This is a genomic window from Promicromonospora sp. NPDC019610, assembly GCF_044389365.1.
Classification (GTDB): Bacteria; Actinomycetota; Actinomycetes; order Actinomycetales; family Cellulomonadaceae; genus Promicromonospora.
Map to the genome: position 1 here is coordinate 1,369,341 of NZ_JBIRXX010000001.1, position 55,069 is coordinate 1,424,409.

53 protein-coding genes (2 of these 53 only partly in view) are annotated in these 55,069 nt (G+C 73.4%); 29 read left to right on the top strand and 24 right to left on the bottom strand.

What is annotated here, in order from left to right:
• Both ACH45N_RS06040 and ACH45N_RS06045 read right to left on the bottom strand, forming a co-directional pair.
• A protein-coding gene (locus ACH45N_RS06040) for a LacI family DNA-binding transcriptional regulator (RefSeq protein ID WP_397392102.1) crosses the window boundary here: on the bottom strand, positions 1-105 show its 5' end (the start). The gene continues 903 nt to the left of window position 1, outside the view; 105 of the gene's 1,008 nt are visible here — the first part of the coding sequence; it begins with the start codon at positions 103-105; its stop codon lies off the left edge, out of view.
• 35 nt (positions 106-140) lie between these two features.
• A complete protein-coding gene (locus ACH45N_RS06045; RefSeq protein ID WP_397392104.1) occupies positions 141-650 on the bottom strand; it encodes an Lrp/AsnC family transcriptional regulator in 510 nt (169 codons plus the stop codon).
• A gap of 89 nt (positions 651-739) precedes the next feature.
• Between ACH45N_RS06045 and ACH45N_RS06050 the strand changes: the two genes are divergently transcribed.
• Genes ACH45N_RS06050 through ACH45N_RS06060 form a run of 3 tightly spaced genes read left to right on the top strand, consistent with a single transcriptional unit; the run spans position 740 to position 4,214 of the window.
• Positions 740-1,834: a thiamine pyrophosphate-dependent enzyme gene (locus tag ACH45N_RS06050; protein WP_397392106.1), complete on the top strand. Its 1,095-nt coding sequence runs from the start codon at positions 740-742 to the stop codon at positions 1,832-1,834.
• On the top strand, positions 1,831-2,841 hold the full coding sequence (locus tag ACH45N_RS06055) for an alpha-ketoacid dehydrogenase subunit beta (RefSeq protein ID WP_397392108.1): 1,011 nt from the start codon (positions 1,831-1,833) through the stop codon (positions 2,839-2,841). Before ACH45N_RS06050 ends, ACH45N_RS06055 begins: the two co-directional genes overlap by 4 nt.
• On the top strand, positions 2,838-4,214 hold the full coding sequence (locus tag ACH45N_RS06060) for a dihydrolipoamide acetyltransferase family protein (RefSeq protein ID WP_397392110.1): 1,377 nt from the start codon (positions 2,838-2,840) through the stop codon (positions 4,212-4,214). The genes ACH45N_RS06055 and ACH45N_RS06060 overlap by 4 nt, the downstream gene beginning before the upstream one ends.
• Positions 4,215-4,252: 38 nt before the next feature.
• Here ACH45N_RS06060 and ACH45N_RS06065 read toward each other — a convergent pair whose 3' ends face one another.
• From ACH45N_RS06065 to paaA, 6 genes are read right to left on the bottom strand one after another with little or no spacing between them, the layout of a single operon-like run.
• Positions 4,253-5,023, bottom strand: a complete 771-nt coding sequence (locus tag ACH45N_RS06065) for an enoyl-CoA hydratase/isomerase family protein (protein WP_397392112.1) — start codon at positions 5,021-5,023, stop codon at positions 4,253-4,255.
• Positions 5,020-6,153 carry a 1,2-phenylacetyl-CoA epoxidase subunit PaaE gene (paaE, locus tag ACH45N_RS06070; protein ID WP_397392114.1) on the bottom strand — a complete coding sequence of 378 codons (1,134 nt, stop codon included), beginning with the start codon at positions 6,151-6,153 and terminating at the stop codon, positions 5,020-5,022. The genes ACH45N_RS06065 and paaE overlap by 4 nt, the downstream gene beginning before the upstream one ends.
• Positions 6,153-6,680, bottom strand: coding sequence for a 1,2-phenylacetyl-CoA epoxidase subunit PaaD (paaD, locus tag ACH45N_RS06075; protein ID WP_397392116.1), 528 nt, complete (start codon positions 6,678-6,680; stop codon positions 6,153-6,155). The genes paaE and paaD overlap by 1 nt, the downstream gene beginning before the upstream one ends.
• Positions 6,680-7,507, bottom strand: coding sequence for a 1,2-phenylacetyl-CoA epoxidase subunit PaaC (paaC, locus tag ACH45N_RS06080; protein ID WP_397392118.1), 828 nt, complete (start codon positions 7,505-7,507; stop codon positions 6,680-6,682). The genes paaD and paaC overlap by 1 nt, the downstream gene beginning before the upstream one ends.
• 50 nt (positions 7,508-7,557) lie before the next feature.
• On the bottom strand, positions 7,558-7,857 hold the full coding sequence (gene paaB / locus ACH45N_RS06085; RefSeq protein ID WP_285103358.1) for a 1,2-phenylacetyl-CoA epoxidase subunit PaaB: 300 nt from the start codon (positions 7,855-7,857) through the stop codon (positions 7,558-7,560).
• Positions 7,854-8,843: a 1,2-phenylacetyl-CoA epoxidase subunit PaaA gene (paaA, locus tag ACH45N_RS06090; RefSeq protein WP_397392121.1), complete on the bottom strand. Its 990-nt coding sequence runs from the start codon at positions 8,841-8,843 to the stop codon at positions 7,854-7,856. Before paaA ends, paaB begins: the two co-directional genes overlap by 4 nt.
• A gap of 102 nt (positions 8,844-8,945) precedes the next feature.
• Here paaA and ACH45N_RS06095 point away from each other — a divergent pair, with 102 nt between their 5' ends.
• From ACH45N_RS06095 to ACH45N_RS06115, 5 genes are all read left to right on the top strand, one after another.
• On the top strand, positions 8,946-9,626 hold the full coding sequence (locus tag ACH45N_RS06095) for a TetR family transcriptional regulator (protein ID WP_397392123.1): 681 nt from the start codon (positions 8,946-8,948) through the stop codon (positions 9,624-9,626).
• A 109-nt stretch (positions 9,627-9,735) separates the two neighbouring features.
• Positions 9,736-10,476 carry an enoyl-CoA hydratase/isomerase family protein gene (locus ACH45N_RS06100; protein ID WP_397392125.1) on the top strand — a complete coding sequence of 247 codons (741 nt, stop codon included), beginning with the start codon at positions 9,736-9,738 and terminating at the stop codon, positions 10,474-10,476.
• Positions 10,473-11,324: a 3-hydroxyacyl-CoA dehydrogenase family protein gene (locus ACH45N_RS06105; RefSeq protein WP_397392127.1), complete on the top strand. Its 852-nt coding sequence runs from the start codon at positions 10,473-10,475 to the stop codon at positions 11,322-11,324. The genes ACH45N_RS06100 and ACH45N_RS06105 overlap by 4 nt, the downstream gene beginning before the upstream one ends.
• A 37-nt stretch (positions 11,325-11,361) precedes the next feature.
• Complete coding sequence (paaZ, locus tag ACH45N_RS06110; protein ID WP_397392129.1) at positions 11,362-13,461, top strand: phenylacetic acid degradation bifunctional protein PaaZ; 2,100 nt, start codon at positions 11,362-11,364, stop codon at positions 13,459-13,461.
• A 67-nt stretch (positions 13,462-13,528) separates the two neighbouring features.
• Positions 13,529-13,984, top strand: coding sequence for a YybH family protein (locus ACH45N_RS06115; protein WP_397392131.1), 456 nt, complete (start codon positions 13,529-13,531; stop codon positions 13,982-13,984).
• 19 nt (positions 13,985-14,003) lie between these two features.
• On the opposite strand, the gene ACH45N_RS06120 is transcribed toward ACH45N_RS06115, so the two are convergent.
• From ACH45N_RS06120 to ACH45N_RS06135, 4 genes are all read right to left on the bottom strand, one after another.
• Positions 14,004-14,630 carry a hypothetical protein gene (locus ACH45N_RS06120; protein WP_397392133.1) on the bottom strand — a complete coding sequence of 209 codons (627 nt, stop codon included), beginning with the start codon at positions 14,628-14,630 and terminating at the stop codon, positions 14,004-14,006.
• Between the two features lie 115 nt (positions 14,631-14,745).
• On the bottom strand, positions 14,746-15,003 hold the full coding sequence (locus ACH45N_RS06125; protein WP_377229237.1) for a DUF6510 family protein: 258 nt from the start codon (positions 15,001-15,003) through the stop codon (positions 14,746-14,748).
• Positions 15,004-15,762 (bottom strand): FAD-binding oxidoreductase, encoded by a 759-nt coding sequence (locus ACH45N_RS06130; protein WP_397392135.1) that lies wholly within the window; start codon positions 15,760-15,762, stop codon positions 15,004-15,006.
• Complete coding sequence (locus tag ACH45N_RS06135) at positions 15,759-16,352, bottom strand: molybdopterin-dependent oxidoreductase (protein ID WP_397392137.1); 594 nt, start codon at positions 16,350-16,352, stop codon at positions 15,759-15,761. Before ACH45N_RS06135 ends, ACH45N_RS06130 begins: the two co-directional genes overlap by 4 nt.
• Positions 16,353-16,484: 132 nt before the next feature.
• On the opposite strand from ACH45N_RS06135, the gene sigJ reads away from it, so the two are divergent.
• From sigJ to ACH45N_RS06185, 10 genes are all read left to right on the top strand, one after another.
• Complete coding sequence (gene sigJ, locus ACH45N_RS06140; RefSeq protein WP_397392139.1) at positions 16,485-17,438, top strand: RNA polymerase sigma factor SigJ; 954 nt, start codon at positions 16,485-16,487, stop codon at positions 17,436-17,438.
• Positions 17,439-17,559: 121 nt separating this feature from the next.
• Positions 17,560-18,768 (top strand): NAD(P)/FAD-dependent oxidoreductase, encoded by a 1,209-nt coding sequence (locus ACH45N_RS06145; protein ID WP_397392141.1) that lies wholly within the window; start codon positions 17,560-17,562, stop codon positions 18,766-18,768.
• Positions 18,769-18,854: 86 nt separating this feature from the next.
• Positions 18,855-19,925, top strand: coding sequence for a LuxR C-terminal-related transcriptional regulator (locus ACH45N_RS06150; RefSeq protein WP_397392143.1), 1,071 nt, complete (start codon positions 18,855-18,857; stop codon positions 19,923-19,925).
• A 146-nt stretch (positions 19,926-20,071) separates the two neighbouring features.
• Positions 20,072-22,981 (top strand): M4 family metallopeptidase, encoded by a 2,910-nt coding sequence (locus ACH45N_RS06155; RefSeq protein WP_397392145.1) that lies wholly within the window; start codon positions 20,072-20,074, stop codon positions 22,979-22,981.
• Between the two features lie 104 nt (positions 22,982-23,085).
• Positions 23,086-24,774, top strand: a complete 1,689-nt coding sequence (locus tag ACH45N_RS06160) for an FAD-dependent oxidoreductase (protein ID WP_397392147.1) — start codon at positions 23,086-23,088, stop codon at positions 24,772-24,774.
• A gap of 72 nt (positions 24,775-24,846) precedes the next feature.
• The gene (locus ACH45N_RS06165) at positions 24,847-27,144 is read left to right on the top strand and encodes a collagen binding domain-containing protein (RefSeq protein ID WP_397392149.1); all 2,298 of its coding nucleotides are present in this window, start codon (positions 24,847-24,849) and stop codon (positions 27,142-27,144) included.
• A gap of 45 nt (positions 27,145-27,189) precedes the next feature.
• Positions 27,190-28,083 (top strand): amidohydrolase family protein, encoded by an 894-nt coding sequence (locus ACH45N_RS06170; RefSeq protein ID WP_397392151.1) that lies wholly within the window; start codon positions 27,190-27,192, stop codon positions 28,081-28,083.
• 61 nt (positions 28,084-28,144) lie between these two features.
• Complete coding sequence (gene solA / locus ACH45N_RS06175) at positions 28,145-29,287, top strand: N-methyl-L-tryptophan oxidase (protein ID WP_397392153.1); 1,143 nt, start codon at positions 28,145-28,147, stop codon at positions 29,285-29,287.
• A gap of 55 nt (positions 29,288-29,342) precedes the next feature.
• Positions 29,343-29,849, top strand: a complete 507-nt coding sequence (locus tag ACH45N_RS06180; protein ID WP_397392155.1) for a hypothetical protein — start codon at positions 29,343-29,345, stop codon at positions 29,847-29,849.
• Positions 29,850-29,942: 93 nt separating this feature from the next.
• A complete protein-coding gene (locus tag ACH45N_RS06185; protein WP_397392157.1) occupies positions 29,943-32,123 on the top strand; it encodes an RICIN domain-containing protein in 2,181 nt (726 codons plus the stop codon).
• 147 nt (positions 32,124-32,270) lie between these two features.
• Here ACH45N_RS06185 and ACH45N_RS06190 read toward each other — a convergent pair whose 3' ends face one another.
• Positions 32,271-33,011 carry an SDR family oxidoreductase gene (locus tag ACH45N_RS06190; RefSeq protein WP_397392159.1) on the bottom strand — a complete coding sequence of 247 codons (741 nt, stop codon included), beginning with the start codon at positions 33,009-33,011 and terminating at the stop codon, positions 32,271-32,273.
• Between the two features lie 100 nt (positions 33,012-33,111).
• Between ACH45N_RS06190 and ACH45N_RS06195 the strand changes: the two genes are divergently transcribed.
• Both ACH45N_RS06195 and nhaA read left to right on the top strand, forming a co-directional pair.
• Positions 33,112-33,939 (top strand): helix-turn-helix transcriptional regulator, encoded by an 828-nt coding sequence (locus ACH45N_RS06195; protein WP_397392161.1) that lies wholly within the window; start codon positions 33,112-33,114, stop codon positions 33,937-33,939.
• Positions 33,940-33,967: 28 nt separating this feature from the next.
• Entirely contained in the window at positions 33,968-35,368 is a 1,401-nt protein-coding gene (gene nhaA / locus ACH45N_RS06200) for a Na+/H+ antiporter NhaA (protein WP_397392163.1), read from the top strand.
• A 5-nt stretch (positions 35,369-35,373) separates the two neighbouring features.
• Here the strand turns inward: nhaA and ACH45N_RS06205 are convergent, their stop codons facing one another.
• The 3 genes from ACH45N_RS06205 to ACH45N_RS06215 form a co-directional block, all read right to left on the bottom strand.
• Positions 35,374-36,267 carry a slipin family protein gene (locus ACH45N_RS06205; protein WP_397392165.1) on the bottom strand — a complete coding sequence of 298 codons (894 nt, stop codon included), beginning with the start codon at positions 36,265-36,267 and terminating at the stop codon, positions 35,374-35,376.
• Between the two features lie 148 nt (positions 36,268-36,415).
• A complete protein-coding gene (locus ACH45N_RS06210; protein ID WP_397392167.1) occupies positions 36,416-37,012 on the bottom strand; it encodes a DsbA family protein in 597 nt (198 codons plus the stop codon).
• Positions 37,009-37,593 carry a TetR/AcrR family transcriptional regulator gene (locus ACH45N_RS06215; RefSeq protein ID WP_397392169.1) on the bottom strand — a complete coding sequence of 195 codons (585 nt, stop codon included), beginning with the start codon at positions 37,591-37,593 and terminating at the stop codon, positions 37,009-37,011. Before ACH45N_RS06215 ends, ACH45N_RS06210 begins: the two co-directional genes overlap by 4 nt.
• A gap of 116 nt (positions 37,594-37,709) precedes the next feature.
• On the opposite strand from ACH45N_RS06215, the gene ACH45N_RS06220 reads away from it, so the two are divergent.
• Positions 37,710-38,552, top strand: a complete 843-nt coding sequence (locus ACH45N_RS06220) for an alpha/beta fold hydrolase (RefSeq protein WP_397392171.1) — start codon at positions 37,710-37,712, stop codon at positions 38,550-38,552.
• Positions 38,553-38,689: 137 nt separating this feature from the next.
• Here the strand turns inward: ACH45N_RS06220 and ACH45N_RS06225 are convergent, their stop codons facing one another.
• Entirely contained in the window at positions 38,690-39,103 is a 414-nt protein-coding gene (locus ACH45N_RS06225) for a winged helix-turn-helix transcriptional regulator (RefSeq protein WP_397392173.1), read from the bottom strand.
• A 123-nt stretch (positions 39,104-39,226) separates the two neighbouring features.
• On the opposite strand from ACH45N_RS06225, the gene ACH45N_RS06230 reads away from it, so the two are divergent.
• The gene (locus ACH45N_RS06230) at positions 39,227-40,069 is read left to right on the top strand and encodes an SDR family oxidoreductase (RefSeq protein ID WP_397392175.1); all 843 of its coding nucleotides are present in this window, start codon (positions 39,227-39,229) and stop codon (positions 40,067-40,069) included.
• A gap of 105 nt (positions 40,070-40,174) precedes the next feature.
• On the opposite strand, the gene ACH45N_RS06235 is transcribed toward ACH45N_RS06230, so the two are convergent.
• On the bottom strand, positions 40,175-41,707 hold the full coding sequence (locus tag ACH45N_RS06235) for an HNH endonuclease (RefSeq protein ID WP_397392177.1): 1,533 nt from the start codon (positions 41,705-41,707) through the stop codon (positions 40,175-40,177).
• A gap of 399 nt (positions 41,708-42,106) precedes the next feature.
• Here ACH45N_RS06235 and ACH45N_RS06240 point away from each other — a divergent pair, with 399 nt between their 5' ends.
• Both ACH45N_RS06240 and ACH45N_RS06245 read left to right on the top strand, forming a co-directional pair.
• Positions 42,107-42,688, top strand: a complete 582-nt coding sequence (locus ACH45N_RS06240; protein ID WP_397392179.1) for a cysteine hydrolase family protein — start codon at positions 42,107-42,109, stop codon at positions 42,686-42,688.
• On the top strand, positions 42,685-43,656 hold the full coding sequence (locus ACH45N_RS06245) for a GlxA family transcriptional regulator (protein ID WP_397392181.1): 972 nt from the start codon (positions 42,685-42,687) through the stop codon (positions 43,654-43,656). Before ACH45N_RS06240 ends, ACH45N_RS06245 begins: the two co-directional genes overlap by 4 nt.
• 11 nt (positions 43,657-43,667) lie before the next feature.
• Here the strand turns inward: ACH45N_RS06245 and ACH45N_RS06250 are convergent, their stop codons facing one another.
• Positions 43,668-44,054: a DUF1304 domain-containing protein gene (locus ACH45N_RS06250; protein ID WP_397392183.1), complete on the bottom strand. Its 387-nt coding sequence runs from the start codon at positions 44,052-44,054 to the stop codon at positions 43,668-43,670.
• A 130-nt stretch (positions 44,055-44,184) separates the two neighbouring features.
• Between ACH45N_RS06250 and ACH45N_RS06255 the strand changes: the two genes are divergently transcribed.
• Positions 44,185-45,108: a helix-turn-helix domain-containing protein gene (locus ACH45N_RS06255; RefSeq protein WP_397392185.1), complete on the top strand. Its 924-nt coding sequence runs from the start codon at positions 44,185-44,187 to the stop codon at positions 45,106-45,108.
• Here ACH45N_RS06255 and ACH45N_RS06260 read toward each other — a convergent pair.
• From ACH45N_RS06260 to ACH45N_RS06270, 3 genes are all read right to left on the bottom strand, one after another.
• Positions 45,007-46,215 (bottom strand): MFS transporter, encoded by a 1,209-nt coding sequence (locus ACH45N_RS06260; protein WP_397392187.1) that lies wholly within the window; start codon positions 46,213-46,215, stop codon positions 45,007-45,009. The genes ACH45N_RS06255 and ACH45N_RS06260 overlap by 102 nt on opposite strands.
• Positions 46,216-46,273: 58 nt before the next feature.
• On the bottom strand, positions 46,274-46,915 hold the full coding sequence (locus ACH45N_RS06265) for a DedA family protein (RefSeq protein WP_397392189.1): 642 nt from the start codon (positions 46,913-46,915) through the stop codon (positions 46,274-46,276).
• A gap of 87 nt (positions 46,916-47,002) precedes the next feature.
• Entirely contained in the window at positions 47,003-47,440 is a 438-nt protein-coding gene (locus ACH45N_RS06270; RefSeq protein WP_285102503.1) for an Lrp/AsnC family transcriptional regulator, read from the bottom strand.
• 102 nt (positions 47,441-47,542) lie between these two features.
• On the opposite strand from ACH45N_RS06270, the gene ddaH reads away from it, so the two are divergent.
• Positions 47,543-48,430 carry a dimethylargininase gene (gene ddaH, locus ACH45N_RS06275; RefSeq protein WP_397392191.1) on the top strand — a complete coding sequence of 296 codons (888 nt, stop codon included), beginning with the start codon at positions 47,543-47,545 and terminating at the stop codon, positions 48,428-48,430.
• Positions 48,427-49,455 (top strand): ornithine cyclodeaminase, encoded by a 1,029-nt coding sequence (locus ACH45N_RS06280; protein ID WP_397392193.1) that lies wholly within the window; start codon positions 48,427-48,429, stop codon positions 49,453-49,455. The genes ddaH and ACH45N_RS06280 overlap by 4 nt, the downstream gene beginning before the upstream one ends.
• An 89-nt stretch (positions 49,456-49,544) precedes the next feature.
• Here the strand turns inward: ACH45N_RS06280 and ACH45N_RS06285 are convergent, their stop codons facing one another.
• Positions 49,545-51,047 carry a M81 family metallopeptidase gene (locus tag ACH45N_RS06285; RefSeq protein ID WP_397392195.1) on the bottom strand — a complete coding sequence of 501 codons (1,503 nt, stop codon included), beginning with the start codon at positions 51,045-51,047 and terminating at the stop codon, positions 49,545-49,547.
• Positions 51,044-52,285, bottom strand: coding sequence for an ROK family protein (locus ACH45N_RS06290; RefSeq protein ID WP_397392197.1), 1,242 nt, complete (start codon positions 52,283-52,285; stop codon positions 51,044-51,046). The genes ACH45N_RS06285 and ACH45N_RS06290 overlap by 4 nt, the downstream gene beginning before the upstream one ends.
• Positions 52,286-52,558: 273 nt before the next feature.
• Here ACH45N_RS06290 and ACH45N_RS06295 point away from each other — a divergent pair, with 273 nt between their 5' ends.
• The gene (locus ACH45N_RS06295; protein ID WP_397392199.1) at positions 52,559-54,370 is read left to right on the top strand and encodes a peptide ABC transporter substrate-binding protein; all 1,812 of its coding nucleotides are present in this window, start codon (positions 52,559-52,561) and stop codon (positions 54,368-54,370) included.
• A gap of 1 nt (position 54,371) precedes the next feature.
• Positions 54,372-55,069, top strand: partial view of an ABC transporter permease gene (locus tag ACH45N_RS06300; RefSeq protein ID WP_397392201.1) — the 5' portion only. It continues 340 nt past the right edge of the window; the window shows 698 of its 1,038 coding nt (coding positions 1-698); its start codon is at positions 54,372-54,374; the stop codon falls past the right edge of the window.

Consider the following 55,069-nt stretch of genomic DNA (forward strand, 5'->3'; position numbering starts at 1 on the left):
CCGGGGCGCGATGGTGCCCTTGCCGGACAGGGCGTAGCTGACCGTCGACTGCGAGACCCCCGCGGCGCGCGCGACGTCGTGGCTGGTGGGCTGGCGGGCTGACATCGACACAGTGTCCCCTCTCGCCGGGACCGGCCGCATCAGCTCGCCGGCGCCGCCGGTGCGGGGCCTGCGGGCACCGGCTCCTCGAAGACCAGCAGCGTGTGCGTGTTCACGATGCCGTTCATGCCCTGGATCTGGTCCAGGATCAGGTGCCGCAGGTCGGCGTTGTCGCGGGCGCGGACGAGCAGGACGAGGTCGAACTCCCCGCCGACCAGGCCGATGTGCTCGACGCCGCGCAGGGTGCGCAGCTCCTCGCGGACCGAGCGCCACTGCGCCTGGTCCAGGTTGACCGTCACGTAGGCCGACGTGCCCAGCCCGGCGAGCACCGGGTCGATCTCCGCGCGGTAGCCGCGGATCACCCCGGTGGCCTCCAGCCGCTGCACGCGCACGTACGCGTTGGCCCGCGAGATGTGCAGCTTCTCGGCGAGCGTCCGCATGGACATCCGGCCGTCCCGGCGTAGCTCGTCGATGATGCGCCCGTCGACGTCGTCGAGGCCCGCTGCCACTTGTCTCGCCACCACGCCCTCAGCCCCTTCTGTGCTGGACATTTGGATCGTGTGACCCGCGCATGACTGGACGGGTTCTCGGATCCTCGCCGTTGATGGAATCCGAATGGAACTTTGACCAGTATATCTACATGGCGATCGACGAAGATCTCATGCTGCCCTCGCGGGAGCCGGTCATGCTCCTCGACCCGGACGGCCGGCCCACGGCCGACGACCCGGCCGCGCTGCTCGCGGCCGACGACCTCCTCCGCGGCCTCGCGGGCATGGTCACCGCCCGCCGGTTCAACGAGCAGGCCTCGGTGCTCGTGCGGCAGGGGCGTCTCGCGGTCTACCCGTCGTCGTACGGGCAGGAGGCCTGCCAGGTCGCGGCCGCGCAGGTGCTCGCGGACGAGGACTGGCTCTTCCCGACCTACCGCGACACCGCCGCGGCCGTGGCCCGCGGCGTGGACCCCGTCGAGGTGCTCGGCCTGCTCAAGGGCGACTGGCACTCGGGGTACGACCCGTACGAGCGCCGCGTCGCACCCCTGGCCACCCCGCTCGCGACGCAGCTCCCGCACGCCGTCGGCGTCGCGCACGCGGCGCGGCTGCGCGGGGAGACCACCGTGGTGCTGGCCATGTGCGGCGACGGCGCCACGAGCGAGGGCGACTTCCACGAGGCGCTGAACTTCGCCGCCGTCTTCCGGGCACCCGTCGTCTTCCTCGTGCAGAACAACCAGTACGCGATCTCGGTGCCGCTGTCCCGGCAGACGGTCGCGCCGTCGCTGGCGCACAAGGGCGTGGGCTACGGCGTGCCGGGCGAGCAGGTGGACGGCAACGACCTCGCGGCGCTGCTGCACGTGCTGTCCGCGGCGGTCGGCCGCGCCCGGGCCGGGGAGGGACCCCAGCTCGTCGAGGGGCGCACCTACCGCATGCAGGCCCACACGAACGCCGACGACGCGACCCGCTACCGCAGCGACGACGAGGTCGCCGGCTGGGCGGCCAAGGATCCGATCCGCCGCCTGGAGGCCTACCTGCGCGGGGCGGGGCTGCTCGACGACGCGCGCGCCACCGCGGACGCCGAGGCCGCCGAGCGGCTCGCCCGGCACACCCGGGACGGTCTCAACGTCGATGTCGTGCCCGACCCCGAGGACCTGTTCCGCTTCGTCTACTCCCGGCCGACGCCGCAGCTCGTGGAGCAGCTCGCCCTGGTGCAGGACGAGATCAGCCGAGAGGAGGCCCCGCGATGACCACCACCAGCCCCGCCGTGGAGCACGAGACGCTCAGCACGGCCCAGGCGATCAACCGGGCCCTGCGTGACGCCCTGGCCGAGGACCCCACGGTGCTCGTCCTGGGCGAGGACGTCGGCCCGCTCGGCGGCGTCTTCCGGGTCACCGACGGGCTCACCGCCGAGTTCGGCGAGGACCGGTGCTTCGACACGCCGCTCGCCGAGGCCGGCATCGCGGGCTTCGCCGTCGGCCTCGCGATGAACGGCATGCGGCCCGTGATCGAGATGCAGTTCGACGCCTTCGCGTACCCCGCCTTCGAGCAGGTGGTCAGCCACATCGCGAAGATGCGGAACCGGACGCGCGGCCGCGTCGAGCTGCCCCTGGTCATCCGGGTCCCGTACGCGGGCGGCGTGGGCGGCGTCGAGCACCACAGCGACTCGTCGGAGGCCTACTACGCGCACACGCCCGGGCTGCACGTCGTCGCGCCGTCGAACCCCGCGGACGCCTACTGGCTCCTGCGCGAGGCGATCGCCTCGCCCGACCCCGTGGTCTTCCTCGAACCGAAGAAGCTGTACTGGGCCAAGGGCGAGGTGTCCCTGGCGGACGGCGGCGGGCCGGGCATCGGCACGGCCGTCGTGCGCCGTCCGGGCACCGACGCCACGCTGATCGCCTACGGTCCGTCCGTGCCGGTCGCGCTGGAGGCCGCCGAGGCGGCCGCGCGCGACGGGCGCAGCCTCCAGGTGGTCGACGTGCGGTCGATCGTCCCGTTCGACGACGCCGGGGTGTGCGCGGCCGTGGAGTCGACCGGACGCGCCGTCGTGATCGCCGAGGCAGCCGGGTTCGCCAGCGTGGCCGGCGAGATCGCGGCGCGGGTGAGCGAGCGGTGCTTCCACTCGCTCGCGGCCCCGGTGCGGCGCGTCACGGGCTTCGACATCCCGTACCCGCCGCCGAAGCTCGAGCACCTCCAGCTCCCGTCCGTCGACCGGATCCTCGACGCCGTCGACGACCTCCAGTGGGAGGACGCATGACCAGCACCACGACCGAGCAGACCTTTCTCCTGCCCGACCTCGGTGAGGGCCTCACCGAGGCCGAGGTGGTGCAGTGGCTGGTCGCGCCCGGCGACGTCGTGACCATGGACCAGCCGGTGGTGGAGGTCGAGACCGCCAAGTCCGTGGTCGAGGTGCCGTGCCCGTACGCCGGCCGGGTGGGCGTGCTGCACGCGGCCGAGGGGGAGCGTGTCGAGGTGGGCCGGCCGCTCATCACGATCGCGGCCGACGGCGCCGGCCCCGCACCGGACCCGCAGCCCGCGCCTGACCCCCGGCCCGATCCCGCCGAGGCCTACCGCACCGAGGAGCAGGCCGGGTCGGGCAACGTGCTGATCGGGTACGGCACGTCCGCGCACCCCGGCACGGGACGGCGGCGCCGGCCGCGCGGGGTCCGGCCGCCGGCGCTCGCGGTGCCGTCCGCGGTCACCGCGCCGTCCGCCGACGACGGCGTCGCGACGCCCGAGCCCCCGCACGACAGCCGGCCCGTCCGCGTGATCTCCCCGATCGTCCGGCGGCTGGCGCGTGAGGCGGGCCTCGACCTGGCCGCGATCCCGCCCACGGGTGCCGGCGGAACCGTCACCCGGTCGGACGTGCGCGCCGCCGTCGAGCGGGCACGCGCCGCCGCGCCCCCGGCGGCCCTCCCGGGTGAGGCCCCCGTCGCCCCCGGCGAGCACCGCATCCCGCTCACCGGCTTCCGGCGGTCGGCGTCCCGGGTGCTCTCGCGCAGCCGCGCGGAGATCCCGGAGGCGACCGTCTGGGTCGACGTCGACGCCACCGCGCTCTGGGAGCTGCGCGAGGCCACCCGCACCCCCGACGACCCCGGGCCCGGGCTGCTGGCGCACGTCGCCCGGTTCGTCGTCGCGGGGCTGAAGGCCTACCCGGTGCTCAACGCGCGGTTCGACGCCGCGCGCGACGAGATCGTCGTGTGCGACACGGTCAACCTCGGCGTCGCCGTCCAGGGCGAGGCCGGGCTGGTCGCCCCGGCCGTGCTCGGCGCGGACGCGATGACCACCAGCGAGCTCGACGGCGCGCTCCGCGACCTCACCGCGCGCGCCCGGACCGGGAAGGCCACGCCCGAGGAGCTCACCGCCGGCACGTTCACGCTGAACAACTACGGCAGCCTCGGGGTCGACGGCAGCGCCGCGATCATCAACCACCCGCAGGTCGCCATCCTGGGCCTCGGCCGAATCATCGACCGGCCCTGGGTGGTCGACGGCCAGATCGTGCCGCGCAAGATCACCCAGATGTCCTTCGTCTTCGACCACCGGGTCTGCGACGGCGTCACGGCGGCGGCCTTCATGCGGCAGGTCGCGGACGCGATGGAGAACCCGCTCCCGGCGATCGTCCGCCTGTGACGCCGTGCTGAACGTGCGTCAGTCCGACGGCGGCGGCCTCAGTGGCCCGTGAACTTGGGGCGCCGCTTCTCCTGGAAGGCCGCGAAGCCCTCCCGGTAGTCGTCGGTCTGGCTGAGGTCGCCCTGCGCCTCGCTCTCGTGGGCCACGGCCGCCCAGAACGCGATCCGCTCGTCGCGCAGCTCGGTGACCAGGCGCTTCGAGGCCAGGAAGGCGCTCGTCGCCCCGGACGCGACCTTCTCGACGCGGGCGCGGGTGAAGGAGAGCAGCTCCGCCCCCGGGACGGCCCGCGAGAACAGCCCCGCGGCGACCGCCTCGGCCCCGCTCATGAGCTCACCCGTGTAGACCAGGTCGAGCGCGCGGTGCGCGCCCAGCCGTTCGACGAAGAGTGCGTGCCCGCCCGAGTCGAGCGTCGCCCCGAGGTTCGCGAACGGCGAGCCGACCTTCGCGTCGTCCGCGACGTAGACGACGTCGGTGGCGATCAGCAGGCCCAGCCCCACGCCGAGGCACGCGCCGTGCGCCGCGGCGAACGTCGGCGCCGGGAACGCGGACATGCGCCACAGCAGCGGGGTCACGCGGCCGCGGAGGTAGCCCAGCGCGTCGTCCGTGGCCGGGTCGACCCCCGAGATGTCCCGGCCGGCGCAGAAGGCCCGGCCCTCGCCGCGCAGGAGCAGCGCCCGCACGCCAGCGGCCTCGGCCTGCCGGTAGGCGTCGTCCAGCTCGGCGAGTCCCGTCTCGTCCAGGGCGTTCAGCCGACCGGGCGCGTCGAGCACCACCTCGGCGACGTCGTCCTCGATCGTGAGCGTGATCATGAGTCGTAGTCCACGAAGATCTCCTCGCTGGTGGGGATCGCCTGGCAGGTCAGGACGTAGCCACGCGCCAGCTCCTCGGGCTCCAGCGCGTAGTTCTCCGCCATCTCCACGGTGCCGGAGACCAGTCTTGCCCGGCACGTGCCGCACACGCCACCGGCGCAGGCGAACGGCACGTCGCCGCGCACCCGCAGGGCGGCGTTCAGCACGCTCTCGCGCGCACCGGCCGGGCTGGTCACGGTCGACGTCGCGGCGTCGAGCCGGAACGAGATCGAGTGCGACTCCCCGTCCGGGACGTCGGACGCCGGCGGAACCCCGCGCGGCGCCGTCGGACGCTCGGGCCGGCCGGTGGTGAACAGCTCGTGCCGTACCCGCTCCGGCGGCACGCCCAGCTCCGCCAGCACGGCCCGGCAGGTCTGCACCATCTCGAACGGCCCGCACAGGAACCACTCGTCCACGTCGTCCGGCCCGATCAGGGCGGTCACGATGCGGCGCAGCCGGTCGGCGTCGAGCCGGCCCGAGAGCAGCTCGGCGCCCCGGCGCTCGCGGGTCAGCACGTGGTGCAGGGCCAGGCGGGCGGGGTAGCGGTCCTTGAGGTCGGCGAGCTCGTCCACGAACATCGTGTCCGTGGTGGTCCGGTTGGAGTAGACCAGGTCGAACGTGCTGTCCGCCGCCGAGCCGAGCGTGTGCTCCACGAGCGACATCATCGGCGTGATGCCGCTGCCCGCCGCGACCCCGACCACGCGGCCGCCCTGGCCGGGCGGACGGTGCGACACGAACAGCCCCTCGGGGCTCATCACGTCGAGCGTCATCCCCGGGGCGAGGTGGTCGATGGCCCAGGGCGAGAACAGCCCGCCCATGTCGCGCTTGATGCCCACCTTGAGCGAGCCGGGCACGGGCGCCTGGCAGATCGAGTAGGTGCGGCGCACCTCCTCGCCGTCGACCTGCGCGCGCAGCGCGACGTACTGGCCGGGCGCGTAGGAGTAGGCGTCGGCGAGGTCGTCCGGCACGTCGAACGTCACCTCGACGGCGTCCGCCGTCAGCGGGCGCACCGCCGCGACCGTGAGCGGGTGGAACCGGGCGCGACGCCGGGCGCCGGGCGCGGCCGGGACGCCCGCGTCGGCGACCGGCATCAGTGCTCCTTGAAGTGGTCGAAGGGCTCCCGGCAGCGCTGGCAGACGTACAGCGCCTTGCACGACGTCGAGCCGAACCGGGCGAGCTCGCGCGTGTGCAGCGAGCCGCACCGGGGGCACCGCACGCCCAGCCCCAGCGCGACGACGCCGCCGGCCCGGCGGCCGGGCGGGGCGATCCCGTGCTCCACGAGCTTGCGGCGGCCCGCGTCGCTCATCCAGTCGGTCGTCCACGCGGGGGAGAGCACCACGGCCACACGTGCCCGCGGGTGGCCGTGCTCGCGAAGCACGGCCACGATGTCGTCGCGGATCGCGTCGACGGCGGGGCAGCCCGAGTAGGTGGGCGTGATGTCCACGACGGGCGACCCGTCCACGAACCGCACGCCCCGCAGCACGCCGAGGTCCTCGATGGTCAGGACCGGCACCTCGGGGTCGGTGACGGTTGCCGCGACGTCCCACACGGCGCGCTCCGGCCCGGTTGCCGGGCGGGGCCGGGCGACCTGCTCGACGGCACCCTCGACGGCGCTCATCACCACACCGCTCCCGGGTGCCGCCGGGCCAGCACCTGCATCTCGGCGAGCAGCGGGCCCAGCGCCTCGGAGTGCACCCCGGTCCGGCCGCCGCCGCGGACGGCCGCGACCGTCGGGACCGGCAGCTCCGCCCGTTCGAGCACCGGCAGCAGCAGCGCGTCGAACGGCTCGCGCAGCCCGGCGGGCGGCACCGCGGCGTCCGGGACGGCGTCGGCGGCGGGGTCGTCGGCGAACAGCTCGTCCACGAACGGCCAGATCTCCTCCAGCCCCGCCGTCATCCGCCGCCGCGACTCGTCGGTGCCGAGCGCCAGGCGCACGGTCCAGAGCGTGGCGTGGTCCAGGTGGTAGTCCACCTCCTTGACCGCCTTGGCGGCGATGGCCGCCAGCGTGGGGTCCGTGCTGCCGGCCAGGGCGCGGTAGAGCACGGTGAAGTAGGCCGACACGATCAGCTGCCGGGCGATCGTGCACGCGAAGTCGCCGTTGGGCCGCTCGAAGATCTGCCGGCACCGGAAGTCCGCCTCGTCCCGGAAGTACGCGAGGTCGTCCTCGCTCTGGTCCCAGGCGGACCCCGCGTAGGTCAGCAGGCCTCGCGCGTGACCCAGGGTGTCGAGCGCGATGTTGCCGAGCGCGACGTCCTCCTCCAGCTCGGGCGCCGCCGCGATCCACGAGCCCAGCCGCTGCGCCAGGACCAGGGCGTCGTCGCCCAGGCCGAGCGCGTACCGCGCGACGTCGTCGGTGGCACGGGCGGGGCTGTCCTGCGTCGCGACCCGGGCGGCGATCGCCTCGGGCGTGAGCACCGCGGACGGGGACTGGTGCTGGTTCTGCATGGGCTCTCCATCGAGCGTCGGGCCGTCCGGCCGGTGGCCGGCGGTACGGGTCAGAGGTGCGGCACGGCCTGCGACGCCGTGTAGTACGTCGCGTGCCGGAAGTCCTTGCCGCGCGGGGACTCGAACCACGCGTCCTTCGCGTCCGGGTCCGACGCCGTGATCGCGGCGGCGGGCACGACCCAGATCGAGACCCCCTCGCTGCGGCGGGTGTAGAGGTCGCGGGCGTTGCGCACCGCCAGCTCGGCGTCCGGCGCGTGCAGCGAGCCGGCGTGCACGTGCGAGAGGCCGCGCGCCGAGCGCACGAACACCTCCCACAGCGGCCAGGTCTCCCGGCGCGGTTCCTCGGTCATGACGCCATCCGTTCGTTCGTCGCGGTGCGCTCGGCGTACGCCCGGGCGGCCTCCCGCACCCACGCGCCCTCGGCGTGCGCAGCGCGGCGCTTGGCGAGGCGCAGCGCGTTCGCCTGCCCGTTCCCCTGCAGCACGGCGTGGAACTCGGCCCAGTCGAGCTCGCCGAAGTCGTGGTGGCCGCGCTCCTCGTTCCAGCGCAGGTCGGGGTCGGGCAGGGTGACGCCGAGGATCTCGGCCTGGGGCACGATCATGTCCACGAACCGCTGGCGCAGCTCGTCGTTCGAGAAGCGCTTGATCTTCCAGGCCATACTCTGCCGCGAGTTGGGCGACTCCGCGTCGGGCGGGCCGAACATCATCAGGGCCGGCGCGTACCAGCGGTTCACCGACTCCTGCGCCATGGCCCGCTGCTCCTCGGTGCCGTCCATCAGCGCCAGCAGGATCTCGAAACCCTGCCTCTGGTGGAACGACTCCTCCTTGCAGATGCGCACCATCGCGCGCCCGTACGGGCCGTAGGACGCGCGGCACAGCGGCACCTGGTTCGCGATGGCGGCGCCGTCCACGAGCCAGCCGATCGAGCCCATGTCGGCCCACGAGGGCGCGAGGTAGTTGAAGATCGAGGAGTACTTGGCCTTGCCGGAGTGCAGCGCGTCGAGCATCTCGTCCCGGGTGGTGCCCAGCGTCTCGGCGGCCGAGTACAGGTAGAGCCCGTGCCCGGCCTCGTCCTGCACCTTGGCCATGAGGATCGCCTTGCGCTTGAGGCTCGGGGCGCGCGTGATCCAGTTGCCCTCCGGCTGCATGCCGATGATCTCGGAGTGCGCGTGCTGCGACATCTGCCGCACCAGTGCCTTCCGGTACGCCGCCGGCATCCAGTCCGTGGGCTCGATCCGCTGGTCGGCGGCGATGAGGGCGTCGAACGCCGCGAGCCGCGCGTCCTCCCGGGGGTCGGCCTCCGGGGAAGCGGTCGTGGCCGGGTCGTGTGCAGGCATTACCGTCTCCCGTGCTGGAGCCCTACTTACCGATCGTTCAGTCAGGCTAGCACCGGGGTGGGGGCGGCGGCAACGCCCTCGCGTTCGGTTAGGTTGGCTCGCATGGATGAATCGGCCGCCGCTCCCGCACCCGCTCGACGGGGCGGCAACGGGCGTGCGGGGCGCGTGGCGTACGACCTGGACGCGGTGCTGGCCGTCGCCGTCCAGGCGTTCAACGAGCGCGGGTACGACGCGACGTCGATGGGCGAGCTGGCGGAGCGCCTCGGGACCAGCAAGTCCGCGATCTACTACCACGTCAGCGGCAAGCAGGAGCTGCTGCGGCTGGCGCTGGAGCGGGCGCTCGGCAACCTCGAGGCACTGCTCCAGGAACCGGGCGAGAAGCCGGGCGAGGGGCAGGGCGGGCAGCCCGGCACCGCCGCGCCGACCGCGCTCGACCGGCTCGAGCGCGTGCTCCGCGGCGCCGTGCGCGTGCTCGTGGCGGAGCTGCCGTTCGTCACGCTGCTGCTGCGCCTGCGCGGCAACACCGACGTCGAGCGCGAGGCGCTCGCGCGCCGCCGCGAGTTCGACCACGCCGTGGCCCGCCTGGTCGAGGAGGCGGTCGCGGACGGCGCCCTCCGGTCCGACGTCGACGCCCGCACCGCCACGCGCCTGCTCTTCGGCATGGTCAACTCGCTGGTCGAGTGGTACCGCCCCGGCGGCGGGCTCACGGCCGACCATCTCGCCGACGCCGTCGTCGCCATGGCGTTCGAGGGGCTCCGCGCGCAGCCCGGCCCGCGCCGCTGACGAGGTGCGCTCTTGAACCCGGAGGTCCCGCATGCCATGCTGCACAGAACGAACGGTCAGTAAGTAGCGCGACGACGCTACGCCGGTGCGACCCCCAGGTGATGAGGCCATGGCAGCAGCGTTGCGGCGCGTCGACGACCGCGCGGACCGCCTCCACGTCCGGCTCGACCGGCCCGAGGTGCGCAACGCGATCGACCGGGCAATGGTCGGCGAGCTGCACGAGGTCTGCGCCGAGCTGGAGGCCCGGCCGCGCGTCCTCGTCCTGTCCGGCTCCGAGCGGGTCTTCGCCTCCGGCGCCGACATCGCCGAGCTGCGCGAGCGCGGGCGCGACGACGCGCTGGCCGGGATCAACTCCCGGCTGTTCGAGCGGATCGCCCGCCTCCCGATGCCGGTGATCGCCGCCGTCGACGGCTGGGCCCTCGGAGGCGGGGCGGAGCTCGCCTACGCGGCCGACTTCCGGCTGGCCGGCGAGAACGCCCGGTTCGGCCAGCCCGAGGTCGGGCTCGGCATCATGGCCGCCGCGGGTGCGTCCTGGCGGCTCAAGGAGCTCGTCGGCGAGACGCTCGCGCTGGAGATCCTGCTCGCCGGCCGCGTGCTCGACGCCCGCGAGGCCCTGGCGGCGGGGCTGGTGAGCGCGGTCCACGCGTCGTCCGACCTGGTGGCCGCCGCCGACACGCTGGCGGACCGGATCGCCGAGCAGGACCCGATCGCGGTCCGGTACACCAAGCAGGTCTTCCGGGCCCCGCGCGCGGCGCACCCGGACGTCGACGACCTGGCCCAGTCCGTGCTGTTCGAGTCGCCCGCCAAGCGCGAGCGGATGACCGCGTTCCTCGAACGGAGGAAGCGATGACGCTGCCACGGGACGTCGGCGTGGTGGGCGGCGGCCGGATGGGCGTCGGGATCGCCCACGCCTTCCTGCTGGCGGGGTCCCACGTCGTGGTCGTCGAGCGCGACCGGGAGTCGGCGGCCCGGGCGCTGGCGGGGCTGGAGCGCGCGGTGACCGCCAGCGTGGAGCGCGGGAGCACCCCGCGCACCGCCGCCGAGCTGACGGGGCGGGCACGCGTGACCACGGACGTGGCGGACGTCGGCCCTGCGGGCCTCGTCGTCGAGGCGGTACCCGAGGACCTCGGCGCGAAGGTCGAGGTGCTGGCCCGCGTCGAGCAGGTGCTGTCGCCGGCCGCCTGGCTGGCCAGCAACACGTCGTCGCTCTCCATCGACACGCTCGCCGGGCACCTGGAGCGCCCCGAACGGTTCGTGGGGCTCCACTTCTTCAACCCCGTGCCCGCGTCGGCGCTCGTGGAGATCGTGCGCGGCCGGGCGACGGTGCCGGCGCTCGTCGAGGAGGCCGGCGCCTGGGTCACCGCGCTCGGCAAGGCCTCGATCGTCGTGTCCGACACCCCGGGCTTCGCGAGCTCCCGCCTGGGCGTGGTGATCGCGCTGGAGGCGATCCGCATGGTCGAGGAGGGTGTCGCCTCGCCCGCCGACATCGACACCGCGATGGTGCGCGGCTACCGGTTCCCGGTCGGGCCGCTGCGCCTGACCGACCTGGTGGGCCTCGACGTGCGGCTCGGCATCGCCGAGCACCTGGAGCGCGAGCTGGGGGAGCGGTTCGCCGTCCCGCGCCTGCTGCGGGCGATGGTCGAGGCGGGCCGGCTGGGGCGTAAGACCGGCGAGGGGTTCTTCACGTGGGACGAGTGACCTGCACGGACGTCGGAACAGCCGAAAGGAAGACGCCATGACCGCGACGGAGACCCCGGTGCGCACCCTCGACAGCTACGTCCTCGGGGCCTGGCAGCGCCCGCCGTCGGACGCGGAGGCCCAGGTCGTGCGGGACGCCTCGACCGGTGAGCCGGTCGCGGCGGTCTCGGGCAGCCCGGTCGACCTGCGGGCCGTCGCCGAGTACGGCCGGACCGTGGGCCAGGCCGCGCTCGGCGCGCTCACGTTTCACCAGCGTGCCCTGCTGCTCAAGCGGCTCGCCCAGCACCTCACCGGCGTCAAGGAGGACCTCTACGAGGTGAGCCTGCGCACCGGCGGCACCCGGCGCGACGCCCTGGTGGACATCGACGGCGGCATCGGCGTGCTGTTCACCTACGGGTCGAAGGGGCGCCGGGAGCTGCCCAACGCGCAGCTCCTGGTGGACGGGCCGCCGGAGAACCTGTCCCGCGACGGGTCGTTCGGCGGCCAGCACGTCCGCGTGCGGCGGCAGGGCGTCGCCTTCCAGGTCAACGCCTTCAACTTCCCGGTGTGGGGCATGCTGGAGAAGTTCGCGCCCGCCTTCCTCGCGGGCGTGCCGACGGTCGTCAAGCCGGCCTCGGCCACCGCCTACCTCGCCGAGGCCGCGGTGCGCGCGATCGTCGACTCCGGCCTCCTGCCCGACGGCGCGCTGCAGCTCGTCAGCGGACCGGCCCGCGGGTTCCTCGACGTGCTCGACGTGCGCGACGCCGTGAGCTTCACCGGCTCCGCGTCCACGGCGCGGGTGCTCGCGGTCGACGACGCCGTGATCCGCCGCGGCGTGGTGCTCACCGCGGAGACGGACTCGCTCAACGCGGCGGTGCTCGGCTCGGACGTGGAGCCCGGGAGCCCGGAGTTCGCAGCGTTCGTCGCCTCCGTGGTCACCGAGATGACCGTCAAGGCCGGGCAGAAGTGCACGGCGATCCGGCGGGTGATCGTCCCGGCCGACCGCGAGGACGCCGTGATCGAGGCCGTCCGCGACCGGATCGCGCAGCGCGTCGTGGTCGGCGACCCGCGGGCCGACGGCGTCACGATGGGCGCCCTGGCGAGCGTGGGACAGAAGGAGGAGGTGCTGCGCAGCGTCCGGGAGCTCGTCGCCGGCGGCGGGCAGATCGTCGTCGGCGACCTCGCGGAGCCCGAGGTGGTGCACGCCGACGGCCGCCGCGGACCCGCGCCCGACGGCGCGTTCGTCGCGCCCCTCCTGCTGCGGTTCGCCGACCCCGCGGCACCCGCGGTGCACGACGTAGAGGCCTTCGGCCCGGTCGCCTCCGTGATCGGCTACCGCGACCTGGACGACGCCGTCCGCCTGGCCAACCTCGGCGGCGGGTCGCTGGTGGCCACCGTCGCGTCCGCCGACCCTGCCGTGGTGCGGCACCTCGTCACCGGGATCGCGCCGATGCACGGGCGCGTGCTCGTGCTCGACCGGGACGACGCGCGCTCGTCGACGGGCCACGGCTCCCCGGTGCCGCACCTCGTCCACGGCGGGCCGGGCCGCGCGGGCGGCGGCGAGGAGCTCGGCGGCGTCCGCGCCGTGGAGCACTACATGCAGCGCACCGCGGTGCAGGGCACGCCCGCGGCGCTGACCGCCCTGACCGAGCGGTGGCGGGCGGGGGCGCCGTCGCGCACCGACGCCGGCCACCCCTTCCGCAGGTCGTTGGCCGACCTCCGGGTCGGCGACGCCGTCGAGTCCGCGCCGCGCGAGGTGACCCTCGACGACATCACGCACTTCGCGGACTTCACCGGCGACACCTTCTACGCCCACACGGACGAGGAGGCCGCGGCGGCCAACCCGTTCTTCCCCGGGCGTGTGGCGCACGGGTACCTGCTCGTGTCGTTCGCGGCCGGGCTGTTCGTCGACCCCGCGCCGGGGCCGGTGCTCGCGAACTACGGCCTGGAGAACCTGCGCTTCCTGACGCCGGTCTCGCCCGGGGACACGATCCGGGTGCGGCTGACGGCCGCCCAGATCACGCCCCGCGAGGACGAGGACTACGGCGAGGTGCGCTGGGACGCCGTGCTCACCAACCAGCGCGACGAGCAGGTGGCCACGTACGACGTGCTCACCCTGGTCGCCAAGGAGGACCGGGCCGCCGCGGCCGGGCACTGACGGTCACGTCCCGAGCCTCCCGTCCGTCATACCCGTGAGGAACCACCGGACGGAAGGGACGGACACGATGACCACACGGACAGCGACGACCACAGGACAGGACGACGAGGCACGGGTCAGGCGGGTGCTCGACGGGATCGTCGACGCGCTGCGCGCCAAGGACCTCGACGCGCTGCGACGGCTCTACACGGACGACGTCGTGTCGTTCGACGTCGAGCCGCCGCTGCAGCACGTGGGCGTGGACGCCAAGCTGGCGAACTGGGCGCGCGTCTTCGCGGTGTTCGAGAAGGTCGGCTACGAGCTGCGCGACCTGACGCTCGCCGTGGACGGGACCGTCGCGTTCGGGCACGGCTTCGGGCGGCTCAGCGGCACGCTCGCGGACGGGTCCGTGACGGGCGGCATGTGGGTGCGGGCCACGTTCTGCCTCCGCAGGGTGGGCGGCACCTGGCTGATCGCGCACGACCAGGTCTCGGTGCCGCTCGACCTGCGCAGCGGCCGGGGGCTGACCGACCTGACGCACTGACCGGCCGGAACCCTGGACCTCAGGCCATCTCGGGGACGTGGAGGTGCGCGAACGCGATCTCCATCTCCTCGAGGTTGTCGACCGTCGCGCCCAGCTCGCTGACCACGCGCTCGCGGATGCGGGCCGTGGCCTCGCGGGCGGCCACGACGGCCCCCATGCTGTCGAAGGCGGTCGTGCCGACGGCGCGCCCGGCCTCGCGGTCGACCATGAGGCTGCCGCTGCAGAAGCCGTCCATCTCCTGGAGCTGCGGCAGGATGACCATGCGGTAGAGGTCGATACAGCGGTCGACCATGTCCTGGCCGCCGCTCAGCCAGGTGAGGCGGGCGCAGGCGCCGTCGGGCGTGGCGTGGTCGCGGTGGACGACGGCGGCCTCCCACTCGTGGACGTCGCCCCCGCCGGTGCTCCCCAGCGCCTCCACGGCGCGCTCGCGCAGCGGCCGGACGTCGTCGGCGCTCCTCACCATCGCGTCGTGCGACTGCCACGCCGTCGTGGCGATGCACCGCCCGGACTCGTGGTTGACCAGCATCGACATCCCGACACAGCCGTCCATGGCTGTCACTGCCGGGAAGACCTCCTCACGGACGACCCGTAGCCCGTCGTCGATCCCGGCGGGATCTCCCTGGACCTCGGTTGTGCGTACGAACATGACGGACTCTCCCTGTGCTCGGGGCAGCGTCCGGACGGCGCTGCCGTCCGTTCCACACTCCGCCGCCGCGTGGCCGAGGTCAAGGTCCGCGCGTCTGAATTCGACCGGGTACGGCTCAGCGCCGGAGCTCGACGGCGCTCAGGCCGGCGAGGCTGAGGATCACGCGGTCGCCGGTGTCCACGACCGTCGCGAGCACCTGGTCGCACCCGGCGCACCGGGCCACCAGGCCGGGGGCGTCGGTGTAGACCATGGCCTCCGCGAGCGCGGCCATGTGCCCGCAGCCGCCGCAGCGGCCGCGCGCGGCCGTCACGTCGGTCGTGAAGACCTCGGAGAGCGCGCCCGCGAGCACGTTGCCGTCGAGGTGGTGTGTCATCTAAAGGCCTCCGAAGCGCTCGGTGTGGATGTCCGTCGCGGAGTGGCCCAGCTCCTGCAGCCAGCGGGCCACGGTCTCGACGAAGCCCGTCGAGCCGCAGACGTAGACGTGCGGGTGGTCCGCGGCCGGGACCGTCCGGGCGGCGAGGGCCTCCCGCGTGAGCCGCCCGACGGCGTCGGGCCAGCCGGCCGGCGCCGCACGCGTGTAGACGAGGTCCAGCTCGAAGGCCGGTCCGGCCAGGCCCGCGAGCTCGTCCGCGAAGTGCACGTCCGCCGGGGTGCGCACGGAGTACAGCAGCCGGAACGGCGCGGGGTCGGCGGCCGCGCCGTGCGCCGCGGCCATCGCGTACAGCGGCACGACGCCGGAGCCGCCCGCGACGAGCTGGACCGGGCGGTCGCCCGAGCCGGGCCGCCAGACGAAGAACGCGCCCAGCGGGCCGTGCAGCTCGAGCTGGTCACCGGGCTGGAGCTCGCGCACCAGGAAGGGCGAGACCTCGCCGTCCGGCAGCTCGTCGACCGCCAGGACCACCTGCCCCGCGGGCGTCGACGCGGCGATCGAGTACGACCGGCTCGCCTGGTAGCCGTCGGGGGCGGTCAGGCGCACGTCCAGGTGCGCGCCGGCCTCGCTGCCCGGCCAGGTCGGCACGTCCAGCACGAGGCGGGCGGCCGTCGGCGTCTCGCGGCGCGTCTCGACCACGGTCGCGACGTGCCACGCGGGGCGCGGCCGGGACCGGCCCAGGGTCACGGATGGCGCGCTCACCAGTAGCGCTCCTCCTTCCACGGGTCGCCGTAGAGGTGGTAGCCGTACTGCTCCCAGAAGCCCGGGTCGTTGTCCGGCATCATCGTCAGGCCCCGCACCCACTTGGCGCTCTTCCAGAAGTACAGGTGCGGCACGAGCAGCCGGGCCGGTCCGCCGTGCTCCGGGTCGAGCGGCCCGCCGTCGGCCTCCGTGGCGATCCAGGCCTTGCCGTCGAGCAGGTCCTCCAGCGGCACGTTCGTGGTGTAGCCGCCGTAGGAGTGCGCCATGACGTACTCGTGCTCGGACTCCACGTTCTCGAAGATCTTGTCGAGGCTCACCCCGCGCCAGCCCATGTCGAGCCGGGACCAGTGGGTGACGCAGTGGATGTCCACGGTGACGTCCTCGACGCCGAGCGCGAGGAGCTCGTCCCAGCTCCACCGGTGGTCGGTACCGGTCTCGTCCTGGACGGTGAGCTCCCAGTCCGCGGTGTCGACGTGCGGCGTGGGCCCGGCGCTGAGCACGGGCCAGTCCTGGACCAGTGTCTGGCCCGGCGGGAGCCGCGTGTCGGGCTCACGGCGGCGGCCGGAGAATCCACGGGTGACGAAGGACATGCTGGGTCTCCTCCCGGCGATCGTGCCAGGCCGGGCACGGTTCGATGGTGGGAACAGCGTAGGGCCCGGGCCGGCCGGCGGCGCGCGAACCGGGCCGTTCCAGCGGGTGAGTTCGGGCAGTAGGGTCGCGGCATGACGACCGAGTCGCCGGGCCAGGACGAGCTGGAGCTCTTCGAGAACTTCCGGGGCCGGCTGGAGGCCATCGCCTACCGGCTGCTCGGGTCGGCGGCGGAGGCCGAGGACGCCGCGCAGGAGACGTTCCTGCGCTGGGAGGCGGCCGACCGCTCGCAGATCCGCGTGCCGGAGGCCTGGCTGACGCGGGTGCTGACCAACCTGTGCCTCACGCAGCTCACGTCGGCGCGGGCCCGGCGGGAGCTCTACGTGGGGGAGTGGCTGCCGGAGCCGCTGCTCGGCGGCGACCCGATGCTCGGCCCGGCGGACACGGCGGAGCAGCGCGACACGGTGTCCACGGCGATGCTCGTGCTGATGGAGCGACTCACGCCCACCGAGCGGGCCGTCTACGTGCTGCGCGAGGCGTTCGCGTTCTCGCACGCGGAGATCGCCGAGATGCTCGACCTCACCGAGGTGGGGAGCCAGCAGGTGCTGCACCGGGCCAGGCAGCACCTCGCGGGGGAGCGGACCCGCGCGGCGGTCGACCTGGCGGTCGCCCGGCCGGTCGTGGAGGAGTTCCTGGCGGCCGCGACGAGCGGGCAGCTCGAACCGCTGGTCAAGCTGCTGACGGCCGACGTCGTCGGCGTGGGCGACGGTGGCGGCAAGGTCGCGGCGCGCGCGACGGCGGTGCTCGGGGCCACGGCCGTGGCCAAGTTCCTGCGCGGCCTGTTCCGCCCGGCCGAGGCCAAGCGCGCGATGCTGGGCGGCAGCCCCGACGTCTACGCGTGGACGGCGAACGGCCTCCCGGCGCTGGTGGTCGTGGTCGGCGACCGGCTGGTGGGCGTGATGACGCTGGAGGCGACCGCCGACGGGATCACCGCCGTGCTCAGCCAGGTCAACCCCGACAAGCTCGGCCGGGCCGGCCGGCAGTGGGCGGCCACGGAGCACGGGGAGCCGCTGATCCGGGGCTGGTGAGGCGGGGCCGGTGAGGCCGGGCCCCCTGTGAGCGGCGTCACAGGGGCGGGGTGTCAGGGATGGTCGTGCCGTCCGGTTCAGGAGGCACACACCGTCCCACCGACACGAGCTGAGGGATCCCATGAAGCACCGCATCGTCATTCTCGGGGCCGGGTACGCCGGAGCCTCCGCCGCCGGCCGGCTGGCCCGTCGGCTGCACCCCGACGACGTCGAGCTCACCCTGGTCAACGCCGAGCCGGACTTCGTCGAGCGGGTGCGCCTGCACCAGGTGGCCACGGGCCAGGACCTGCGCCCCCGGCCGCTGCGCGACCTGCTCGCCGGCACGGGCGTGCGCCTGCGCGTGGCCCGCGTGACCGCCGTCGACGTCGACCGCCGGACCGTCTCCCTGACCGGGGCGGACGGCGCGGAGCAGCTCGCCTACGACACGCTCGTCTACGCCCTGGGCAGCGCGCTCGCCGACCACGGCGTGCCGGGCGTCGCCGAGCACGCCCACGAGCTGGCGAGCCGGCCCGGCGCGCTCCGCCTGCGCGAGCGGCTGGCAGGCCTCGCCCCCGGCGGCCGCGTGGTCGTGGTCGGCGGTGGGCTGACCGGCATCGAGGCCGTCACCGAGATCGCCGAGGCCCGCGCCGACCTCGACGTGGCCCTCGCCGTCCGCGGCGGCCTGGGCGACTGGCTCTCGGCGGCCGGGCAGCGCCACCTGCGCGCCGTCCTCGACCGGCTCGGCGTCACGGTCCACGAGCACGCCGACGTCACCGGCGTGGACGCCACCGCCGTCGAGACCCACGACGCGACCATCCCGGCGGACGTCGCCGTGTGGGCCACCGGGTTCGGCGTGCACCCGATCGCCGCCGCGACGAGCCTGCGGGTCGGCGCGGACGGGCGGATCGTGGTCGACGGGACCATGCGCTCCGTCTCGCACCCCGACGTCTACGCCGCGGGCGACGCCGCGCTGGCGCACGGACCCGTCGACAACGTGCTGCGCATGTCGTGCGCGTCCGGCATCCCGATGGCCTGGCAGGCCGCCGACTCGATCGCGGCTCGTCTGACCGGGGGCAGGCTCCCGCACACGCCGCTCGGGTACGTCCACCAGTGCGTCAGCCTGGGCCGGCGCGACGCCGTCATCCAGCTCGTCACGGCCGACGACCAGGCCAAGGACGCCGCCCCCGGCGGCCGCCTCGCCGCCCGGTACAAGGAGCTGGTCTGCGCCGGAGCGGCCTGGATGGTGGCCCACCCGGTCCCGTACCCGGTCCGCCGGCGCCGCGTCACGACGCCGTCCGGTGCGGATCGCGAGCGGGTGAATGTTGCCGAGCCGCCCGCCGTGAAGGGCTAAGGTCTCGGAAAAAACGAGCGGGCGGGTCCGCCCGCCGCCGAGGCAAGGGTGACTTGGCGCGATCACCTGTGCCAAGGAGGCAAGCCATGATCTCGGACGACGTGCGCCGGTCGCTGGACGTCGCCACGCCCCCCACGGTCCGCGTGCTCGACCATCTCGTGGGGCGCGACGCCGTACCGGAGGCGGGGATCGCCGCGGCGGTGGGTCTCGCCGCCGCGGACGTCCGCGCCGCGCTGACCACGCTCGAGGCGGACGGGCTGGTCGTGCGGGTGTCGCCGGGACCGGGCCGGTCCCGGCGCTGGTCGGCGCTGCCGCCCCGCTCGGTGCTCACCACGCTGCTCGCCCGGCGCCGCCTGGAGATCGCCGTCTGGGAGCTGCACGCCGACCACCTCGAGAAGACCTACCAGGAGGCCACCGGCCAGGCCGGCGACACGGCGCTCGTGGACGTCGTGGTCGGGGCGGAACAGGTCGGCGCGCTGTACTGGCACCTCATGGAGACCGCCACGCACGAGGTGCTGCACCTCGCCCGGCCGCCCTACCTCCAGCCCACCCCCGAGCTGCTCGACGAGGTGGACCGGCCCACGATGAGCCCCACGGTGGAGCTGCGCAGCGTGTACGAGAGCGCGACGTTCATCGACCCCGTCTCGCTCGAGACCGCGCTCGGCGGGCAGGCGACCGGCGCAGGCCTGCGCCTGTCGCCGCAGGTCCCGCTCAAGCTCGTCGTCGTGGACCAGAAGATCGCCATGCTGCCCGCCTCCGGCGACGACGCCGGCAGCGCCTCGCTCGTGGTGCACGCCCCCGCTCTGGTCGGCGCGCTGACCGACCTCTTCGAGCGGGTGTGGGACGCGGCGATGCCGCAGTCCATGTGGGCCGGGCCGGACGGCGCGCCGCCCGACGGAGAGGCGGACCCCGGGACGAACCCGGCCGCCACCTGGTCACCGCTGCCGCGGGTACGGCTGGAGCAGCGCACGCGGTCCATCCTCGACCTCATGGCCGGCGGGCTCACCGACGAGGCGATCGCGCGCACGCTCGACATCAGTCGGCGCACGGTCCAGGCCGAGGTCACGGCGCTCGCGGAGAAGCTGGGCGCGCGCACGCGGTTCCAGATCGGGCTGTTCGCCGCCGAGCAGGGCCTGCTCGCCCGGACGCGCGCGTAGCGGTCTCCGGGCTGCTCATCTGCGCAGGTGCGCAATCTTCTCCTTGTCCGGTATGTCGTCGGTCAGCACAGTTGTCTCGTCCGACGGGCGCGAGGGTGCGACCGGTACCAGATCAGTCCGGCCCGAGAGGGCCGTAGGAGAAGCCCATGCGTATCCAGAGACCCAACCGTGCGGTCGCCGTGCTGGCGGCGGCCGCCCTGCTCGGGGCCGCGGTCCCCGCCGCCCACGCGGCACCCGCCACGGCACCCGCCGCGGTGCCGGGCACCACGGCGACCGCCCCCGCGCCGGACACCGAGACCCCCGGCCTCGTCGACGGGCTCGACGAGCCCGTCGACGCCGCCCTCGCCCCGGCGGCCGCCGCGCGGACCCACCTCGAGGGCCACCGGTCCCGCTACGGGATCGCCGACCCCGACGCCACGCTGGTCACCGCCGACGTGCAGCGCGAGGGCACCCGCGAGACCGTCCGGCTGGACCAGCGGTACAAGAAGCTGCCGGTGCTCGGCGGCCAGTACGTGGTCCGCATGGAGAAGCAGGGCGGCGAGCGCACGGTCACGGGCACCTCGGGCTCGTACTTCACCGAGCTCGACGTCGACACGACGGCGCAGACCCTGCCCGCGGCCACGGCCGTCGAGCGGGCCGTCGAGGGGATCCGCAAGAGCCTGACCGGCGGCGCGGCCGTCGTCGCGGGCGGGGTGCGGCCGGGCACGGCGCCGTCGGCGGCGACGCCGGACCTCACCGGCACGGACCAGGGCCTCGCGGTCGTCCCGTCGGGCACCGGCCTCCTGGCCCGGCACGTGCTGGTGCGCGGTACCGCGCCGGTCACGGGCGAGCCCGTGCTCACCGACGTGTACGTCGACGCGGCCTCCGGCGCCGTGCTGCTCAGCTCCAGCCGCCTGCGCACACTGGCCGCCCCGCAGCAGGTGGCGGCCCTGCGGGCCGACCAGGAGGCGGCCGCCGCGGCCACGACCGACGGCACCGAGCCGCCGCCGTCCGGCAACGGCGTGACGCCGGTGACCGGCACGGGGACCAAGGCCGACGGCACCACCGTCGACGTCGGGCTGCAGCGGGTGGACGCCACGGGCACCTACCTGACGATGGACGTGTCGCACACGCTGGCCGACGGCCGGACCGTGCCCATCACCACCTGGGACGCGACGCACAACGACTACTACGACACCGCGGGCCAGTGGCCCGAGGGCATCACGCCCTTCGGATCGCCGTCGAGCACCCTGGGCACCGACCTGACCGACCTCGGCGCGGTCGACGCGCACTGGGCGGCGGCCCAGGTGTTCGAGTACTACAAGGTGGAGCACGGGCGCGACAGCCTGGATGACGCCGGCATGGCGCTCGACTCCTTCGTCGGTATCACCTACGGGGGCGGCCCGTTCGTGAACGCGTTCTGGGACGGCACCAAGATGGTCTACGGGACCGGCGACGCGGAGTACAAGTCGCTCGCCGCCGACCTCGACGTCGTCGGCCACGAGATGACGCACGGCGTGGTGGAGCACACCGCGGGCTTCCTCTACAGCGGGCAGCAGGGCGCGCTGAACGAGGCGATCGCCGACTACTTCGGCAACGCGATCGACGTCGACGTGTCCGGGATCCCGATGAGCGACCCGGAGGCGAGCCTCCTGGGCGGCGACCTGTGCCGCACCACGGCCCCGGTCGACTGCGCCCTGCGGGACCTCGACGACGGCATGACGACGGCGGACTTCAACCACCTCATCGACACGGACGCGCGCTTCGACTACGGCGGCGTGCACCTGAACTCGACCATCGTCTCCGGCGCGCTGTGGGACGTCCGCGAGGCGCTGGGCGGCGAGCTGGCCGACAAGATCGTCTACCGGGCGCTGACCGAGTACCTCACGCCGCTGTCCGACTTCGTGGACGCCCGCGACGCCGTGATCGCCTCCGCGCGGTCCTACGGCCTGAAGGGCAAGCAGCTCAAGGTCGTCGAGCGGGCGTTCGACTCGCGCGGCGTCACCGAGGCCTGGGAGAAGAACCTGCCGGGCAAGGGCACGTCGCTGCTCCTCGACCGGCTCGACACCGGGCTGTACACCGACATGCAGCCGTCGACCGGCGGCGACTGGTGGGCCGTGGCGCGCTCCAGCGCCGACGGCACGGAGCCGACGTCGATCTGGGTGGGCCGGACCGACGGCCGGGGCGAGCCCCGGCGGGTCTCCGCGGCCGACGGGCGGGTCAACAGCTTCGCGCAGACCGACGGCAAGCGGGTGGTGTGGCTGTCCATGGCGGCCGACTACTCGGACTACCGGATCATGTCCGCGCCGCTGACCGGCGGGTACCCGAAGGTGCTGCACCGGACGGCGAACCGCGTGACGGGGCTGGGCATGGACGCCGGCGTCACCTCGTGGTCGGAGACGAACGCCGACACCTGGATGGACGAGGTCCGCTACCTGACGGGCAGCTCCACACGGGTGCACACGCTGGAGCACGACTGGTTCGGCCCCGCGACCGCGCCGGTCGTGCAGGCGGGCCGGATCGGGTACGTGCGGTACGAGGTGTTCGAGCACGAGGACGGGAGCTGGGACTGGGCGCTCGGCGTCGAGGTGTTCGACACCCGCACCGGCCGGACCGTCGTGGCCGGCCTGGACAACGGAGCCGAGAGCGTCAGCTACCCCTCGCTCACCACGAAGGGTGCCTACTGGGTGACCGACCGCGACCCCGGGTACACCGAGCAGGGCGCCTGGCACAACTCGGTGCGGGCGTACTCGTTCGCCACGGGCCGCAGCCGGCTGCTCTTCGACGAGAACGGGTCCACGGCGAAGCGGGCCTGGGTGCTGACGGCGTCCGACACGACGCTGACGGTGACCGAGGACGCCTCGAAGGAGGCGTGGCAGTCCGCCACGATGCCGACGGACGCGCTCATGCCGCGCCTGAAGCAGTACACGCTGGACGGGGCCTACGTGGGCGACGCCTCGTGCAGCCCGGGGGCGCAGATGTTCGCCGAGGCGGGTGAGGGCCGCACCGTGGTCTTCAAGTCCACGGCGACGTCGGTGACCGGCCTCGCGGTCGCGTCGGGCGCGAAGCGCTGCTGACCTGAGGGGTGCCGACCGGCCCGGCGCGTGCCGGGCCGGTCGGTGCCCACGGCGTCGCCTCCACGCGGTCCACGCAGGGCCGGCCGGCGTCTACGCTGGGCGCCATGGACGACAGGCCAGTCATCCTGCTGGCGGGCGGCGACCACGCCGACGTCGTCGAGCAGGAGTTCCGCGCCCGGTATGACCGCGACTACCGGATCGAGCTGACCCACGGCGTGGCCGCATGCCTGGACCGGGCGCGGGCGCTCGTCGGCGAGGGCGAGCAGGTCGCGATGGTCGCCTCCGAGCACCACCTGGCGGACGGCACCGCGATCGAGCTGCTGCACCAGCTCCCCTCCGTCGTCGCCACCGCGCGGCGCGTGTCGCTGGTCCCGTTCGAGTACTTCAACGACAGCCTGGACGAGCTGCGGGACGCGATGACGCGCCGCGACCTCGACACGTACGTCATCCTCCCGCGCGGGCCGCGCGACGAGGAGTTCCACACCGCGCTGATCGAGCTGCTCTCCGAGTGGGGCTGGTCGGTGGGCCGGCCCGTCGTGACGGTGACGGACCTGGTGGCCGAGCCTGGCGACCGCAACGCGGCGGCCATCCGGGACCTCCTGGAGCGCCTCGGCTTCCCGTACCGTTCGCTCACGCCGGACGACGAGGAGGCCGAGGCGATCCTCGAGGCCGCCGGCCCGGGCGCCGAGCTGCCCGTGGTCAGCACGTTCCGCGGCCAGGCCCTGGCCGCGGCGACCCCGGCGGCCGTCACCGAGGCGATCTACGGCGGCTTCGACTCGATCCCCGACGGCGTGATCGCCGACGTCGCGATCGTCGGCGCCGGCCCCGCGGGGCTGGCCACGGCCGTCTACGCGGCGTCCGAGGGGCTGGCCACGGTCGTGCTCGAACGGGACGCGATCGGCGGCCAGGCCGGGTCGAGCTCGATGATCCGCAACTATCTCGGGTTCCCGCGTGGCATCTCGGGCATGCGGCTCGCCCAGCGGTCCCGCATCCAGGCCAGCCGGTTCGGCGCGCGCTTCTTCACCGGACGCCCCGCGGCCCGGATCGAGCCGGGGCCGCCGAACGAGCCGGAGCACCAGCACGTGCACGTCCGCGGTGCGCAGCTCTGCGCCCGGACCGTGGTGCTCGCGACCGGGGTGAGCTACCGGCGGCTGGGCGTGCCCGGGGTCGAGGACCTGGTGGGCGCGGGCGTGTACTACGGCGCGGCCACGTCGATGGCGCGCGAGCTGCAGGACCGCGACGTCTACGTGGTCGGGGGCGGCAACTCCGCGGGTCAGGCCGCCGTCCACCTCGCCAAGTTCGCGGGTGGGGTGACCATCCTGGTGCGCCGCGCGAGCCTCGCCGAGACCATGTCGGACTACCTGGTCCGCGAGATCGAGGCGACGCCGACCATCCAGGTGCGCACGCGCACCGTCGTGGCCGACGGCGGCGGCGAGGGCTGGCTGCAGTGGCTGCGGCTGGAGGACCTGGACACGGGCGAGTCCACCAAGACCTCCGCCGACGGGCTGTTCTGCCTGCTGGGCGCGGAGCCGGACTGCACGTGGCTGCCCGAGGGCGTGGCGCTCGACGAGCGCGGGTTCGTGCTGACGGGCCGGGACGTGCCGCGCGAGGCCTGGGTCGACGGCCAGCCGCCCGCGAGCCTGGAGACCACGGTGCCCGGCGTCTTCGCGGTCGGCGACGTGCGCGCCGGTTCCATGAAGCGGGTCGCCTCGGCGAGCGGGGAGGGCGCCTCGGTGCTCCCGCTGGTGCACGCGCACCTGGCCCGGCTGCGCGCCCGGGAGTTCGGCGCCTGATTCCTCCCGGAACCCGATGCGTGCGCATCCTTCCTCGCGCGGTGAGACCGGTTGTCTCATAATGTGTCGACCGTGAAGCGCACTGCAGGGGGCTTGGGCGCGCTCGCGACGGCGGTTCTGGTCGCGATCGGCGCAGTCATTCCGACGATGTCGGCGTCGGCGGAGACCACCGCGGGATGGGCCGAGTGGGAGCCGTTGACCGGCTCGGCCGGCGACTGGTCGACGAGCGTCCGGCTCCCGGCCGCGGGGTTCCCGGAGGCGACCGTGACCTCCGACTCGCGCGGCGGCGTCGGCGTCATCTCCGGGGCGTCGTCCTGGCTGAGCGCGGCCACGCCGCCCGGCGCGGTCTACGGGTCGAGCCGGGACCAGCAGTACCTCAACCTGCGCCCGCAGGCCGACCGGCCCACGTCGCCGTCGACCACCACCTACACGTTCGAGCGTCCGACCCCGGCGAGCGGCTGGGCGTTCGTGCTCGGCGACATCGACGCGGACCGCGCGGTCGTCACGGCGCTCGGCGCCGACGGCCGGCAGCTCGCCGGCGCCGAGCTGGGCTTCCAGGACGGCTTCAACTACTGCCCGGTCCCCGGGGGACCGTCGTGCACGGGGGACCCGGCCGACGTGCCGGCGTGGGACCCGGCCACCGGCGAGCTGATCGGCAACCCGGCCGCCGCCGACACCTCGGGCGCCGCGGGCTGGTTCCGGCCCACGACGCCGATCAAGACCCTGACCATCGAGTTCTTCCAGCGCAGCGGTTTCCCCGTGTACCAGACGTGGTTCGCCTCCCTGGCGCGGGACATCTTCGGCACGGTCAACCTGGTCGACGACACCGGTGCGCCCCAGGGCGTGCTGGGCGGGGCGACCCTCACGCTGTTCGGCCCGGACGGCGCCGAGCTCGCCACGACCACCTCGGACGAGAGCGGCCAGTACGCCTTCCCCGGCTACACGGCCGCGGCGGGGTACAGCGTGGAGCTGACCACCCTGCCGGAGGCGGACCGCGAGCACCCGTTCGGCCTCGTGCCGTTCGGCGACCGGCTGGTCACGGACGTGGACCTGACGGACGAGGACGCCACCGGCGTCGACCTCGCCGCGCGCGACGTCGTCCCCGTGGCCGTCAGCGGCACGGTCCTGACCGACGACGGCACGCCCGTTCCGGGCGCGACGGTCACCCTCATGCCGGTCGGCGGCGGCGCGCCGCTCACGGCCGTGACCGGCTCCACGGGCGAGTACCTGATCGACCACGTCGGCTGGGACGCCGCGAACGACCGGCCCCGGCAGTACACGTTCACGCTGAGCGACGTGCCCGAGGGCTTCACCGTCGCGACGATGCCCGACGACATCACGGTCGACGTCGGCCAGGAGGACCCCAGCACGGGCAACGACTTCGTCGTGACGGCGCCCGCGTCGCTCTCCGGCACGGTGACCGTCGGCGGCGAGCCCGTGGCGGGGGTCGTCGTCACGCGGGAGGGCCCGGACGGCCCGGTCAGCACGACGACGGGCGCCGACGGCACCTACCTCTTCGAGGGCGTACCGGCGGGCGACCACACGGTGAGCGTCGCCGTGCCCGACGGGTACCGGGCCGACGGCCCGGACAGCCGGGACGTCACGGTCGGCGCGGACGACGTGACCGACGTCGACTTCGGCCTGTCGCACCCGGGGGCGGTCGGCGGCACCGTGACCGACGACGCGGGGGAGCCCGTGGCCGGCGCGACCGTCACGGTGACCGGCCCGGACGGCCCCGTCACGCTGGTCACGGACGACGTGGGCGGGTACTTCGTGGGCGACCTGCCGCCGGGCGACTACACGATCACCCTCGTGGTGCCGGAGGGTTACACGGCCGACGTCACCGAGCGGTCCGTGACCCTGACCCGCGCCGGCGAGGACCTGCTGGAGGAGAACTTCGCGCTGGTCGACGGGTCCGCCGAGGTGCAGGAGCTGCCGGCCGGCGGGACGGTCACCCACACCGAGGGCGCGCCCGTCCCCGACACCACGGTCACCGTGACCGACGCGGACGGCGCGCGGGCTGGTACCGCGACCACGGACACCGAGGGCGCGTGGGTCACGGAGCTGCCGCCGGGCTCGTACACCGCCGTCGTGCACCCCGGCCAGGGGTACGTGGTCGACGGCGAGGACAGCATCGCCTTCGAGGTCGTGGACGAGGAGGTCACGGGGCTCGACTTCGTGCTCACGAACGCCACGCAGGCGCCGAGCCCGGCGCCCGGCACCGGTCCGTCGGCCGACCCGGATCCCGATCCGGCCGAGCCGGGCGACCTGGCCGCGACCGGCGCGACCGTCGGCGCGGTGGCGCTGGCCGCAGGGGTGCTGGTGGCCGTGGGCGTCGGGATGGTCCGGGGGTCCCGCCGCCGGAGCTGAGACCGGCACCGCCGGAGCACGACCGGGGCAGGGCAGGATGACGCCATGACGCACAAGGCCGTGCCCGAGAAGATCGACGCCCACCACCACCTCTGGGTCCGCTCGCGGACGCCGCAGCCCTGGATCGACCCCGGCACGATGGGCGCCATCGACGCCGACTTCACGCCGGACGACCTGGACCGGGCGCTCGCGGGCCAGGGCGTGACGGGGACCGTCGTGGTCCAGTCCGTCCCGGTCGAGGCCGAGACGGCGGACCTCCTGGACCTCGCGGCGCGCACGCCGGTGGTCCGGGGCGTCGTCGGCTGGGTGGACCTCGCCGACCCCGGCGTCGCGGACGCCGTCGCGCGGCTGCGGTCGGGCTCCGGGGGAGCGCACCTGGTCGGCGTCCGGTCGATGGTCCAGGCGGAGCGCGACCCCGGCTACCTCGACGGCGCGGACCTGCGGCGGGGCCTGCGGGCGGTCGCGGACGCCGGCCTCGTGGTCGACCTGGTCACCCGGCACGAGCAGCTCCCCGCCGTCGCGCGGCTGGTGCGCGAGGTGCCCGACGTGCCGTTCGTGCTGGACCACCTGGGCAAGCCGCCGCTCGCCGGCGACGACCCCACGACGACGGGCGACCTCGCGGACTGGGCGACGGCGATCGACGCGATCGCGGCGGCGCCGAACGTGACGGCCAAGCTGTCCGGCCTGGTCACCGAGGCGTCGTGGGCGCACTGGTCGGTGGACGGGCTGCGGCCCGCCGTCGACCACGCGCTGGCCGCCCTCGGGCCGGAACGCCTCATGTTCGGCTCCGACTGGCCGGTCAGCCTCCTGGCCGCCCGCTACGACCGGTGGGTCGACACGCTCACGGACCTCCTGGCCGGGCTGACGCCCGCCGAGCAGGACGCCATCTGGCACGGCACGGCGCGCCGCGCGTACGGCCTGCCCCCGGGCGACCGGTGACCTGGTCTCGACGACCGGGCGGGCGGTCCTGCCTCGTCCGGCCGCGGGTTAGCGTGCAGGGGTGAACACCATTACCTCGGACGTCGTCGTGGTCGGGCTGGGCGGGTTCGGCAGCGCCGCGCTGTGGCGGCTCGCCGAGCGCGGCGTGTCCGTCGCCGGCATCGACCGCTTCGACGTCGGCCACAACCTGGGCTCCTCGCACGGCGTGACCCGGCTGTTCCGGGTCGCCTGCATGGAGCACCCTGGGCTCGCCGCGGTGGCCCGCCGGTCGCTGGACCTGTGGACCGAGCTGGGGGAGCGCTACGGCGAGTCGTACGTGGAACAGACCGGCTGCCTGAACGTGGGCGCGCCGGGCTCGCACGTGATCCAGGGCACCATGGCGGCGGCCGCCGCGGCCGGCGTCGAGCTGGACCGCCTGTCGCACGACGAGCTGGTCCGCCGGTACCCGCAGTACGCCGCGTACGACGACGAGACGGTCGCCGTGCTCGACCCCGAGGGCGGCCTGTGCTTCCCGGAGCGCAACGTCCGCGCGCAGGTCCGGGCGGCCGTCGAGGCCGGCGCCCAGGTGTACCCGGGCACGCGCGTGACGGCGGTCGAGCTCGTGGACGGGGGCGTGCGCGTGACCACGCCGACCGCCGTGTTCGAGGCCGGGCAGGCCGTCGTGGCCGCCGGGGCCTGGAACGCGAAGCTCCTGCCCGACCTGCCGCTGCGGCCGCGCCGCACGCCGCTGTTCTGGTTCGCGCCGCAGGCGGGCGCCACCCAGCCGTTCGACCTGTCGGCGTTCCCGTCGTTCATCTACGAGCTCGCCGACGGGCGCGGGCTGTGGGGCCACGGCAGCGGCGACGGCTTCCACATCAAGATCGGGCTGAGCGACCACGGGCACGACGACACCGACCCCGACGAGCTCGACCGGTACATCCACCCGCGCACCGACGTCGACCGCCTGGCCGAGACGGTCGCGGCGGCGTTCCCGCAGGTGGACCCCGTCCCGGTCAAGGCGATCCCGTGCATGATCACCAACTCGCCGGACGAGCAGTTCCTCGTCGGCCGGCCCGGCGGCGACCCGCGCCTGGTCATGGCGGGCGGCGACAGCGGCCACGGGTTCAAGCACGTCGCGGGCGTGGGCGAGCTGCTGGCGCAGATCGCCGTCGGCGAGCAGACCTTTGGCGACGTGGGCTTCATGAACCCGGACCGGTTCGTGTGACGTCGCGCGTGAAGAATGGCACCGAGCACCCCCTGACATGCGGAAAGATGCGCGCATGAGGTTCGAGTATTTCGCAGCCCCGGACGACGAGACGGCTGCCCTGACCATCGACGGCGGCGAGATCGACGGGGCCGTGGCATCCCACGTGGTCGATCCTGCTTCCGTGCTGGGCCAGCTGGAGCGGCTGCTCGGCGGCCCCACCGGCGACGACGGCCTGCGCAGCGCCCAGCTCGTGGCCGAGAGCCCGGACGGTGCCCGGCTGCTGATCCGGCTGTCCAACCACCTGGTCACGCTGTTCGGCATGGTGCGACCCACCACGCTCGACGACGTCGTCCGGCACTGGTCGCTCTCCCGGCGGTTCCGCCGCGCCGAGCCCGAGGACCTGCACGCCTTCGCCGCCGGCCTGCACGAGCTGTGCGAGGGCACCGGCAAGCGGGTCTACTGCCGCGCGACGGCCGACGAGAGCGAGCTGGCCGCCGCCATGGCCCCGGCCGCGGCGGTCCCGGCGGGCCTGGAGGGCGCGGACCCGGACGAGCCCAGGCCCCTGCCCCGGCGGCGCTGATACGGGGTTTTACCTACTGACAGGTTAGTAAGTGGATCGGTAGGGTGAGGGGCCGCCGCGACGATGCGGCGCCCTACCCTGCCGGAGGCTGCCATGTCACGTGTTCGGAAGGTGGTCGGCGCGCTGAGCGCCGTCCTGCTCGCTGGCCTGCTGGGGGTGGTCGCGTCGCCCGGCGCGGTCGCCGCCTCCACGGGCACGATCGTCGGCTCGGGCAGCGGCCGGTGCCTCGACGTGACCGACGGGTCCACGGCGAACGGCAACCGGCCGCAGGTCTGGGACTGCACGGCGAACAACGCCAACCAGACCTGGACCTTCGCCGACGACGGTTCCGTGCGCGGGCGCGGCAAGTGCCTCGACGTCGCGGACGGCTCGACGGCGAACGGCGCCGTCGTCCACCTCTGGGACTGCTACTCCTCGCTCGCGAGCCAGCGGTGGACCCTGACCGCGGCGGGCGACCTGGTCAACCAGGCCGCGAACAAGTGCCTGGACGTCACGGGCGGCGCGACGGCGAACGGGACCAAGGTGCAGCTCTGGACCTGCACGGGCGCCGCCAACCAGAAGTGGACGCACAACGGAGGCTCCGTGCCGCAGCCGAACCCCGACCCGGTCCTGCCGGACCCGGCCAACCCGGACCTCGGCCCGAACGTGGCCGTCTTCGACACGTCCATGTCCGACTCTGCGGTCCAGGCCAAGCTGAACAGCGTCTTCGACGCCCAGGAGACCAACCAGTTCGGCACCCAGCGCCAGGCGCTCCTGTTCTACCCGGGCTCCTACGACGTCGACGCCAACGTCGGCTTCTTCACGCAGGTCGCGGGCCTCGGCCTCGTGCCCGACGACGTGAACATCAACGGCCACGTGCACGTCGAGGCCGACTGGTGGCCGGACGGCTCGCAGAACGCCACGCAGAACTTCTGGCGCTCCGCCGAGGGCCTGTCCGTGACGCCCGCCGACGGCAACGACCGCTGGTCCGTCTCCCAGGCGGCGCCCTACCGGCGCATGCACCTGCGCGGCGGCCTCGCCCTGTCCGACGGCGGCTGGTCGTCCGGTGGCTTCATCGCCGACTCGAAGATCGACGGCCAGATCAACTCCGGCACCCAGCAGCAGTTCCTCACCCGGAACTCCGCCATGGGGAGCTGGACCGGGTCCAACTGGAACCAGGTGTTCGTGGGCAGCACCGGGACGCCGTCGAACAGCTTCCCGAACCCGCCGTACACGACCATCGCCACCACCCCGAAGGTCGCCGAGAAGCCGTACCTCTACGTCGACGACAACGGCTCCTACCGGGTCTTCGTGCCGGCCGTCCGGTCCGGCTCGACCGGCACCACGTGGGCCAACGGCAGCCCGGCCGGGCGCTCCCTGCCGATCGGCGACTTCCACGTGGTGCGGCCGGGCGACTCCGCCGCCAGCATGAACACGGCGCTCGCCGCCGGCAAGCACCTGCTGGTCACGCCGGGCACGTACCCGATCAACCAGACGCTCCAGGTCAACCGCGCGGACACCGTGGTGCTGGGGCTGGGTCTCGCCACGTTCGTGCCGCAGGGCGGCATCGACGCCATGCGCGTGGCCGACGTCGACGGCGTGCGCCTGGCCGGGATCATGTTCGACGCCGGGACCGGCGGCTCCAACGTGCTGCTGCAGGTGGGCCCGGCCGGGTCGTCCGCCGACCACGCGGCCAACCCGACGGTGCTGTCCGACGTGTTCATCCGGGTGGGCGGCTCGGTCGCCGGCAAGGCCGTGGTGAGCATGGAGGTCAACAGCGACGACGTGATCGGCGACCACGCCTGGATCTGGCGTGCCGACCACGGCAACGGCGGCACGGTGGGCTGGACCATCAACACCGGCCGCAACGGCCTGATCGTCAACGGCGACGACGTCACGATGTACGGCCTGTTCGTCGAGCACTACCAGCAGTACCAGACCATCTGGAACGGCGAGCGCGGGCGCACGTACTTCTACCAGAACGAGATGCCCTACGACCCGCCGAACCAGGCCGCGTACATGAACGGTTCCACCGAGGGCTGGGCGGCGTACAAGGTGGGCGACGCCGTGACCGACCACCAGGCCTGGGGGCTCGGCAGCTACGCGTTCTTCAACGTCAACCCGGCGGTGGCGAACGCGCGGGCCTTCGAGGTGCCGGTGCGGTCGGGGGTGCGGTTCCACAACATGGTGACGGTGTCGCTGGGCGGGGTGGGCACGATCCGGCGGGTCATCAACAACACGGGGGAGACGGTGAACGGCTCGCGGCAGGTGACGTACCTGACGACGGGGCCGTGACCTCCGCGGGCTGATCCGCCGGATCCCGCCGGATCCCGCCGGATCCCGCCGGATCCCGATCCCCTTTGAGGCCCGGGTTTCTTCGCTTTGAGCCAGCTCAAAGCGAAGAAACCCGGGCCTCAAAGGGGAGTCTCCAGGGCAGAACTGTCAGCGCTGGGCCGCCGGGCGCACGATGATCTCGTTCACGTCGACGTCGGCGGGCTGGGCCAGGGCGAACGAGATCGCGCGGGCGATCGCGTCCGCAGGGATCAGGTTGCGGCGGAAGGCCTTCATGTAGTCGGTCGCGCCGGGGTCGGTGATGTGGTCCGCGAGCTCGCTCTCGACCGTCCCCGGTGTGATCGTGGTCGTCCGGATGCTCGGGTCGGACTCCAGGCGCAGGCCCTCGGTGATGGCCCACGCCGCGAACTTCGTGGCCGAGTACACCGCCGACGTCGGGTACACCTCGTGGGCCCCGACCGAGGCGACGGTCACGACGTGGCCGCCGCCCTGCCGCCGGAAGTGCGGTAGCACCGCGGCGATGCCGTACAGCAGGCCGCGCACGTTGACGTCGATCATCCGGTCCCACTCGTGGACCAGGAGGGCGTCGAGCCGGGACAGCGGCATGACGCCCGCGTTGTTCACGATCACGTCGATCCGGCCGCGCTCCTGGACCACGCTGTCGACCGCGGCGCGCACGGCGTCGGCGTCGGTCACGTCGAGCCGCACGGTGGCGGCCCGGCCGCCGTCGGACCGGATCTTCTCCGCGACGGCGTCCAGGCGGTCGGTGCGCCGGGCGGCGAGGACGACGTCGTGGCCCTCGGCGGCGAGGCGGACGGCCGTGGCCTCGCCGATGCCGCTGCTGGCGCCGGTGACGAGGACGACCTTGGTGGTGCTCGTTGATGTGGTCATGGCTCCAGGCTGGTTCGCCGCCCGGCGGCCAGGAAGGACGCCGTCCTCCTGGGTGCGGCGCACCCTGGCTGGCCGACGGCGGCCGCCGTACCGTCGGCGCATGACCGCATCACCGCTCGGCGACTTCCTGCGCGGCCGGCGCGACCGCCTCACCCCGGAGGCGCTGGGGCTGCCCGTCTACGGACGGCGCCGCGTCGCCGGGCTGCGCCGGGAGGAGGTGGCCATGCTCACCGGCGTGAGCGTGGACTACTACGTGCGGCTCGAGCAGGGCCGCGAGGTCAGCCCGTCGCCGCAGGTGCTCGACTCGCTCGGGGAGGTGCTGCGGCTGGACGACGACGGCCGCCAGCACCTGTACCGCCTCGCCGGCCTCAGCCCCCGCCCGCTGCCGCCCGCCCCCGTGGAGGAGGTGGATGCCGCCCTGCTGGAGCTCCTGCTCTCGTGGCCCGCCAGCCCGGCGCTCGTGCTCGGGAGGGCGTACGACGTGCTCGCCGCTAACCCGCTGGGCGAGGCCCTCTTCGGTGGCTTCCCGTTCTCGCGGAACCTGACGCGCGCCGTGTTCCTGGACCCGGGGGCGCGCCTCCTCTACCCGGACTGGCACCTGGTCGCGGAGAACGCGGTGGCGGGGCTCCGGCTCGCGGACGGGCTCCTGCCCGGCGATCCCCGGATCCGGGCCGTGGTGGACGAGCTGCGCGTGAAGAGCCCGGACTTCGTGGCCCTCTGGGACCGGCACGACGCGCGGGGCAAGCGGCTGGACACCAAGCGGTTCCGGCACCCCGAGGTGGGGCCGCTGGAGCTGCGGGTGCACGTGTTCGCGGTACGGGGCGCGCCAGGGCAGGAGCTCGTGGTCTATCACGCGCCCGCGGGGTCGCCGTCGGCCGAGGGGCTGGCGCTGCTGGGGACCCTCGCGGCGACGCGGCGGATCGGCTGACGCCGTCGGCGTCTTCTATCCTTGACCCGTGGCAGACCGGATCCCTACGGGAGTACCTACCCGCCCAGGGCCCAGGCCCAGGGTCGTCATCCCGTATCCCCGGCTCTCCCCGGGACTGCGCAGCTACTTCGCGACCGAGGGCGGGGGCGCGACGCTCCTGCTCGCGGCATCGGCCATCGCGCTCGTGTGGGCGAACGTGGCGGGCGGCTCGTACGAGGCCATGTGGGACACGCCGATCAACCTCACGGTCGGCACGTGGGAGCTGCACCTCTCGCTGCACCACTGGGTCAACGACTTCCTCATGGCCGTGTTCTTCCTGGTGGTCGGCGTCGAGGTGAACCGCGAGCTGACGGTCGGCGAGCTGCGCAGCTTCCGTGCCGCGTCCGTGCCGCTGTTCGGCGCCATCGGCGGGCTGGCCGTGCCGATCGGGATCTACCTGCTGATCAACCCGTCCGGGCCGGACGCCGCCGGCTGGGGCCTGCCGATGTCCACGGACACGGCGTTCGTCATCGGCGTGCTGGCGCTCGTGGGGCCGCGCTGTCCGGACCAGCTCCGCATCTTCCTGCTGACGCTGGCGATCTTCGACGACATCGGCGCCATCGCCCTGCTCGGCATCTTCTACTCCGACGCGCTCATGATGGGCGCGCTCGTGCTCGCGGCGGTCCTGGCCGTCGTGCTGTTCGCGATGCGCTGGATCGGCATCTGGCAGATCGCGCCGTACCTGATCGTGGGCGCCGTCCTGTGGGTGGTCGTCCTGGAGTCGGGGCTGCACCCCACGCTCGCGGGCGTCGTCGTGGGCCTCGCCGTGCCCACGGCGCGGCACGGCAACGACGACGAGGCGCGCCTGCACTTCGGCTTCTACGGGCGCGCGCTCATGGAGGAGCTGGACCCTGCCCGGTCCCGGCTCGCCGTGCGCGCCGCGCAGTCCGCCGTGCCGACCAGCGACCGCCTGCTCGACGCGCTGCACCCGCTGAGCTCGTACGTCGTGGTGCCGGTGTTCGGCCTGGCCAACGCGGGTGTGGTGCTCTCCGGGGAGTCCATTGACGCCGCCCTGTCCAGTCCCGTCACGCTCGGCGTGCTCGTCGGGCTGGTGCTCGGCAAGGGGATAGGTGTGTTCCTCGGCGCGATGATCGCGCTGGTGACCGGGCTGGGCACCCTGCCGGGCCGGGTCCGGTACGGGCATCTCGCCGGCGGCGCGTTCCTGTGCGGTATCGGCTTCACCATCGCGCTGTTCGTCAGCGAGCTCGCCTTCGACGACGAGGCCCTGATCAACGAGGCCAAGGTCGGCATCCTGGTCGGGTCGCTCCTGTCGGGCATCATCGGCGCCGTGATCCTGCGCTACTTCGGCGACCGGCTGCCGCTCTGCTCGCCCCACGAGGCCTCCGGCCCGCCGCCGCTGCCCGAGGGGGCGTGGCGCCCGCCGGCCTGACGGCGTCAGGGCACCGCCGGCCTCGGGTGGTGCTCCTGCCCTTGCGTCGTGGTGGCCTCGCCCCGGGCCGGGGCGGCGTCACCCTGGGCCGGGGCGGCGTCGCCGCCGGCCGGTGCCTTCTCCGCCGCGGCCGCCTCCTCGCGGGCCAGGAAGGCGCCGAGCTCGCCGATGGTGCTCATCAGCGGCGCGGGGAACACGACCGTGGTGTTCCGGTCGACGCCGAGCTCGACCAGTGTCTGCAGGTTGCGCAGCTGCAACGCCAGCGGGTGCACCATCATGATGTCGGAGGCGTCGCCCAGCCTCGTGGCGGCGAGCTGCTCGCCCTCGGCGTTGATGATCTTCGCGCGCTTCTCCCGCTCGGCCTCGGCCTGACGTGCCATGGCGCGTTTCATGGTGTCGGGCAGCTGGATGTCCCGGAGCTCGACCAGCGTGATCCGGAGGCCCCACTCGGTGGTCGTGCGATCGAGGATCAGGCGGATGGCGTCGTTGATCCGGTCGGTCTCCGCCAGGATCTCGTCCAGCGCGTGCTGCCCGACGACGTTCCGCAGCGTGGTCTGGGCGATCTGGTTGATGGCCGCGGTGACGTCCTCGATCTCGATCACGGACCGCACGGCGTCGACCACCCGGAAGTAGGCGACGGCGGCCACATCGACGCTGACGTTGTCCTTGGTGATGATGCCCTGGGACTGGATCGGCATCGTGACGATCCGCAGGGAGACCCGGTGCAGCACGTCGACCACCGGGATGATGACTCGGAGGCCCGGCTCGCGGGTGCCCTCGAGCCGGCCGAACCGGAAGAGCACCCCCCTCTCGTACTGCTTGACGATCTTGACGGCCATCGCGAGGCCGATCAGGGCGAGAGCAAGGATCACGATCAGGATCCAGGCCGCGGTGCTCATCGGAAGGCTCCGCGGGGTCCGCGCGAGGGGCCCTCAGCCGGCGGGCCGGCGATCGACGTCGTCATGACGCCTACCTCTCAAGAAGGTTCCGGACCGGTCCCGGGCGGAGGCGTCCCGGACTCGTCCACTCCTCACGATACTCCGGCGCCTACCGCCCCCAGCGCGACGTGCGCTTGCGCGACAGGCCCATCGTGTCGCGCAGGTCCGTCACGGTGACGTCGCCCAGGTAGGGCTCGTCGTTGATGAACAGCGTGGGCGTGCCGTGCACGCCGGAGTCGATCCCGTCCTGGTAGTCGGTGCGGACGGCGTCGGCGAACTTCTGCGCCGGGTCGCCCACCAGGGTGCTGGTGTCCAGCCCGAGCTGGTCGCCGTACCGGACGATCGACGCGTCGTCGAGGCTGTCCTGGTTCTTGAAGAGCAGCCCCGCCATCGGCCAGAACGCGCCCTGGTGGCCGGCGGCCTCCGCGGCCAGGGCCGCCGTGAGCGCGTACGGGTGCGGTTCGAACAGCGGGAAGTGGCGCCAGACCAGGCGCACCTGCCCGTCCGAGTTCTTGATGAGATCATGCAGCACGGGCTTGGCCGCGCCGCAGTACGGGCACTCGAAGTCGCCGAACTCCACGATCGTGAACGGCGCCTCCGGGTTGCCGTAGGCCCAGCGGAACGCGAAGTCGGCGTCGTGCGGGGCAACCGGCGCGGCGTGGGGCACGGCCTCCCGTGCGCTGCCGTCGGACTCGTCGATGGTCATGGCGTCATCCTTTCACCGGCGGGGCGGATCGCGGCGTCGAGCAGGGTCTCGGCGGCCGCCCGCGCGTGGTGCGCGGCCTCCGGGGTGCCGGCGATGGCGGCCGTCGTCTGCGCGCCCTCGGCCAGGATGGCGAGCTGCGGGGCCAGGGCGGGCGGCGCCCCGGCGTCCGCCACGAGCCGGGCGACGTACCCCTGGAAGGTGCGCTTCTGCTCGCGGACGGCGTCCGCGACGGCGGTCGACGACGCGCCCAGCTCGCCGTGGGTGTTGATGAACGCGCACCCGCGGAAGTCGGGCTCGCGGAACCATGCGTCGAGGAAGTCGAAGATCGCCAGGATGCGCTCGCGGGCCGTCGTCGCCGGCTCGGACGCCGCGGCGAGCCCGTTGTCCCAGACCTGCGTGCGGTGGCGCAGGACGGCCACGATCAGCTCGTCCTTCGAGGCGAACAGCGAGTAGATCCGCTTGAGGGACACGCCCGCCGCCGTCCGCACCGCGTCCATGCCCACGGCCTGCACGCCGCGCGCGTAGAACAGCTCGTCAGCGGCCCGGACGACGTCCTCGCGCGCCGTCTTCTCGTCGATCATGCGATCTCACCCCGTCTTGTGTCCCGCACGAGTTGCGCGGAGAACGTTCGTTCTCTACTGTAGCGGACGTGGGCGGAGAACGAACGTTCTCCGCTGGGATCGAGAAGGAGACGGACATGGGTTACATCACGGTCGGCACCGAGAACAGCACCTCCACGGAGCTGTACTACGAGGACCACGGCTCGGGTCAGCCCGTCGTGCTCATCCACGGCTACCCGCTCGACGGGAACAGCTGGGAGCGTCAGTCGCGTGAGCTGATCGCCGCCGGCTACCGCGTCATCACCTACGACCGCCGCGGGTTCGGCAAGTCGAGCAAGGTCGGCACGGGCTACGACTACGACACGTTCGCCGCCGACCTGGACGCCGTCCTGACGTCCCTCGACCTGCGCGACGTCATCCTCGTCGGCTTCTCGATGGGCACGGGCGAGCTGGCCCGCTACGTCAAGAACCACGGGGCCGAGCGGGTCGCCAAGCTCGCGTTCCTCGCCTCCCTCGAGCCGTTCCTCGTGGCGGCCGACGACAACCCCGAGGGCGTGCCGCAGTCCGTGTTCGACGGCATCGCGGAGGCGGCCCGCTCCGACCGCTTCGCCTGGTTCACCAACTTCTACCAGGACTTCTACAACCTGGACGAGAACCTCGGCAGCCGCATCAGCCAGGAGGCCGTCACGGCGAGCTGGAACACGGCGACGGGCAGCGCGCCGGTCGCCGCGTACGCCGTGGTCCCGTCCTGGATCGAGGACTTCCGGGCCGACGTCGAGGCCGTCCGTGCCGCCGGCAAGCCGTCCCTGATCCTGCACGGCACCAAGGACAACATCCTGCCGATCGACGCGACCGGCCGCCGGTTCCACGCCGCCTTCCCGGAGGCGGAGTACGTAGAGCTCGAGGGCGCGCCGCACGGCCTGCTCTGGACGCACGCGTCCGAGGTCAACGAGGTGCTGCTCCGCTTCGTGCAGTCCTGACCCGCTCCCGGACCCCGCGCTGAGATTGCGCGGGGACCGGGTTGAACGGAGTGGTCGGTAGAAGGTCAGGTGATCGGTAGTTCGGGCTGCCGATCACCTGACCTTTTGCCGACCACCCGCACTCCGGCGCCGCCAGGTCAGCGGGGGAGCGGTCCCGTGTAGTCGGCGCGGGAGCGCTCGACGTCGGCCATGTGCGCGTCGCCCCAGGCGCCCAGGGCGGCGAAGACGGACTGCAGGCTGCTGCCCAGCTCCGTGATCTCGTACTCCACGCGCGGCGGCACCTCCGCGTAGATCCTCCGCCGGACCAGCCCGTCGCGTTCGAGCTGGCGCAGGCGCTGGGTCAGCACCTTGGGCGTGACCCCGATGCGCCGCTCCAGCTCCACGAAGCGCTGGGTCCCGTGCGCCTGCAGCACCCACAGGATCGGCGTCGTCCAGCGGCTGAAGACGAGGTCGACGACCGGCGAGATGGGGCACGCGGTGGCCGGGTCGTCGTCGGGCTGCGGGTACCAGGTGCTGGTCCCGGCCTTCGTGGCCGGTGTCGCGTTCGGCATGGCAGGCTCCAATACTTTCCTGAGGGAACCTACTGTACTGACGCTCGTAACGTCGGCGGCACCGCGGCCGCAGGGGCCGTCCGGCCCGCGTCGAGGGCCGCGTCCTACCGACAAGGAGCACCCATGATCGTCGTCACCGGAGCCACCGGGAACATCGGCCGCCCGCTGGTCGCCGAGCTCGCCCGACGGGGCCATGACGTCACCGCCGTCTCCCGCGCGGGTCTGGCCCCGCTCGACCACCGCCTGGTCCGGGGGGTGAGGGCCGACCTGGCCGAGCCGGAGGGCCTGCACGCCGCCGTCGACGGTGCGGACGCCCTGTTCCTGCTGGTGCCGGGCTCGGGCGGGCACCTGGACACCGAGCGGATCATCGGCATCGCCGCGGAGGCCGGTGTGCGCCGGATCGTCCTGCTGTCCTCGCTGGGCGCCGTCACCCGGGCCGGGTCGGCCTCGCACGCCCCGCTCGCCGAGCTGGAGAAGCGGGTGCAGGGTTCGGGCCTGGAGTGGACGCTGCTGCGGCCCGCCGACTTCGCGAGCAACGCGCTCGCCTGGGTCCCGACCATCAGGTCGGAGCGCGCCGTCCATGCACCGTTCGGTGACGTCGCGCTGCCCGCCGTCGACCCGCTCGACATCGCGGAGGTCGCGGCCGCCGCGCTGGTCGACACCGGTCACGGCGGCCGTTCCTATGTGCTCACCGGCCCTGCCGCCCTGTCGCCGCGCGAGCGGACCGGGGTGCTCGCCGAGGTGCTCGGCGTGCCGATCGCATTTGTCGAGCAGACCAGGGACGAGGCGCGTGCGGACATGGTCGCGTACATGCCGGAGCCGGTGGTCGAGGGCACGCTCGGGATCCTGGGAGAGCCGACGCCGCAGGAGCAGCAGATCAGCCTCGACATCGAGAACGTGCTGGGGCGGCCGGCACACACGTTCGCCGACTGGGCGCGCCGGAACATGGGCTCGTTTACGGTCTGACCGGTCGAGGTGGAATTCCGCGCGTTGTTGGTCACGGGTCCGAGCGGCCAGTCCAGGCCGCCGGACCTGTCCGGGCCCGCCCGCCTGTGGATGAAATTGGGCCTATCAGAACGGTGGCTCACCCGGGAGTGCCCGGGACTTCGTGACGGCTGAGTCGCCCTGCTTGTTCAGGTGCCCGCCCGTCGGTCGCACCTGGCTCCCGAGGCGGTGTCGGGTGTCGTCGATGAGGCTGGTGACGTCGTTGCTGATGTGACCCACTTGGGTGGGTGGTCGGGTGTGGGTGCGCCCGGTGGGTGCGGTCCAGGTCGTGGTTCCGGTGCCGGGGTCGCGTATCACTTCCCAGCCGCCGTGTGTCTTGGCGAGGTGGTGCGTGCGGCACAGGGGTTGGAGGTTGGTGGCGCGGGTCTGTCCCGGCATGTCTGGTGGTCGGTCGGCGGCGTCGAGGTGGTGGTCGTAGGGGTCGATGTGGTCGAGGTCTGCCCAGCGGGCGGGTCGCTCGCACTGGGGGAAGCAACAGGTCTCGTCCCGGGCGATGACCGCGCGCCGGAGGACCTTGCCGGGTTGGTAGGTGGTGGTGGAGTAGTCGGTCAGGATCCCGGTGACGGGGTCGGTGATCAGGCGTTGCCAGGTGGCGTCGGTGGCGATGCGGGCGGCTGTCTCGGCGGGGATGGGGCCGTACCCGTCGAGGAGGCCGGGGGTGTTGTCCAGGCCGAGGAGCGTGGTGGCGGGGACCGTGACCCTGATCTGGGGCTTGGCCGTGACGACCCGGACGGTCGCGCCGCCGCACAGGCACCCGCCGCAGGTGCACCCGGTGGCGGGCGCGGTGGTGCGCGGCATGGTCTGGGTGCCGGTGTCTGGAGCACAATCAGGCTGGGGCGGGACGATGATGCGTCCGGTGGTGATCGCGACCAGGGCGTCGGCGCGGGCCTGGGCCAGGGTGCGGGTGTTGCCAGGCGTGCGGCGCAACGTGTGGGCGGTCTGTTCGACGGCGTCCCACACGGCGGCCGCGTCGGTGGCGGGCAGGTGGGCGCTGAGCCAGGCCATGGCGTTGTCGGCGGGGTCCAGGAACACGGCGCGGCGGGTGGTGGCGTGCTTGGCGACTTCGGTGGTGCCGTGCAGTCGGGTGGCGTGCTGGTTCATCTTGTCGCGGAGCCAGCGGCGGGTGTGGTCGGGGGCCTGGGGGAGGTAGAGGGTGATGGCGTGGTCGCGTTCCTCGATGGTCAGGGGGTTGCCGGCGCGTAGCAGGATGTCGGCCTTGGCGGTGTCGATGTGGCCCTGGTGGAGGGCGTTCATGACCTGGGGGTGGTCGGCCAGGCCGGTGCCGCGGGCCATGAGCTTGTTCGCGTCGCCCTGTGGGATGTGGAGGCGGGCGCTGATCTCGGCGGCGGCGGCGTTGTGCTCGGCGGTCCAGCCGCGTCGTCGGGCGATCTCGCCGGTGGCGCGCGACTGCATCGCGGTGGCCCAGGAGATCACGTCCTGCCACCGCGCCGCGACGTCCACGAGCGCGGCGTCATCGGTATCCGCCACCTCGACACGGGTCAGGGCAGCGACCAGGCTCGCCCCCACCGGTAGGCCGGTGAGCTGTGGCAGCGAAGCCAGGTCCGGATTCTCGGTCTGCCCGTCGACGAGATCGCTCACCGTCGCATGTGTGCTGCGCCCATGACCTGGCCAGGTCACCGTGGCAGCCGGCAGGGATCCCTCGCCGCTCAGGGCCTGCGCGCTCCAGCACAGTGTGTGGAACGAGGTCGTCGTGCCCGCAGGAGCCGGTGGCAATGCGGCGGCGAGGGCGCGCTCGATGGTGGTTGCGGGGCTGTCCGGCGTCTCCATCCTGGCTCCCTTCGTCGATGAACGACAAGAATAAGACGTCCTTGGATCGAATATACGTTCGATACCAAGCGACCGCACCCCCAGGTCCAGATCTGTGGACAACCTCGTCCGTCGGCTCCGGATGCGACCCACCTTGCGTGACCGGATCTGTCCGCCCCGCGACCTGATCCAGCCTCCCGCGCGGACCGCACCAGGAAGCAGACTGGGGGCATGAGCAGAGCACTGATCGTCATCGACGTCCAGGAGTCCTTCCGGGTGCGCCCGCTGTGGGCCGAGACCCTCAACCCAGGGGTCGCCGAGCCCGTCAACCGGTTGGTCGACCTCGCCCGCGCCGCCGGCGACCTGGTCATCTGGGTGCTGCACACCGAGCCGGGGTCGGGCAACCCGTTCGACCCGGCGACCGGTCACGTCCGCCTGTTCGAGGAGCTGGGCGAGCCCCGGCCCGGCGAACCCCTGCTGCACAAGACCTCGCACAACGCGTTCACCACGACCAACCTCCAGCAGATCCTCACCACCCACGGCGTGGGCGAGCTGCGGATCTGCGGCATCCGGGCCGAGCAGTGCGTGGAGACCACCACGCGCGTCGCGTCCGACCTGGGCTACGACGTGACGTTCGTCAGCGACGCGACCACGACGGACCCGCTGGGCCGGTTCAGCGCCGCCGACATCCTGGAGCGCACCGAGACCGTGCTCCGTGACCGGTTCGCGCGCATCGCGACGGTCGCGGAGCTCGGGTCCGAGGACAAGGCCGACGCCGGCTCCCCGGCCGGGGTGGCAGCATCGACGGCGTGACCACCGTCGTCTTCCTGATCCTGCCCGGGGTCCACCTGCTCGACCTGGCGGGCCCCGCGCAGGCGTTCTTCACGGCCGGGGACTTCGGCCACCGCTACGACCTGCGGTATGTCTCCGGTGCGCCCGTCGGCGGACCTCCGGACCGTGCCCCGGCCGGCGGCAGCCCCGTGCCGGACGCCGCCACGGTCGCCTCCGCACAGGGCCTCCCGCTGGTCGCCGGTACGGACTGGCCGGCGCTTGGCCCGGACGACCTCGTCGTCGTCCCCGGATGGCGCGTGGGCGACGACCCGCAGGCGTGGCCCCGCCTGACCGCGGAGGCGCGCGAGCGGCTCCGCGCGCACCACGCGGCGGGCGGCACCGTGGCCAGCGTGTGCGCGGGCTCCGACGCCCTCGGCCAGGCCGGGCTGCTCGACGGCCGCCGCTGCACCACGCACCACGCCGTCCAGGACGCGCTGGCGGCGCGGCACCCGCGGGCGCACGTGGTCCGCGACGTCCTGTTCACCACCGACGGCGGCGTGGTCACCTCCGCGGGCATCGCCAGCGGCATCGACCTCTCGCTGCACCTGCTCGCCGTGCGGCACGGCCCGGCGCTGGCCGCCCGGGTGGCCCGGGAGATGGTCGTGTACGTCCGCCGGAACGGGACGGAGCCGCAGGCCAGCGCGATGCTGCGGCACCGGTCGCACGTCGACGACACGGTGCATCGCGCCCAGGACCACATCGACGAGCACTTCGCGCGGACCCTGCCGCTCGCCGACCTGGCGGCGCGGGCCGGCGTCGCCGAGCGCACGCTGACCAGGGCGTTCACCCGCGCCACCGGCGTGACGCCCCTGCGCTACCAGCAGCTGCTGCGGCGCGAGCGCGCCGAGCACCTCATCGGGCAGGGCGCCACGGTGGAGTCGGCGGCCCGCACGGTGGGCTTCGAGGACTCCCGCTCCCTCCGCCGCCTGCGCAACGTCACCGCCGAATGATCGGCAGGTCGTCAGATCAGCAGGCCGATGACGACCGCGACCACGGCCAGCAGCGGGGTCACGCCCTGCTTGAGCGCCGCGCTGCTCTTGCTCGGGTCCGAGACGATCAGCACGAGCGACGCCGCCACCATGGAGCCCGCCCCCGCCAGCACGAGCGCGGCGCCCGCCGCCGTCGACCCGGTCGCCGTCAGCACGATGCCCACGGCCGTGACGATCGCGAGGAACAGGTTGTAGTACCCCTGGTTGAGCGCGAGCGGCTTGGTCACCTCGGCCTCCTCGGCGCTCATCCCGAACGTCGCGAGGGTGCGCTTCTCGGTCCAGGCGAAGGACTCCAGGTAGAAGATGTAGACGTGGATCAGGGCCGCGATCCCCGCGAGCGCGAGACCGACGATCAGCATGGTGACTCCTTCGCAGCCGGCATGTCACGCGCAGTATGCCAGGGGGTCACCGGCTGGGCGTGCCGGGCGCACGGGGCCTGCCGGGAATAGCGGGCGCCCCGTCATGGCTCCGCTACGTATGGAGTGGGAGATGACGGCGCTGAAGCGCGAGCGGTTGCCTGCCGGATCGACGGTGGTCCGGCACGGGGCGCTCTGGGCACTGGTCGTGTCGGGTGCCGCGACCCTCGAGACGGCGGGCGACCGCCGGACGATCCTGCCGGGCGACGCGATCCTCGTCAGCTCCCGGACGGCGCACCGGTTCGCGGCCGACGTCGAGACCGACCTGGTGCACGGCGACCTCCGGCGAACCGCCCTGGGCACGGCCTGGCCGAGCCCGCTGGTCCTGCGCGGGTTCGGCGACGAGCATCCCGGAGTCGCCGCGCTGGTCACGACCTGCCCGCTCACGGCGGAGTGCAACGCGGGCCTGTTCGCGGCGGCCTACGCGGGCCTCCTCGGAGCGGCGATCTCCTCGATGGCCCGTACGGCGGAGGTCGGCGACCGGGACGGTGAGGCAGGCGGTCCGGCCGACGACCCGCAGGTGGCCCAGGTCGTGGCGGCCCTCGCGGAGCGGCCGGGCGAGCCGTGGAACCTCGACCGGATGGCCGGCCTGGTGCACCTGTCGCGCTCGGCGCTGACGGACCGCTTCCGCCGCGCGACCGGGCACAGCCCGATGCGGATGCTGCGGGAGGTCCGCATGAACCAGGCCCGCCGGCTGCTCACCAAGCAGTGCCTCGCGGTCACGCGGGTCGCGTTCGAGGTGGGGTACGGCTCGGTTGCCGCGTTCAGCCGAGCCTTCACCGCGGACCATGGCATCTCGCCCCTCGCGTGGCGCGCCATGCCCGAGGCGGCGGGTCCGGCGCCCGCACTGCCCGAGGCAGAGGGGCCGGCGCCCGCCGCACGGGCACGCAGGACGTCAGCCGCGAGGTATCCGCAGCAGTCCCCAGCCCAGGCCCGCAGCTACGGCCGCCCCCGCGCCGACCAGCAGCAGCGGCCGGACGCCGTACCCGTCCAGTAGCGCCCCGCCCAGCGCGGAGCCCACCGTGATCGCCACCTGGAAGGCGGTGACGCTGAGCGACATCGCCGACTCGCTCCGTTCCGGCTCGACCCGTGAGCCCCAGAGCTGCACGATCACCGGGACCATGTTGAACGCGAAGCCCCACAGGACCACGGCGACGGCCAGCACCGGCACGGACGGGGCTGTCGCGCTGAGCAGCAGGGCGACGCCCAGCGCGATCGGTGCGGCCGCGGCGAGCGGCCGGAGCCAGCGCGCCAGCAGCCCGGCGACGACCGTGCCTGCGACGGCGCCGACGCCCCAGGCCAGCAGCATCCAGGTGGTGGCTCCCGGGTCGATGCGGTCGATTGCGAGGCGGATGTAGGGGTAGGCCGCGAAGTTGCCGAAGGCAACCAGGACCACGCAACCGATGCCTGCCATCAGCCGCCCGTTGCGCAGGGCCTCGGTCAGCATGCGCAGACCCGCCGTCGGGTGGGCCGGTACGGAGGGGAGGGCGACCGCGAGGGCGACCGCGCTGATCGCGCAGAGGGCGGCGGCGCCGCCGAACGCCGTCCGCCAGCCGACGGCGTCGCCCACGATCGACCCGAGCGGGACGCCGAGCACCGTGGCGATGCTGACGCCGAACGAGATCGCTGACGACACCAGCCGGTCCTTGCCCGGGACGGCGTGCGTGCCGACGCCGAAGGCGAACGTCCAGTACCCGGAGATCGCGATGCCGAGCAGGAGCCGGCCGACCAGCAGCACGGCGAAGCTGGGTGCGACGGCGACCGCGAGGTTCGAGACCGTCGCGGCGGCCAGCAGGGCGAGCAGGACCTTGCGGCGGTCGGCCCGCGGAAGCAGCACCGCGATGCTCGGCGCGGTGAAGGCCCCCGCGATCGCCGTCGCTGCGACGGCAAGCCCCGCCGTGCCCTCGCTCACGCCGATGTCGGCCGCGAGGCCGGGCAGCACGCTCGCGGGGAGGAACTCGCTCGCGACCAGGATGGCGATGCCGGAGGTGAGCGCGATCAGAGGGGACCAGGTCTTGCCGGGGAGCGGGGCCGGGGTGACGCTCGGCGGCGGGCCGTCCTGGCTGCTGGGCTGCACGGGTGCAGCGGTGTTCTGGGTTGGCATGCTCCCAGCCTGTGCGCGACGCGTCGACACCGGTTGATCGCCCGGCGCGCTCGGTTGATCACTCGGCCGGTGCTACGCGGCCCGCCCGGTCGTGGCGCCAGGCGCGGACGCCCGCGACGACGGACGCCGCGATGACCACGCCCGCGACGACGTACGCGATGGGCCGGACCGACGGGTCCGACGCCGCGTGGTAGCCGAGCACCGTGATGAGCACGCCCCAGCTCACGGCCCCGAAGATGTTCGCGGTCAGGAACCGCAGGTAGGACATCCCGCCGATGCCCGCGATGACCGGCACGAACACGCGCGCCCAGGGCATGTACCGGCCGATCACCACGGACCACCAGCCGAACAGCTCGTAGAACCGTTCGGTGCGCACCACCATGGCCTGCACCCAGCGCCCCTTGCGGGTGCTCAGGTACGGGCGTCCGTATTTCCGCCCCAGCAGGAACGCGACCTGGTCGCCCGCCACGGCGGCGACGCCGACGCCGATCGCGAGCACCCAGATGTCGATGCGGTCGGTGCTGCCGGCCACGATCCCGGCGCCGAACAGCAGCCCGTCCCCGGTGAGGAACGGGATGAAGACGCCGACGAAGAACGCCGTGCCGACGAACACGAGGCCCCAGACGGCCAGGTAGAAGGCGAGGGGGCCGAGCACGTCGAGCCAGCCGGCGACGTCGTCCGAAACCGCGGTCCTGATCATCGAGGGCGTCCTCCGGAGCCGTGGGGGAGCGTTGGTGAGGACAGCCTAAGCTCCGCCGCCGCCCGCGAGGACCGCCGCCGGGTGGAGCTAGGCCCCGGGCCGGTCCACCACCCGGGACATCACCAGCGCCGTGCGCGTCTTGACCACGTGGGTCACGGTCCGGATGCGCTCCACGGTGCGCTCGATCTCCTCCATGCTCGTGGCCATGACGTGCACGATCGCGTCCGCGTCGCCGGTCACGGTGGAGACGCGCACCACCTCGGGGATGGGCGCGAAGTCGCGCTCCAGCACCTTGGGTGACACGATCCCGGAGCAGAAGATCTCGACGTAGCCCTCCAGGATCCAGCCCATGGCCTGCGGGTCCACGCGCACGGTGAAGCCGGCGATCTCCCCGCGGGCGAGCATGAGGTCGACCCGACGCTTCACGGCCGGCGCCGAGAGGCCCACCACGCTGCCGACCTCCTGGTACGTGGCACGCCCGTCGCGCAGCAGCTCGCCGACGATTGCCCGGTTCACGGCATCCATGAACGAATCGTTCAATACTCGCTGCGATTGCGCAAGAATCCGTGCCTGGATACGCAACGGATGCTCGCCTGTTGTGAATCGGTGCGGCCTTAATCTCGCGCCATGACGCAGACCACCGCGCAGCGGACCGCCACGCCGCGGCACTACCTCATGTGCCCGCCCACGTACTTCGACGTCGTCTACGCCATCAACCCGTGGATGGACCCGTCGTCTCCCGTCGACACCGCCAAGGCCCTCGCCCAGTGGGAGGCCCTGCGTGACGCCTACGAGGCGCGCGGTCACAAGGTCGACATCATCGAGCCCGAGCCGGGCCTGCCCGACATGGTCTACGCGGCCAACGGCGGCATCGTCGTGGGCGGACGGGCGCTCGCCGCCCGCTTCACCCACCCGGAGCGCGCGGCCGAGGGCCCGGCGTACGACCGCTGGTTCGGCACGCCCGCAGCCGAGGGCTACCGCCGCCTCGGCGAGTCGACCGAGATCATGGAGGGCGAGGGTGACCTCCTGACGATCGGCAGGCTGCTGCTCGCCGGCACCGGCTTCCGCACCACGCCCGCCGGCCACGCCGAGGTGGCCGAGCGGCTGGAGCTCGCGGAGCAGGGCATGGAGCTGGTCCCGCTGGAGCTCGTGGACCCGCGCTACTACCACCTCGACACGGCCCTCTCCGTGCTGGACGACGGCGCCGTCTCCGGCGAGACCGTCGTGGCCTACCACCCCCAGGCGTTCAGCCCGGCCGCGCAGGAGAAGCTGCGCGCCCTGTTCCCCGACGCGATCCTGGTCGGCACCGAGGACGCCGCCGTCCTGGGCCTGAACGTCGTCTCGGACGGGCTGAACGTGTTCCTCAGCGACCGCGCCCGCGACTACGCCGACGCCCTCAAGGAGCGCGGTTTCGTGCCCGTGGGCATCGACCTGTCCGAGATCTTCAAGGGCGGCGGCTCGGTCAAGTGCTGCACGCTCGAGCTGCGCCCCGCCACCACCGAGGAGATCCGATGACCACCGTCCCGTACCTCGACGTCGCCGCCACCGCCCGCTGGGTCGCCCGCCGCGGCCCGGAGGCAGCCATCGCCGCGCTGACGGACGCCCTGGACCGCGACTTCGCGCGCTGGCCCGAGCTCGACAAGCGTCCGCGCATCGCGTCGCACTCCTCGGAGGGCGTCATCGAGCTGATGCCCACCTCGGACGCCGAGACCTACGGCTTCAAGCTGGTCAACGGCCACCCGCTCAACCCGGCGAACGGATTCCAGACGGTCACCGCGATCGGCATGCTGGCCGACGTCGGCAACGGGTACCCGACGTTCCTCGCCGAGATGACGCTGCTCACGGCGCTGCGCACGGCCGCGACGTCGGCCCTCGCCGCCCGCTACCTGGCGCCGGCCAACTCGCGGACGCTCGCCCTGATCGGCTGTGGCTCGCAGGCCGAGTTCCAGGCGCTCGGCATGCGCGCCGAGCTCGGTATCGAGACCCTGCGCGTCTTCGACGTCGACCGCGACGCGATGGAGAAGCTGGCGAAGCACGCCAAGGCGCTCGGCTTCGACGTCGTCCTCGCCGACGACGCCGCCGACGCCGTGCGCGGCGCCGACGTCATCACCACCTGCACCGCAGACAAGCAGAACGCGACCGTGCTGCACGACGCGGACGTGACCGGCGGCGTGTTCATCAACGCCATCGGCGGCGACTGCCCGGGCAAGACCGAGCTGGACCCGGCGATCGTGGCGCGGGCGAGCGTGTTCGTCGAGCTGCCGGAGCAGACCCGCATCGAGGGCGAGATCCAGCGTCAGGCCGCCGACTTCCCCGTGACGGAGCTGTGGCAGGTCGTCACGGGCGCCGCGCAGGGTCGCCGGAGCCAGGACGAGCTCATCGTGTGGGACTCCGTCGGCTTCGCCGTGGAGGACTGGACCGCGCTGAAGTTCGTGCTGGCGGACGTCACGGCGAACGCGCCGGAGCTGCTCCAGCACCTGGACCTCATCGCCGAGCCGGAGAACCCGAAGGACCTGTTCTCCCTGGTCGCGGAGGCCTGACCCAGGCTTCGTCGAGTGCGGGCCATCTGTTGTTCTCGGGGCCTCCGAGCAACACATGGCCCGCACTCAGCGCTTTTGGGGGCTCGGGGTCAGAGGAGTTCGGCGCGGAGGTCGGGTTCCGCATCGAACTCGTGGAACGGGTGGGTCGGCGTCGTCAGGCGGTGGTGGCCCAGGCGGAGCAGGTCCTGGTCGACGCCGCCCGGGGTGAGCATGAGCATCCAGTCGGCCGCCATGTCGTACAGCTCGGGCTCCAGGTAGCCGATCTTCACCACGACGACGTCGGTGCCGCGCGGGTCCAGCCCGATCGCCGTGAAGTCGCTCTCCAGGTGGTACGGCTTGCGGCGCTCCGTCAGGATCACGCGCAGCCCGCCCACGCGCACGACGGCGACGATCCCGGCGTCCGGGTCGCCCTCGCTCACGTGCTCCACCACGCCCGTCAGCCGGACCGGCCCGTGCGGGCCGTCGTCGACCCGGGCGCCGGCCTCGACGTCGACCGCCGCGCCCGCGCCTTCCGCGGCAAAGGCAGCGGCCACCGACCGCGCCGCCCCGGCGTCGGGCAGGGAGGCGTAGATCGCGGTGCGGCCGCCGTCCTCGGGCGCGGCGGCGAAGGCCGGCTCCGCGAGGAGCCGGGCCAGCGTCCAGGTGACGTCGCCCGCGCCGCCCGCGGTCGGGTTGTCGCCCGAGTCGGACAGGAAGTACGGCCGCGCCGCGCTCGCCAGGGCCGTCGCCACGCACTCGTCGTACGGCGCGGCGGGCGCGACGAACGCGAAGTCGTCGCGCGCGTCCCAGTACTGCCGGGCGAGCTGCTCGGCCTCGCGCACGATCACCTCCTCGTCGTCGCCCGTGACGACGACGGCGGCCCGGCAGCTCGGCTCGTCGGCCCACGCGTACCCGACCCAGAGCGCGGCGTCGAGCACGCCGGGGAGGTCGGCCACGCGGGCGACGTCGGCGTAGACGGACGCCGCGGGCTCGATGCGGGTGCTGGTCTTCTCGCCCGGCAGCAGCACCGGGACCTGCAGCCAGGCCTTCTTGGGCGCCCCTCCCGCGCGGAGCCGCTCCAGCAGGTTCGCCGCGGCGCGCTCGCGGGTCTCCCAGGCGTCCTCGTGCGGGGCCATGCGATAGCAGGTGATCAGATCGCTGGCCTGTGCCAGCTCGCGCGGCACGTTCCCGTGCAGGTCCATCGTCGTGCTGATCAGCGTCCCGGGGCCGACGGCGGCGCGCACCGCCGCCGCGAGGTCGGACTCGGCGTCGTCGCGGCCCACCACGGTCATCGCGCCGTGGATGTCGAGCAGCAGGCCGTCGTACGGCCCGTGCTGCGCCTGCTGCTCGCGCAGCGTCGCCACGATCTCGTCGCGCACCGACTCGTAGACCTCGGCGGGCACGGCCCCGCCGGGCAGCGACCGGGCGTGCAGCACGCCGGTCCAGTCGGCGGCGTCGCGCAGGGGAGCGCCGTCGGCGAGGAACGGGTAGTGCTTCACCAGCTCGTCGCCGCGGCGCAGGGTGAAGGCCTCCCACCCGGAGCGGTGCGGGGAGAACGTGCTGGACTCGATCGACATGCCGGCGATCGCGACCCGCGGGCGGGGGTTGGTCATCGTGGTCCTTCCGACGCTGTTGTGGACGACGCTGTTGTGGACGACGCTGTGGGGGACGGTGCGGAAGACGGCGTGGTGGCGAAGGCGTGCGGGACGAGCGCGTCCTCCAGCAGGCGGCCCACGCCCACGAGGTTCGCGTCGGCGCCCAGCCCGGACGGCGCGATCACGAGGTCGCGGGTCATCAGCGGGTGGGCGCCCTCGTAGATCTGGCTGCGGATCGCCGAGACGAACGGCTCCAGCGTCGACAGCGCGCCGCCCAGGTACACGGCGCCGGGGTTGAAGAAGTTGACCACCGTGCACAGCGCCGCGCCGAGGTGCCGGCCCGCGGTCCGGGTCAGCGTGGTCGCCACGGGTTCGGCGTCGCGCACCAGGGCGAGGACGTCGGCCGTCCCGGCGACGTCGTACCCCTGCTCGCTCAGCAGCCGCACCAGGGCGGCGCCCGAGGCCACCGTCTCCAGGCAGCCGCGGTTGCCGCAGGTGCACGGGGTGTCGCCGCCGGCGGGGATGCGGGTGTGCGTGATGTCGCCGGCCGCGCCGCCCGCCCCGCGGTAGAGCCGGTCGTCGACCAGGATCCCGGCCCCGATCGCGCTGCCCGCCTTGACGGAGACCGAGTGCCGCGTGCGGCGGGCGTGCCCGAAGTGCTCGCCGACGGCCATCGCGTTGGCGTCGTTCTCGACCACGGCGGGCACGTCGAGCGCGTCCTCCAGCCAGGAGCCGACGTCGAACCCCGACCAGCCGGGCATGCGCGACGGGCTGTCCAGGGCACGCTGGGCGACGTCGACGGGACCCGGGAGGGAGATGCCGACGCCGAGCAGACGGCCGCCGTCGGGCGTGGCGCCGGCCAGCTCGCGCAGCCCGGCCGTGACCTGCGTCAGGACCGGTTCGGGGCCGTCCGCGATGTCGAGGGCGACCTCCGTGGTCGTGGCCAGCTCGCCGCCGTGCCGCAGGATGCCGAGCCGGGCGTGGGTGCCGCCGACGTCCACCACGCCGAGGTAGCCGGTGCTGCCGGGTACGCGCAGGGCCCGGGGCCGCCGTCCGCCGCTGGACTCGCCCTCGCCCGTCTCCTCCAGGGCGCCCGCGGCGAGCATCGCCTGCACCCGCTGCGAGACGGTGGACGGCGCGATGCCGAGCGACTCGGCGATCTCCTTGCGCGAGCGGGCGCGGCCGCTGGACACGAGCACGAGGATCTCCCGCTCGAGCCGCGGCGCGGCGGCTCGGGGACGCGTGGGCTGGGGCACGGGCCTCCTCCAGGCTGGGTGCGGTGCCGCCGACCGGGGGGCCGCACTTTTTACAAGAAGTGGAACAAGTTCCAGGCATGAGTCTGCACCACGTTCGCGCTGATCCGGGCAGGCCCCGCCTTTTTGCGCGGGCGAATTAACAGTCTTGTTACGGCTATCGCATAGATCCGGGAAACTTCCTCCGTCTACGGTGCTCCATTATTCGGCTGATGAAACAAGTGCCGTGCCGCACAGGCCTCGGCGTCGTCAGCCCCGCAGACCAAGGAGACCCAGATGCGCACCACGCATGCCGGACGGGCCGCACGGCTGGCCGTCGGCGCGGCCGCCGCCGTCGCCCTCCTCGCCGGATGCTCGACGTCCTCCGGTGCGGACGCGTCCGCCGCCCGCACCGACGTGAACTACGCCCTGCCCGCCAACGCGACCCCCAACTGGATCGTGCCGCTGGGCATCGCGGGCAAGCTCGCGACCCACAACTCGGCCATCATGCGCACCCTCTGGGAGCCCCTGGTGGCCTACGACGGCTCCGAGGGGGAGGTGGGGCGCGTGGCGAGCGCCGATCTCGCCGACGAGATCACCTTCTCCGACGACGCCCGCACCGTGACGATCACCCTCGACGAGGGCCGCACCTGGAGCGACGGCGAGCCCGTCACCTCGGCGGACGTGAAGTTCTGGTTCGACCTCGTCAAGGCCAACACGGACGTCTGGGCCAGCTACTCCGAGGGCCGCATGCCCGACAACGTGACAGAGGTGGCCACGCCGGACGAGAAGACCGTCGAGCTCACCTTCGACAAGGTCTACAACCCGGAGTGGCTGCAGGCCTCCCAGCTCACGCTCGTGGTGCCGCTGCCCGCCCACGCCTGGGCCAAGACGGCCGACGACGAGACGCCCGACCCGGCCCTCGCCGAGACCGAGAAGGGCGCCAAGGCGATCTTCGACTACCTCGTCACGCAGAGCGAGGACCTCTCGACCTACGAGTCCAACCCGCTGTGGCAGACCATCAACGGCCCGTACTCCCTGACCGGGTTCACGGACAGCGGCCAGGTCGAGCTGACGAAGAACGCGAAGTACGACGGCGACGACGCCGCCTCGATCGACACCGTCAACCTGCTGCCGTACACGTCCACGGACGCCGAGGTGAACGCGGTGCGCTCCGGCGCCGTCGACTACGGGTACATCCCCACGACCGGCCTGGACGCGCCGGAGCAGTACGAGTCGCTCGGCTACGCCGTCGAGCCGTGGGCGGGCTGGTCCATCACCTACCTGCCGTACAACTTCAACCACCCCGAGCTGGGCCCGGTCTACCGCCAGCTCTACGTGCGCCAGGCCCTGCAGCACCTCGTGGACCAGGAGCAGATCTCCGACGTCATCTGGAAGGGCGCCGCGCTGCCCGGCTACGGCCCCGTGCCGCAGAACCCCGAGAGCGACTTCCTCTCCGAGGAGCAGAAGACCAACCCGTACCCGTTCGACCCGGAGGCCGCCGCCGCGCTGCTGGCCGACCACGGCTGGACCGCCGGCTCGGACGGCGTGCTGGAGTGCACCAGCCCGGGCGACGGCGACGACGAGTGCGGCAAGGACGTCGAGAAGGGCCAGAAGCTCGCGATCACCATCCTGACGCAGAGCGGCTCCGCCGAGACCGACAACATGTTCGCCGAGATCAAGTCCACGTTCGAGCAGGCCGGCGTGGGCGTCACCATCGAGAGCGCGCCGCTGAACACGGTGCTGTCCTCCATCGCCCCGTGCACCGCCGACCAGGCGGACTGCGACTGGGAGCTGCCGTTCTTCGGCACCGCCGGGAGCTGGTACTTCGGCGGCTACCCGAGCGGCGAGCGCGTGTTCGGCACGGGCGCCGCGTCGAACTTCGGCTCCTACTCGGACGACGAGCTCGACACCCTCATGCACGACTCCACCGAGAGCACCGACCCGTCGGTCATGCAGGAGTACTCGAAGTTCGGCGCGGAGAACCTGCCGGTCATGTGGCTGCCGAACCCCGTCTACCAGGTCTCCGTGATCAAGGACGGGCTGGAGGGCACCACGCAGGACCCGCTCGCCAGCTTCCACCCGCAGCGCTGGAGCTGGGCCGGCTGACATGACGACAGCCATCCCCGCGCAGAGCGGGGCAGTCGAAGCCGGAGTCGCCGCGCCCCCGCCCGTCCGGGCGGCCCGCGGCGGCTTCGGCCGCTTCCTGATCCGCCGCGTGCTCCAGGCGCTCGCCGTGATCCTCGTGGTCAGCGTCATCGTGTTCGCGCTGCTGCACGCGCTGCCGGGCGGTCCCGCCCGCGGCGTCCTCGGCCAGCAGGCCACCCCCGAGCAGATCGCGGCCTTCGAGGCCGCCAACGGCCTGGACCAGCCCGTGGTGCTCCAGTACCTCTCGTTCCTGGGGCGCTCGCTGACGGGCGACCTCGGCGAGTCGTACCTGCTCAACCAGTCCGTCTCGGACGCGATCGCGCTGCGGCTGCCCAAGACGCTCCTGCTGACCGGGCTCTCGCTGGTCGTCGCGGTGCTGGTCGCCGTGCCGGCCGGCATCTACCAGGCCGTGCGCCGCAACCGCGCCGTCGACTACTGGCTGTCCACGCTGGCGATCGTCGCCTACTCGACCCCCACGTTCTTCCTCGGGATGCTGCTGATCCTGCTGCTCAGCCAGAACGCCGGGCTGTTCCCCGCCGCGGCGCCGCAGGGCACCGGGATCGCCGAGGTGCTGGCGCAGCCGGCCGGGCTGGTGCTGCCCGTGCTGACGGGCGCCGTGCCGATCGTGGCGACGTTCAGCCGCTACATGCGGTCCTCGAC

What these genes read in the sequence shown, in the direction of transcription:
- ACH45N_RS06045 (WP_397392104.1), bottom strand. Translation starts at nt 650, where the DNA reads ATGTCCAGCACAGAAGGGGCTGAGGGCGTGGTGGCGAGACAAGTGGCA.
- ACH45N_RS06050 (WP_397392106.1), top strand. Translation starts at nt 740, where the DNA reads ATGGCGATCGACGAAGATCTCATGCTGCCCTCGCGGGAGCCGGTCATG.
- ACH45N_RS06055 (WP_397392108.1), top strand. Translation starts at nt 1,831, where the DNA reads ATGACCACCACCAGCCCCGCCGTGGAGCACGAGACGCTCAGCACGGCC.
- ACH45N_RS06060 (WP_397392110.1), top strand. Translation starts at nt 2,838, where the DNA reads ATGACCAGCACCACGACCGAGCAGACCTTTCTCCTGCCCGACCTCGGT.
- ACH45N_RS06065 (WP_397392112.1), bottom strand. Translation starts at nt 5,023, where the DNA reads ATGATCACGCTCACGATCGAGGACGACGTCGCCGAGGTGGTGCTCGAC.
- paaE (WP_397392114.1), bottom strand. Translation starts at nt 6,153, where the DNA reads ATGCCGGTCGCCGACGCGGGCGTCCCGGCCGCGCCCGGCGCCCGGCGT.
- paaD (WP_397392116.1), bottom strand. Translation starts at nt 6,680, where the DNA reads ATGAGCGCCGTCGAGGGTGCCGTCGAGCAGGTCGCCCGGCCCCGCCCG.
- paaC (WP_397392118.1), bottom strand. Translation starts at nt 7,507, where the DNA reads ATGCAGAACCAGCACCAGTCCCCGTCCGCGGTGCTCACGCCCGAGGCG.
- paaB (WP_285103358.1), bottom strand. Translation starts at nt 7,857, where the DNA reads ATGACCGAGGAACCGCGCCGGGAGACCTGGCCGCTGTGGGAGGTGTTC.
- paaA (WP_397392121.1), bottom strand. Translation starts at nt 8,843, where the DNA reads ATGCCTGCACACGACCCGGCCACGACCGCTTCCCCGGAGGCCGACCCC.
- ACH45N_RS06095 (WP_397392123.1), top strand. Translation starts at nt 8,946, where the DNA reads ATGGATGAATCGGCCGCCGCTCCCGCACCCGCTCGACGGGGCGGCAAC.
- ACH45N_RS06100 (WP_397392125.1), top strand. Translation starts at nt 9,736, where the DNA reads ATGGCAGCAGCGTTGCGGCGCGTCGACGACCGCGCGGACCGCCTCCAC.
- ACH45N_RS06105 (WP_397392127.1), top strand. Translation starts at nt 10,473, where the DNA reads ATGACGCTGCCACGGGACGTCGGCGTGGTGGGCGGCGGCCGGATGGGC.
- paaZ (WP_397392129.1), top strand. Translation starts at nt 11,362, where the DNA reads ATGACCGCGACGGAGACCCCGGTGCGCACCCTCGACAGCTACGTCCTC.
- ACH45N_RS06115 (WP_397392131.1), top strand. Translation starts at nt 13,529, where the DNA reads ATGACCACACGGACAGCGACGACCACAGGACAGGACGACGAGGCACGG.
- ACH45N_RS06120 (WP_397392133.1), bottom strand. Translation starts at nt 14,630, where the DNA reads ATGTTCGTACGCACAACCGAGGTCCAGGGAGATCCCGCCGGGATCGAC.
- ACH45N_RS06125 (WP_377229237.1), bottom strand. Translation starts at nt 15,003, where the DNA reads ATGACACACCACCTCGACGGCAACGTGCTCGCGGGCGCGCTCTCCGAG.
- ACH45N_RS06135 (WP_397392137.1), bottom strand. Translation starts at nt 16,352, where the DNA reads ATGTCCTTCGTCACCCGTGGATTCTCCGGCCGCCGCCGTGAGCCCGAC.
- sigJ (WP_397392139.1), top strand. Translation starts at nt 16,485, where the DNA reads ATGACGACCGAGTCGCCGGGCCAGGACGAGCTGGAGCTCTTCGAGAAC.
- ACH45N_RS06145 (WP_397392141.1), top strand. Translation starts at nt 17,560, where the DNA reads ATGAAGCACCGCATCGTCATTCTCGGGGCCGGGTACGCCGGAGCCTCC.
- ACH45N_RS06150 (WP_397392143.1), top strand. Translation starts at nt 18,855, where the DNA reads ATGATCTCGGACGACGTGCGCCGGTCGCTGGACGTCGCCACGCCCCCC.
- ACH45N_RS06155 (WP_397392145.1), top strand. Translation starts at nt 20,072, where the DNA reads ATGCGTATCCAGAGACCCAACCGTGCGGTCGCCGTGCTGGCGGCGGCC.
- ACH45N_RS06160 (WP_397392147.1), top strand. Translation starts at nt 23,086, where the DNA reads ATGGACGACAGGCCAGTCATCCTGCTGGCGGGCGGCGACCACGCCGAC.
- ACH45N_RS06170 (WP_397392151.1), top strand. Translation starts at nt 27,190, where the DNA reads ATGACGCACAAGGCCGTGCCCGAGAAGATCGACGCCCACCACCACCTC.
- ACH45N_RS06180 (WP_397392155.1), top strand. Translation starts at nt 29,343, where the DNA reads ATGAGGTTCGAGTATTTCGCAGCCCCGGACGACGAGACGGCTGCCCTG.
- ACH45N_RS06185 (WP_397392157.1), top strand. Translation starts at nt 29,943, where the DNA reads ATGTCACGTGTTCGGAAGGTGGTCGGCGCGCTGAGCGCCGTCCTGCTC.
- ACH45N_RS06190 (WP_397392159.1), bottom strand. Translation starts at nt 33,011, where the DNA reads ATGACCACATCAACGAGCACCACCAAGGTCGTCCTCGTCACCGGCGCC.
- ACH45N_RS06195 (WP_397392161.1), top strand. Translation starts at nt 33,112, where the DNA reads ATGACCGCATCACCGCTCGGCGACTTCCTGCGCGGCCGGCGCGACCGC.
- ACH45N_RS06205 (WP_397392165.1), bottom strand. Translation starts at nt 36,267, where the DNA reads ATGAGCACCGCGGCCTGGATCCTGATCGTGATCCTTGCTCTCGCCCTG.
- ACH45N_RS06210 (WP_397392167.1), bottom strand. Translation starts at nt 37,012, where the DNA reads ATGACCATCGACGAGTCCGACGGCAGCGCACGGGAGGCCGTGCCCCAC.
- ACH45N_RS06215 (WP_397392169.1), bottom strand. Translation starts at nt 37,593, where the DNA reads ATGATCGACGAGAAGACGGCGCGCGAGGACGTCGTCCGGGCCGCTGAC.
- ACH45N_RS06220 (WP_397392171.1), top strand. Translation starts at nt 37,710, where the DNA reads ATGGGTTACATCACGGTCGGCACCGAGAACAGCACCTCCACGGAGCTG.
- ACH45N_RS06225 (WP_397392173.1), bottom strand. Translation starts at nt 39,103, where the DNA reads ATGCCGAACGCGACACCGGCCACGAAGGCCGGGACCAGCACCTGGTAC.
- ACH45N_RS06230 (WP_397392175.1), top strand. Translation starts at nt 39,227, where the DNA reads ATGATCGTCGTCACCGGAGCCACCGGGAACATCGGCCGCCCGCTGGTC.
- ACH45N_RS06240 (WP_397392179.1), top strand. Translation starts at nt 42,107, where the DNA reads ATGAGCAGAGCACTGATCGTCATCGACGTCCAGGAGTCCTTCCGGGTG.
- ACH45N_RS06250 (WP_397392183.1), bottom strand. Translation starts at nt 44,054, where the DNA reads ATGCTGATCGTCGGTCTCGCGCTCGCGGGGATCGCGGCCCTGATCCAC.
- ACH45N_RS06255 (WP_397392185.1), top strand. Translation starts at nt 44,185, where the DNA reads ATGACGGCGCTGAAGCGCGAGCGGTTGCCTGCCGGATCGACGGTGGTC.
- ACH45N_RS06260 (WP_397392187.1), bottom strand. Translation starts at nt 46,215, where the DNA reads ATGCCAACCCAGAACACCGCTGCACCCGTGCAGCCCAGCAGCCAGGAC.
- ACH45N_RS06265 (WP_397392189.1), bottom strand. Translation starts at nt 46,915, where the DNA reads ATGATCAGGACCGCGGTTTCGGACGACGTCGCCGGCTGGCTCGACGTG.
- ACH45N_RS06270 (WP_285102503.1), bottom strand. Translation starts at nt 47,440, where the DNA reads ATGGATGCCGTGAACCGGGCAATCGTCGGCGAGCTGCTGCGCGACGGG.
- ddaH (WP_397392191.1), top strand. Translation starts at nt 47,543, where the DNA reads ATGACGCAGACCACCGCGCAGCGGACCGCCACGCCGCGGCACTACCTC.
- ACH45N_RS06280 (WP_397392193.1), top strand. Translation starts at nt 48,427, where the DNA reads ATGACCACCGTCCCGTACCTCGACGTCGCCGCCACCGCCCGCTGGGTC.
- ACH45N_RS06285 (WP_397392195.1), bottom strand. Translation starts at nt 51,047, where the DNA reads ATGACCAACCCCCGCCCGCGGGTCGCGATCGCCGGCATGTCGATCGAG.
- ACH45N_RS06295 (WP_397392199.1), top strand. Translation starts at nt 52,559, where the DNA reads ATGCGCACCACGCATGCCGGACGGGCCGCACGGCTGGCCGTCGGCGCG.